This is a genomic window from Rhodococcus sp. IEGM 27 (genome assembly GCF_033142305.1).
GTDB lineage: Bacteria > Actinomycetota > Actinomycetes > Mycobacteriales > Mycobacteriaceae > Rhodococcus_F > Rhodococcus_F oxybenzonivorans.
Genome location: NZ_JAWLSG010000006.1, coordinates 342313 through 399983 on the forward strand (window position 1 = coordinate 342313; position 57671 = coordinate 399983).

Below are 57671 nucleotides of genomic sequence, written 5' to 3' on the forward strand. Positions count from 1 at the left end.
ATGGAAGTCGGGGTCCATGCCGTTGATGATCTGCGCTTCCTCCCAGACCAGCGAGTGCACGCCCAGCTTCGGCTTCCAGTGGAATTTCACCAGAGTGCTCTCGCCGTCTGCATTGATCATGCGGAAGGTGTTGACGCCGAAGCCTTCCATCATCCGATACGACCGCGGGATGCCCCGGTCGGACATGTTCCACAGCGTGTGCGCCGTCGCCTCGGTGTGGAGGGACACGAAGTCCCAGAAGGTGTCGTGGGCGCTCTGGGCCTGCGGAATCTCGCGGTCGGGATGCGGTTTGCCGGCGTGAATGATGTCCGGGAACTTGATTCCGTCCTGGATGAAGAAGACCGGAATGTTGTTTCCCACCAGGTCGAAGGTGCCCTCGCTGGTGTAGAACTTGGTGGCGAAACCACGGGTGTCCCGGACGGCGTCTGCCGAACCACGCGAGCCGAGAACAGTCGAGAACCGGACGAAGACGGGAGTTTCGACGTCCTTGCCGAGGAAGGCGGCCTTACTGATCGGCTCGGCGGCGCCGTAGCCGCGGAACACACCGTGCGCAGCAGCGCCCCGGGCGTGGACGACCCGCTCGGGAATCCGTTCGTGATCGAAATGGGTGATCTTTTCTCGCAGATGGTGATCCTGAAGGAGGGTCGGTCCCCGCTTCCCCGCTTTGAGCGAGTGGTCCGTGTCGTACAGACGCGCCCCCTGCGCGGTCGTGAGGTACTCGCCCTTCTGTCCCCTCGCCGTCTCCGCACCCTTGACGGGCTCACCCGTCGCGGTCCGCAATGCAGGCGACCGCTGATCGGATTTCGGTGGAAGCGGCTCTCTGGGCTCGGTCGGCTCGTCGACCGACGGTGTTCCCGATCCGGGTGTTCCTGGAATCAGCGGCTTCTTCTCGGACACGTAAGTTCCCCTTCGCTGTCGCTCGAGCAAGGCCGGTGCCGCATCGCTGTTGTACGGCGCCGCTCTCGATGCAGAGTGCCCAGACGGGAGCCTCGCAACCCATCCCCTGGTCGCACCCGTGGGACGCGGGGTCAGTGCCGGCCGGCGTACCGTTCGCGTTCGGCTTCGAACCGTTGCTCGTAGGCGGAGGCGAGGTCGTGCAGCGCTTGGACGCAGTCGCCGGTGAAGGCCGGTGCATGCATGGGTGCCAGGGTTCGGGGTTCGAGGTCCGCCAGCGCGCGGATGGTCGGTTCGAGCGCCGGTGTCAGGCACGTCGCCCTCCCGTTGTCCTCACCCTCCAGTGCCGGACCGAGTAACTCCTCTTCGGTCAGGGCGGGGTGATGACCGAACGCGGTGAACAGATCTCCGCAGAACAGGGTCGACGTCGTCTCCTCGAACATGAGTCCCGCATCCCAACCGTGCGGGACATGCGGGGTGTCGATGTGACGCACCCGCCGCGTCCCCGTCTCGAGGACGTCGCCGTCGTCGAGGGGCTGCGGCATGCGGTCGGCCAGGTCGTTCACCTGCACGAAGCAGCCCATCGCCCCGTGCGCGACCTCGGCGTGCGGCGCCACCCCCAGCCACGAGTTCATCGCGCCGCACTCGTCGGCCTCGACGTGGCCGAACGTGATCCATCGCAATCGGTCGAGTGGGATCAACCGAGCGACCGCCTCGGATGCCGAGGGGAAGAGGAACCGCTGTCCGGTGTGGAAGAGCAGCGGTTCCTCACCGTCGAGGAGAAACTGGTTCATGATCAGGTTCGCCTCGTCGATGTACGTCGACATGCGGTAGATGTCGGGTGCGATCTCGGTGATCGTGGTGTCCATGTCCGGCCTCCGCAAGGGTGACGGTGTCCTGGAACACCACCCTCCCCCTCCCCGTTCGCGGAGACAAGGGAACCGGCACGACTCGCCGACTCTTGGCCTAGGTCGCCCCGCCTACACGGCGGCGCGATCGGCGGCGACCACCTCGCCGATCTCCGGGACCACGGCATCGCGGACCCGGATCGACCGCGGGAGGAGTCCGTTGGCCAGCAGGAGATCGGCGGCGTGTTGCTGTTCGTCCAGGAATTCGTCGGTCACCGGGTGGATGCCGAAGGGCCGGCCGCGCAGCGCCGCTTCCCAGGCATCGAGACTGGCGGTGCCGCCGCGCCGCTCGACGTCCTCGACGAAGAACTGCGCCGCTTCGCGTGGGTGTGCCTCGATCCAGGCGTCCGACTCCTGCAGCGCCTCGACGACGGCCCGCAGCTGTTCGGCGTTGTTTTCCGCGAAGTCGCGGCGGGTGAACCACAGCGAGGGGTGGCTGAAGAGTCCGTCCGTTTCGACGAGCGTGCGCAGTGCGTGCTCGGCTTCGATCTCCGCCAGCCCCGGGTATGCTCCGACCCACGCATCGATGGTTCCGTTGACGAGTTCGGCGCCGCCTCCGCGCACGTCGGTGTCAACGGGAACGATGTCGGACCAGGTGAGCCCGGCCCGGTCGAGCGCGAACAGGAGCAGCGTCGTCTGCCATGAGCCGTGTGCGATGCCGACGCGCTTTCCGCGAAGATCCTCGACGGCGTCGATGCCGGACTCCGCCTTCACGACGAGGCGGCCGTTCTCGATGCGGGGCCCGGAGATGCCGATGTAGACGAGGTCACGGTCGTGCGCCAGGCCGGTGATCGGCGGGGTGAAGCCGGTGCCGATGACGTCGTATCCGCCGTCCTCGAACAGCCAGTCGGAATGCAGGGTCGGAAGGGCGTTGGTGGGATCGACGGGCGGCTTCGACGGAAGGTCGCGCAGATCCACCCATTCGACGTCGGGTAACCGACGCTCGAGGATTCCGGTGTGCCGCAGGACGAAGAGCGAGTTGTTGTGCGGGAAGTATCCGACACGGACTGTCATGGCCGTTACCTGTTCTGTTCGGTTGAGGAAGGTGAGGACATCAGAGGAGGCCGCGTCGGCGGGCCTCGTCGGCGAGGTTCGAGCGTCCCCACTGCACGGCGAGGTTCGAGGGGTCGAATTCGACAGAACCGCCGAGAGATTCGGCGATGGCCTGGAATTGTGCGCCCTCTTCGAGGAGAACGACGAATTTTGCGAGCTCGAGCAGGCCGCTGCGGCCGATCACGTTCACACCGCCGTTGGCCTCGAAGATGGCCACGAGGTCCGGGTCGTCCTGCAGGCGTTCGAGGATGAAGTCGCCGGCCGACTGCGAACGATCGATGTGCGGCGGAATCTCACGCGAGAGCGTCAGTCGCTGTGACGCCGCGTACCGGATCGGCAAGGTGCGGTGGGTTTGCGCCCAGCCGCCGAGCCACGGGGTGTGGATGTGGACGACGCTGGTGATCTCGGGATGCTGCCGGAAGACGGCGGCGTAGCCGGTGACGAATCCAGCGGAACCGTTACCCGACAGCACGTCACCGTCGAAGGTCGCCACGACCGGCGACACATGGGGATCATCAGCCCACGGACCGGGATCGTTCAGCGCGACCGCGATCTCGGTGCCCGGGACCCGTTCGACGAAATTGACGGTGCCGTTGGCCGACACGGTACCGGTGCTCCGGAATACGACGAAAGCCTTGTCTGCGTCGCGCCGCGCTGCCTCCACGAAGGTAGTGACGTCGGAGTTCACGCGATTTTCGGTTGTAGTCATGGTGTGTCCTGTCCGGAAGTGGGAAGTGGTTGGCGTTGCAGGAGGGGAAGAACTTCTTCACCCACGCGGTATGCCTCCTCGAGGTGAGGATTGCCGGCCAGGATGAAGGCGTCCACGCCGAGCGCACGCAGTTCGTCGAGACGTTCGGCGACCTGTTCGTAGCTGCCGACCAGTCCGAACGCCGGGCCGCCGCGGATGAGGCTGAACCCGCACCACACGTTCGGCTGCACTTCGAGATCGCGGTACCCGGTGATGTGTTCGGGCACCCACCCCTTGATGCGGGCCGCACCGACGGAATCACCCTGCGCCGCACGGTCGGCGGCACCCTTGTCGACGAACGCCCAGCCCTTCTCGATCTCGGCCCAGGCGGCCTCCTCGGTGTGACGAGCGACGACGTCGATGCGCACCGCGAACTTCGGTGTGCGGCCGAGCTTCGCGGAATGCTCACGCACACCGTCGAACTTGGCTCGCAGGTCGGCGTACGGCTCGAGCCAGGAGAGGTAGTAGTCCGCGTGCTTTCCCGCGGCAGCAACCGCGGCGCCGGAGGAACCGGAGAAGTACACCTCGGGAAACGGTTGGCCGGCGAGGCCGGGTGGCAGGGCGGCGCCCTCTGTGCGGAAGAAGCGGCCGTCGAAATCGAACGGACGTCCGTCCCACACGCCCCGGAGCACGTCGAGGAACTCCGAGGTCCGGGTGTAGCGGTCGTCGTGATCGACCTTGTCACCCCACCACAGTTGCGGGGCACCGCCACCGCCGCTGATGATGTTGTAGACCAGTCGCCCACCGGTGGCCCGCTGCAGGCTTGCCGACATCCTCGCCGCTTGCAGGGGGTGGAGGAACCCGGGCTGGAAGGCGACCATGAAACGGTACGTGGTGGTCTCGGCGGCCAGCGCGGCCGCGGTGGCCCACGGATCGTCCGTCATGGGGAACGACGGCAGCAGCCCGCCGAGAAAGCCGGCAGACTCGGACGCCTTCGCGACGGCCGCCATGTGGTCGATGTACCCGTATCCGTCGAGTTTACCGTTCCGGATCGCCGGCGCGATGTTGCCGGGACCGTATCCGCCCGCATCGCCACGGTTGTAGCGCCGGGGGGTGCGCAGTGACGCGTGGTCGCCCTCCATGCCTATGCGCCAGTAGAAGTCGATACTCATGCGTGTGCCTCCTGACCGGCGAGGGTGCGTCCGGCGGGGTCGACGAGATGGAGCAGGTGTTCGCCCGCCCGGTGAAGTTCCTCGATGTGTGGTCGGCCGGTGAGGACGAAGCCGTCGATATGCCGGAACGACGACAACTCGCGGGCCACGTCCTCATAGCTGCCGATCAGGCCGATGGGCTGGTCGTAGCCGAGGCGGTCGAACCCCGACCACTGGGAGTTCTCGCGTGCGAGAGCGCGGCTGTCGCCGTTCACACCGTCCGGGTGCGCCTCCCGCCACAGCCGTTCCACGCGCGCCCACGCCTCGTCCGTCGTCTCCCGCGCGATGATCGGCAGCCGCAACAGCTTTCGCACCGACCTGCCGTGCTCGAGTGCACGGTCGGCCAGGGTGCGCGCGGATGTCTCGTGCCCGGTGTCGGTCAGCACGAATTGGTGGACGTCACCGTGCTTGGCAGACAACGTCACAGCCTCGTCCGAATTCCCGATGAGGTGCACGACGGGGAAGGACAGTCCGGAGAGGATGCCGCGGAATCCGCCGTCGATCACGTCGTAGTGGTTCCCGGCGAACTCGTATCCGGTGCCACCGAATCCGCCCGGAAGGACCTCGCTGTCGTTCCACACGCCGCGAGCCACGGTCAGGAACTCGTCCGCACGCGCGTAACGGTCCCGACCGGTCACCCGGTCGCCGCGGGCGCGGGCGTCGGCCGGGTCGGTCTCGACCTTCAGTCGCCACTCGAGCCGTCCACCGGAAAGCCTCTGCAGGGTCGCGGACATCTTCGCCGCGTACACCGGAGTGCCGAATGCGGGATGGAATTCGACCGCGACCCGCGCGTGCCGGGTCTGCCGCAGTGCCGCCGCGGCCACCACCCAGGATTCTTCGCCCGACGGGTCGTAGGGAGCGATCACTCCGTCGACTCCCGACAGTTCCGCGGCGTGGATCACCTGGGCGAGTTCGTCGAAGGGCCCGAGCTTGCCCGGGCGCAGGTCGGTGGCGACCGTCGCCCGACGATCGGCCCCGAAGCCGCCGCGAGTGTTCAGCTCGGATGCGACCCGGCGTCCGTCACCGCGGGACGGTAACTCCCAGTAGAAGTCCGTCACGTCGTGGGCTCCTTCTCCGCGGCGAGCTGTGCCGTGGCCTGCTCGAGGGGTTCGCGCGCCACCCAGGATTCGAGGTCGAAATCGCTGGCGAGGAAGCCGTGGGCGTACAGGAACTGTTTCTGGACGCCGAGAAGGTCGACCCGCTCCTCGGACAGGTTCAGGTGGAGCCCTTCGTGGAAGTTCTCGCCGTACGCCGCGACAACGCCTTCCGGCCCGGACTGTGTCTCGGTCTGAAAGATGGCACGTACCTGTTCCACGTTCGCCGCCGCCCAGTCCGCGGCACGCAGGCTCTCGGCGAGGAAGCCGATCACGATGTCGGGGCGGTGTTCGAGGAGGTCGGCGTGCACGGTGACCGGGCGTGGGGTGCCGTTGTTCACCCGATCCCGCAGCGTGGCAGCGGAATCGAGGTCGACCGCGACGACCAGCCCGTGCTGCCGAGCCACGTCCTGGGCGCGGGCGCCCTTGACGTACACGGCATCGACATCACCCGCCAGCAGTGATTCGATGCCCCAGGTGGTGTTGCGGTCGGGATTGGCGGTGCGCACCTGCGGAGCCGCCGTCGTCGCAACTTCCACCAGCTTCACGTCCGCGAAGGAGAGCCCGCCGAGGCGCAGCGCGGAGGCGACGCCGTGCAGTGCCATCGCACGCGGGAAGCTCCGCGCCCGGTCGGCGGCCCAGGCGGGGATGCCGACCCGCAGCCCGGCCAGGTCGGCGGCCGCGCGGATGCCGGACTCCGGGCGCACGAGAATCGCCTGCGCCTCGTCGATCCAGGTGAGTCCGATCAGCCGGGTGGGTGAACCTTCGGCGCGTGCGGCGAGGGCCGGAACGTTGCCGCCTTCACGGATGAGGCCTGGCAGTCGGTGATCGAAATGTCGCACGGCCAGTTCGGGACCAGCGTCCTGCAGGACACCGAAACCGACCCCGGCGGCGTCCGCGGTCCGCCCGAGCCAGCCGAGATTGTTCGCGAGGCCGCTCGCCGTGGGTACCGGGCAGCGGGTGTACCAGAGGGTGTCGAGCGCAGGTCCGGTCGTCACAGTCATGAGTTGTCCTTATCTGGTGGGGAATGGCGTCCCACTCCCAGTTGGGCGAGGAAGGTCGCGCGGTAGCGGAGCGAGTCGGGATCGTTTCTGTCCCGCGGACGCGGGAGATCGATGTCGACGTCCATCGCGAAGCCGCCGTTGTCGAGGATCAGTACCCGGTCGGCCAACCGCACCGCTTCGTCGACGTCGTGCGTGACGAGCAGAACGGCCGGGCGGTGACGGGCCACCAGGTCACCGACGAGGTCCTGCATCTGCAACCGGGTCAACGCGTCCAGCGCGGCAAAGGGCTCGTCGAGCAGCAGCAGTTCCGGTTCGCGGACCAGGGCACGGGCGAGTGCGACCCGTTGCGCTTCGCCGCCCGACAGGGTGGCGGGCCAGGCACGCTGTTTGTCACCGAGATTGACTTCGGCCAGCGCACGCTGGGCATTTTCGCGGGTGACGCGTGACCGACGTTGCCCGACCGACACATTCGCCAGGACACGCTTGGACGGGATCAGTCGCGGTTCCTGGTACACCACCGTGCGTTGCCGCGGTACCAGAACGTCGCCGCTGTCCGGTGGCTCGAGCCCCGAGAGCAGTCGCAGGAGTGTCGTCTTGCCGGTACCGCTCGGGCCGAGCAGGACCACGAACTCGCCGCGGGTGATCTCGAGGTCGATTCCGGCGAGTACGTGCTTGTCGCCGAACGACTTCCGCACACCCTTCAGCGACACGGCTAGTGGCGAGCCGGCTCGTCGTTCCGCTGCGGTGGTCGCGGTGCGTTCGCGGGGGGCGAGCGGCGGCAACGGCGCCTCGGTGGTGTTCATCGGGTCACCGACAGTTGCCGCCACGGCATCGCGAACTTCTCGATCACCCGGACGACGGCGTCGAAGATCAAACCGAGAACCGCATACAACACGATGCACAGAACCATGTAGTCGGTGCGGTTGTATTCCTGCGCGAGGGTGACGAGGTACCCGATGCCTTCGCGGGTGCCCACCTGTTCGGCGGCGATGAGCCCGGTGATGCTGAGCGACAGGCAGATACGCAACCCCATCAGCACTCCGGGCAGTGCGGTCGGCAGGATTGCGCCGAACACCAGCCGCCAGCCGGTGAGTCCGAACCCGCGGGCGGCCTCGACCATCTTGCGGTCGACGCCGCGCACTCCGAGGTAGGTGTACGCGTACATCGGAGCAAGGGTCGCCACGGTGATGAGGACGACCTTGAACGTCTCGTCGATGCCGAACCACGCGATGAACAGCGGAACGAGCGCGAGGAACGGCACCGCCCGGTTGATCTGCATCGTGGAGTCGATGAGCTCCTCACCGAGCGCGGAGAGTCCGGACAGCACTCCGAGCACGAGCCCGATGACGACGCCGCAGCCCACACCCAGCGCCGCGCGTTGCAGCGACGCGATACCGAAGTCGAGTAGCTGGCCGGACTCGTACAGCTCCGCGAAGGCCAGCCACACTGCCGGCGGTCCGGCGAGGATCTCGGGGCTGAGGATGCCGGTGGAAGACCCGATCCACCACCCGGCCACGAGCAGCGCGGGGACGAGGAAACGGAGGGGAATCGAGATCCACCGGGGCCGTTCCCGGGTGCGGCGATAGAGGGGTGTCTCCAGTGTCAGGGTTCCCGGCGCCGTGTCGCGCGCGGGTTCCGTCAGGGTCACCACCGAACTCACTTACCCTCGGCCGACGCGCTGTCGAGTGCGGCAGGGAGATCGAAGATGACGTCACTGCCCTTCAGTGGCCGCTGAATGACTCCGTTCTCGGCGAACAACGCCGCGATGGACTCCAGGTCGGCGGCATCGGCGGCCGTCGGGTACCGGAAGTTGGTGATGCGGCCGCCCAGCTCGATCGCGTCGTCGAGTCGCTGACCCGAGAGCGCCCGCGGCCCGGTCTTCTCGAAGACGTTCTCGAACGACGCAGGATCCTGGCGTTGCTTCTCCGTGAGCTGCTGCGTCACTTCAAGGAACTTCGCGACCACCTCGGGATGTTCCTCGAGCACCTCGGTACGGCCGGCGATGATGGTGCTGTCCACCGAGCCGATGCCCGCCTCGGTGGTGATTTCGACCGCCCCCTTCGCCTTCGCCTCCTGGTACGGGATCAGGAACGACGCCCAGGCGTCGACCTGCCCGGTGGAGAACGCCGACGCGGCGTCGGCCTGCTGCAACGGCACCCGCTCGACGGAGTCGATGGGAACGCCCGCCTGGGTCAGCGCCTTCAGGGTGATGTACTCGCCCTTACCGGCAGGGTTCACCGCGATCCGCTTCCCGGCGAGATCCGCGACCGTCGTGATCCCGGATTCGGGCCGGGCGATGATGCCTGCCTGATCCTTGTTGTACGGGTCGGAGGTCGCGAAGATTCGCACGCCCACATCCTTGGACAGCGCCCCCACGACCGGGCTGTACGCGCCGGTCTGGATGTCGAGTTCACCGGTGTTGAAAAGTTTGAGGTTGGAGCTGAATCCGGGTGTGGTCTTGACCCATTCGATCTTCGCACCGAGCGGTGCCAGGGCCTCGTCGTAGGTTCCGTCGCGCTTTCCGACAGCGATGGCGCCCGAGTTGCCCGGATCGAAGACCTTCAGAGTGACGTCCGCACCGGCACTGGCTCCTCCGGGCTCCTCGGAAGACCCACACGCCACCGCCAACCCGGCCAGCGGGATCATGGCGAGCGCTGCGGCGGCTCGTGGCAGTCGGCGTAAGCGGGACATGTGGGGAACTCCTTCAACGGATGAATCGTCAGGTGTGACGACCGTTGACGCTATGTCCCCCGCCTCCGATTTCCCCCTGTTTGTTTTCTACAGATCGGAAACCTTGACAAGTTCCGGAAACCCAGTTCACCGGCGTGCGCTGGGGATTCGGCACACACGATCCCCACCGTTTTCCGGCAGGCGGAAAGTATGGTGCCTTCTGCCCGGGACGCCGTTCCGGCCGACGAAAGGACCTTTGGTGACCGACTCACGTGCTGTGGGAGTTCGGACGGTGTCGCGGGCCCTGACGATGCTCTCCTGTTTCGGCGGGGGTGAGGAGCTGGGCGTATCGGAGATCGCCAAGCGCCAGGACCTCGCGGTGAGCACCACCCATCGCTTGCTTCAGTCCCTGGTCGATGCCGGCTTCCTCGACAAGGATGCGACGTCGGGCCGGTACCGCCTGGGAAGTGCCCTGGCCGCGTACGGTCAGATTTCTTACCGGCAGCACCGCATCTATCTGTCCGAGCCTTATCTCGAGCAGTTGGCGGCCACCACGGGGGCGTCCGCCTCACTGGCCATGCGGCACGGTCACGAGGTCGTGCTCTTGGGCTTCAGTCGGTGGCGGGAAAGTGACGGGCACGTGCTGCAGGGTGTCCGGCTTCCCCTGCACGCCAGCGCCTTGGGCAAGGTTTTCCTCGCGTGGTCCGACACGGACGACGCCGAACTCGCCTCGCTACCGCGGACGGCCACCACGTCCCGCGCTATCACGGACGTCGCCGGAATTCGAGAGGAACTGCACCGCACCCGTGAGCGTGGATACGGTTTCAACGACGAGGAGCTGACCCCAGACTTCCGCACCATCGGGTTGCCGATACGCGACTCCGACGGGGTCGTCCGGTTCGCTCTCGGACTGCGCGGACCCACCGAGCTCATGATCGACCAACGCATACCGTTCTTCGTGGAACTCGCCCGCGTCACAGCCGGGGAGATCGCCGCCGTTCTGTTGTGAGAGGGCAGGGTGGCAGACAAGAATCGCTCAGCGGCGCTGCCCGACGCCGATCTGCACGAGGTCGTGCCCGACGGTCACGGTGCCGGAGTACGTCGATGACACGCCTCTGGTCCATTGATCGTCGATGACCTGACGGGGGTCGCCCGGTCCGATGTGCGAGAGCACCACCTGGCGGACTCCTGCTTCGGCCGCGACACGTCCTACGTCCTGAGCGGTGGTGTGTGCGTGAATCATGTGCTCGACGAGGGCGGGACCGGAGGTGGCGGCGTAGAAATCGACGTCGATCACCTCGTGGACCAGGATGTCGGATCCCGTCGCGAGCCGAACCACGTTGGGTGACTTCGCGGTATCACCGGAGAACGTCACCGCTCCGTCCTCGGTGTCGAAACGGTACGCGTACGACGGGAAGACGGGCCCGTGTGGCACCAGCGTCGCGGTGACACGCACCCGGTCGTCTTCGAATACGGGGAACGGCTCCATGTCCGGCGACGTGTTGTCGGCGGACGCACCCGCCGACGCCGGGGGCAATACGTCATGCAGGGTGAGCCGCTGCCCGTAATCGGACTGCGCACCCTTCTCGGCATTGCGAATGTTGATGTCGTAGGCGTACGCGTCGAGTACTCCGGAGAACAGCTGGGTCAGGCCGGGTGCCGGCGCACCGGGACTCTGGACGGGGATGCTCGCGCCACCACGCGGGACGGGCAGCTTTCCCGCTGACCCAGGACCGTACACCGGCACGACGTTGCGGAAGGTGTACGACGGAGTGCCGCCAGGGAGCCAGAAGACGTTGAACAGGTCGGCAATGTGATCGCTGTGCATGTGTGTGATGAACACTCCACCCAGAGAATCCGCATCGATACCTGCCTGGATCAACTTTCGACTCGACCACGGACCCGCATCGATGAGATACGGCCTGCCCCCGACGACGAGCACGCTGGCTGTGCCGCTACGCCCGGGTACCGCAATGGGTCCCGCCGCTGTTCCCAGGAGAATCAGCTTCGTTGTGTATCCGTCGACGTCGCCGGACAGCTCGTAGGCGTCCGGTGGCGTCGCACCACTCGGCTGCGCGTCCGAGGTGTGTGACGCACAACTCGTCGCTGCGACGGCCGCCGCAGCGGAGCCCAACAGAGCCAGTGCACCTCGTCTGGAGATCTGGTGCCGCCGTGATGTTTCCATTCACGCTCCTGCCCGCACGGCGGCCGACTCGAGCGGCACCCGCCAGGCGTCGTACTCGTATACCCAGTCGCCGTTGCCCGCGACCTTCAGCCATTCGTTGGACCGGGAGCCGCGCTGAATGCGTGAGGTGCGCTGCAAGCGGGTGTCCTGATAGGTCTGCAGCGCGACCGCGGGTTCGTCGAACATGCCGAGGCAGCGGGCCAGTACGACGGCGTCTTCGATGGCCATGCCGGCGCCCTGTGCCATGAACGGCATCATCGGATGTGCCGCGTCGCCGAGGAGCACCGAGGTTCCGTCCGTCCACGACTCCAGCGGGTCACGAACGTAGAGAGCCGATTTCAGGACGTCGTCGCAGGCGTCGAGCAGGGCTCGTGCCTCGGGGTGGAAGCCGCGGTACAGTTCCCGCAGCTCCGTGACCGAACCCGGGGTGGTCCAGGATTCCTCGGTCCACTCCTCCTGACCGCAGGTGGCGAAGACGAAGATGTCCTTGCCTTGGTTGAGGGGGAAGGTGACGATCTGCGTCGACGAATCCGGCCCCCACCACTTGGTGAAGCAGTCGAGGTTCGGGAGGTCGCCGACGCGGTCGGTGGGGACGACGGCGCGGAACGCCACGACTCCGGTGAACGTCGGCTGCTCCTGTCCGAGGAGAGCGGTCCGGACCGCGGAGTGGATGCCATCGGCACCCACGATCACATCTGCGGAAACCGTACTGCCGTCGGTAAACTCGATTCGACCGTCACCAACGCCGCTGACCCGCCGGCCCATTTCCACGACACCCGAGGGCAGCCGATTCTCGAGGGCGGTCATGAGGTCGCCGCGGTGCATCGTCAACTGCGGTGCACCGTACTGCTGTTCCGCTGTATCACCCATCGGTAGCCGCGAGGTTTCGACTCCGGTGTCCCAGGTTCGGCTGAGCCGGAACTGGGGCCGGGCGGCGGACTCGCGGATTTCCGCACCCACGCCCAGTCCGTCGAGTGCGCGGACCGCGTTCGGGGTGAGGTTGATGTCGGCGCCGACGCGCGCGAACTGCTTCGTCTGTTCATACACGGTGACATCGAGGCCGAGCTCGCGAAGAGCGATGGCCGTGGCCAGTCCCCCGATTCCGCCACCGCACACCGCGACCGTGGTCATTTGACGTCCTTTCCGGGCACTGTGACGGGCGGTGTGAATGGTGCAGGCATGTCGCCGTACGCGGCGAGGTCCACCTCGACGATCACCGGCGCCTGGCGTGAAACCGCGTCCTCGAGCACGGCGTGGGCTTCGGCGGCACCGCCGATCCGCAGGTACGGCACCCCGATCGACTGGGCGAGCAGCGGGAAGTCGGGTGTGACGAGGTCGACGGCGTAGGTGTCGTCACCGCCGCCCTTCTGCATGTTGCGGAGCACGCCGTAGCCGCCGTCGTTGAAAACCAGGAGCACCAGCCACGGCTTCTCCTGCGCCATGGTGAGGATCTCACCGAAGTGGACGGCCAGGCCGCCGTCGCCGACGAGCGCCAGGGTGGGCCGGGTTTCGTCGGCCAGTGCCGCGCCGATGGCCATGCCCAGACCCTGCCCGATGCCGCCGCCGCGGGGGAAAACGTTGGACTTGGGGTCGAACATCGGCAGCAGCCGATTGCCCCAGGAACTCGACGCAATGGTGACGTCGCGGGCGATGACGGAATCCTGTGGGAACGCGGCACGCACGGCGTCGCACAGTACGGCGTGATCGCCGAGTCCGGCGCGCTGTTTGCTGCGGACGAGTTCACGGGTGGTGCGGGCACGTTCGGTCCAGGCGGCGTCGACCGGAGCCAAATCGGTGAGTGTCCGCAGGAACGTTCCGATGTCGGCGGTTACCCCGGCCTGTGCGGGGTACACACGGCCGATCGCGGCGGCATCGACGTCTACCTGCACGTGCACGGCGGGGACGGGCATGGAGTAGTCGCCGGTCTCGTTGGACCGGAAGTGGGTGCCCAGCGACAGCAGCAGGTCGGCGTCTTGGAGGAGTTCGCGCCCCACGGGGGTGTTGCCGTAGTTGCCGATGCACAGCGGATGGTCCTCGGGCACGGCGCCGCGCCCGGAGTTGCTGGTGAGCAACGGGACTCCCCACCGCTCCACCAGTTCGGTCAGCTCGGCACCGGCTCGTGCGACGCCGCCGCCGGCCCAGATGACGGGGCGCTCGGCCGCAGCCAGCAACGACAGTGCAGCAGCGAGTTCGTCGGCGTCGGGGGTCCGGGCGCTCTCCGACTCCTGCTCGACCACGTCGATGTCGTGCTCGGCGTACTGCAGGTCGATCGGCCACTCGATGCTCGCCGGACCGCCGGGCGTTGCCAGAGCCTGAGCGACCGCCTCCCGCAACGTCTTTCCCGCACTGTCGGTGTCGACGATGGTGGCGGCATGCTTCGACGTCGCCGTCAGCATCCCCAGCTGATCCTTGGTCTCGTGGATGAACCCGCGACCCGAGCCGAGGAACCGGCTCTCGACGTTGCCCGTCACATGCAGCACCGACGTTCCGGCACTAAGCGATTCGATCAGCGACCCCGCCGCGTTGCCGGCACCGGTGCCGGTGCTCGTCAGGGCGCAGCCGAGTCCCCCTGTGGCCCGGGCATACCCGTCGGCCGCGCTGACCGCGGTGGCCTCGTGCCGGACCGGCACGAACCGCAGGTGCTTGCTGACCGCCTGCACCAGGGGCTGATTGTGGACGCTCACGATGCCGAACACGGTGTCGACACCGGCCTCGCGCAGCACCTGGACGAGCAGGTCGCCCCCATTTCCTACGGACATGGTGTTCCTCTCAGACATAACGGGCGACGCCTCCGCAGACGTCGAGGCTGGTGCCCGTCACATAGGACGAGCGGGGAGACAGCAGGGTCACGATCATGGCCGCCACCTCGTCGGCGCGGCCGAACCGGCCGAGTCCGATGCCGCGGTCCTGGGCGATCTCCGCCTCCCATTCGGCGAAGGTGGCGTCGGTGCCGGATTCCTCGTAGCGGCGCCGCCACTGGCCGGTGTCGACCAGTCCCAGCGACACCGAGTTGACGCGGATGCCGTCGGCCGCAAGTTCCAGCGACAGCGACTTGCTGAGGTTCAGCAGTCCCGCCCGGGCGGCGCTGGTGGTGACCAGCCGCGGCTCGGGCTGCCGCGCGAGCACCGCCGAGATGTTGACGATGGCCGCGGCGTCGGACTTGCGCAGCAGTGGCAGGGCCGCCTCGACGGTGTTGAGGACGCTGGAGAACTTGAGGTCGAGTTCGTCGCGCCAGTCGTCGAGGGTTGCCTCGCCGCGCGGGACCATGCGGGACTTGCCTGCGTTGTTGACCAGACCGTCGAGTCCGCCGAACCGATCGACCCCCGCCTCGACGAGTGCGGCGACCGCGGCCGGGTCCCGGACGTCGCAGGACGCGGTGAGGACGCGGTCGCTGCCGGGCAGCGGTGCGATGACGGAGTCGAGCCGGTCGCGGTCGCGCGCGCAGGTGACGACGTTGGCACCTTCCTCGAGCAGCATCGCGACGGTGGCGAGCCCGACTCCCGAGCTTCCACCGGTCACCAGGTAGGTGCGGTCTTTCAGTTGCAGGTCCACGACGTGGTCCCCTTCTCTAGTGCAGGACGAATCCGCCGTTGACGACGAGTTGCTGACCGGTGATGTACGACGCCTCGGGCCCCATCAGGAACGCGACGGCACCGACCAGATCGGACGGTTGCTGCGGCCGCTCGAGTGCCCGGTTGAGCCGGTACAGCTCGTGCCGGTGCTCCGGAACCTTCTGCGCCGATTCGCTTTCGGTCAGACCGGGCGAGACGGTGTTGACGGTGATGCCGTGCGGGCCGAGGTCGCGTGACATGGCGCGGGTGAGGGCAGCCACCCCACCCTTGGAGGCGATGTAGTGCGCAAGACGGGGTGAGCCGTACAGGGCGGCGTCGGAGCCGATGGTGACGACTCGTCCGCCTCCGTTCCCGATGATGGCGGGAATGATCGCCCTGCTCACGAGGAAGGTGCCGCGCAGGTTGACGCCCAGCACCTTGTCCCACTCGTCGATGTCGAGTTCGTGAATCGGCTTGCCGCCCACTCCATCCGCGAGGGCCGCGTTGTTGACGAGCCCGTACAGCGGGCCACCGGAGGTGACGGTGGCCGCCATCGCGGAGACGGATTCGGCGTCGCGCAGATCGACGTGGACGAACTGTGCCTTCACGCCGTCGGCGCGCAGGCTCTCCACCGCCGACTCTCCCCAGTCCTCGCGAATGTCGGCGAGCCATAGGTCGGCGCCGTCCTCACCGAGCCGGCGAGCGATAGCCAGACCGAGGCCACGCCCGGCACCGGTGACGACGATGGTTTTCCCGTCGAGATTCACGATCAGTCCCGTGTCACACCGTGCATGGCCGACGTCTCGGGGTACGTCGGGATCTGCGGCTTCTGCGCGCCGATGATGACGCAGAACAGGGCGTCCTTGTCGCCATTGTTCTTCAGGCTGCGCGGAACCCCGGCCGGGACGACGATCATGTCGCGGTAACCGAGGGTGCGCTTCTCCACCTTGCCGTCGCGGTGAACACCGACCTCCACCTCACCCTCGAGGACGAAGAAAGCCTCTTCGGCGTCGTGGTGAGTGTGCTCGGGGCCCTCGGCGCCGGGAGGAAGGAGCATGTTGGAGAAGGTGAATCCGCGCGACGGGATGGTCCGGTTGTCGTTGTCGTGGTTCCCGGTGGCTCCGGAACCGACGTAGCGGATCTGTGCGCGCTTGAACTGGTCACCGGCCTTGGCCTGGAACCCGAGGGTGTCCCAGTCCTCGTGGCGGGAGCCACGGGTCAGGATCAGCGAATCGGTGAATTCCTTCAGGTCGGCGGTGCCGTAGTCGAGTGTCATGTCGTGCTCCTTCTCTAGAGGTGGTTGCGTAGGCGTTCGGTGATGAAGATGAAGGATTCGACCCAGGCGTTGAAGGCGTCCGGTCGCTCCTGGTTCGCGAGATGTCCTGCGCCTCTGACGGTCACGAAGACGGCGCCCGGAATACCCCCGGCCAGCACCTGGCTCGCAGGAATTCCCGTCACGGTGTCCTCGTCTCCACTCAGGACCAGGGTCGGGATGTCGATCTTCGCGAGGTCGGCGGTGTGATCGGTGGCTGCCATGGAGTCGGCGGCATACCCGTAGCCGGGGAGCCGGATCGACGCGGCCATGATCGCCGTAGCCTTCGCTGTCAGTTCGGCGCCAGCCGTTCCGGACAACAGTCGTGGGGCGCGTTCCGCCGCAAAGGCTTCGGCGCCTTGCTCAGCAAGCGTTGCAGCCCGGGTCCGCATCCGGCCGGCAGCCTCGTCGTCGGCCCCCGAACCTACGGTCGAGCTGCCGAGCAGGAGGCTGCGCACGAGGTCGGGATGACGCAGGGCCATGCGGGTCGCGATCACCCCGCCCCACGACATGCCCAGGACGTGCGCTCCGGCGTCACCGCAGCGGTCGCGGATCACATCGGCCGCTGCGTCGGCGTAGTCGTCGAGGTCGAACGGACGGCCCGGGTCCTCACTGCGGCCGTACCCGGGAGCGTCCCAGGCGAGCAGTCGCAGCGAGTCCGACAGTTCGTCGAACTGCGGCGCGAAACTGTCTGCACTGCCACCGATGCCGTGCAGCATCAGCAGTGCGGGGCCGGAACCGGATTCGACGACGTGCGTCACGACGCCCGCCCGAGGTCGAACCGCTCGAACGCGCCGGGGTCGGGGATGCCGGCCATGTGGTCGCGGACCTGCTTGGACGGCGGGCCCGCGGTGCCCCACAGGTCGGAGAGTTCCGGCACCCGTCGCCACACCTTGCACAGCCACCGGTCCTCGTCGACCTGCGCGATGCCGGAGGTGTACTCGCACACCAGCCCCGCCGGGTCGGCGAAGTACGAGAAGGTGTTGTCGCCGGGGCCATGCTTGCCGGGACCCCACAGCGGCACGGTGCCGTGGTGCCGTAGCCGGCCGATGCCGCGCATGAAGTGGTCGACGGTGGGCATCTCGTAGGCGACGTGATTCACCGACGTCCACTCGGCTTGGTTGAACGCGATGCTGTGATGGTCGGTGTTGCAGCGAAGGAACGCCATCTGGTGCTCGGACCAGTCGGAGACTCGCATGCCCAGGACCTCACAGTAGAACTTCACCGCGGCGTCGATGTCGACGGTGTTGAGGACGACGTGCGTGACGCCCACCGGGACGGCGTCCTCCCGGCCGAGCTTCGGGACCGCCAGCGCATCGGCGAGCAGTTCGACGACGCGACCCTCGGGGTCGACGAGGCTCACACCGTATCCACCACCGAGGTCGTCGACGGGGCCCGGCCCGCTGACGATCGGCACACCCCAGGACTCGAGCCGGCGGGCGGCCTCGTCGACCTCTGCGGGTGTGGCGACTGCGAAGGTGATGCGGCCGAGGCCGTTCCGCTCGGCCTGGGTGAGCTGCAGCGCGTGGTGGTGCTCACCGGTTCCCCGCAGCCAGGCGCCGGTCGCGCCCTGATCGACAACGCGAAGGCCCCAGACCTCCGAATAGAACTCGGTGGATTCCGTGCTGGCCTGCGTCCGCAGCTCCACGGAGCGCAGGCACCGCAGCCGGGCTATGGGTTGATTCATCGCGTGCCTCCAGTTGCTTAGGTCTCAATATCTTAGCGCTAAAGTATTAGGGCGTACAGAGCTGGCGGGAGATTTTTCTGTACGCCCTATCTACGAGCGGGTCGCTCAATCAGCCCACGAGCGGGTCCCTTAGTCTGCCCACGAGCGGGTCGCTCAATCTGCCCACGGGTTGGGTTCTTCGTCGAGGCCCCAGTAGATGCTCTTCTGCCGCGAGTAGGCGGCGATACCGCTGCGCCCCTTCTCGACTCCCAGCCCGCTTTCCTTGACGCCGCCGAACGGCGTGGAGATGCTGAACTGTTTGTAGGTGTTGATCCACACCGTCCCGGCTTGTAGTCGGCGGGCGAGTTTCCAGGCCCGGCGATAGTCGCCGGTCCAGATTCCCGACGCCAGCCCGAACACCGAGTCGTTCGCCTGCTCGACGAGGTCGGCCTCCCCGTCGAACGGCAGGACCACCAGCACCGGCCCGAAGATCTCTTCCTGGCACGTGCGTGACGTGTTGGGGAGCCCGTCGATGATCGTCGGCAGGTAGTACGCGCCGTCGCGGAGCCGTTCGTCGTCGGGGATCGCCCCGCCGCACAGCACTCGTCCGCCCTCTTCGCGAGCGAGGTCGACGTACGCGGCGACGCTGTCGCGGTGCTTGCGGTGCACCATCGGCCCCACCTGGGTGTCGGGGTCGCGGCCGGGACCGAGTCGCAGTCGCTGCGTCTTGGCCACCAGCTTCTCGAGGAATTCGTCGTAGATGCGGCGGTCGACGAACAGCCGGGATCCGGCGATGCAGCTCTGCCCGGTGGACGAGAAGATTCCGTACATCACGCCGTTGACGGCCGCGTCGATGTCGGCGTCGTCCAGCACGATGGTCGGCGACTTACCGCCCAGCTCGAGCGAGACGGGCATCAACTTCTCGGCCGCGGCATGGGCGATGGCGCGGCCGGTGTTGGTGCCGCCGGTGAACGTCACTTTCCCGACACCGGGGTGGTGGACGATCGCGTCACCGACCACCGAGCCCTTGCCCGGGAGCACCGACAGCAGTCCGGCGGGCAGACCGCTGTCGTGGAGAATTCGAGCCAGTTCCAGCGACACCAGCGGTGTCCACTCGGCGGGCTTGAGGACGACGGCGTTGCCCGCGGCGAGGGCGGGCGCGATCTTCTGGGCGTCGCTGGCCACCGGCGAGTTCCAGGGTGCGATGGCGCCGATCACGCCGATGGGTTCGTGGACGCTCATCGTGAGGTAGTTGCCGCGCGGCGTGGTCAGGTCTTCGTCGGCGGTCTCGAGGACCGCAGCGAAGTACCGGAACGTACCCGCGGCACTGCCGACCAGCGCAGTGGTTTCCGCGACGGTCTTGCCCGTGTTGTAGCTCTGCAACAGTGCCAGCCGGGAGGTGTTCACCTCGATCGCGTCGGCGATGCGGTGCAGGAACTTCGCCCGCTGATGAGGTAACAGGTTTCGCCAGGCCGGATCGGCGGCGGCGGCACGGCCCTTACGGACCGCCTCGTCGACATCGGTGGTCGTGGCCTGGTGCACGACCTGCAGGACCTCGCCGGTGGACGGGTCGGTGACCTCGAAGGCCGGCCCGGTCCCCTGTCGCCAGGTTCCGGCGACGAAGATCTGATCGGCGATCGGAGCGAACGTCAGCGTCGCTTCGCGGATGTCGAGAACGGTCACTGGGAGATCTCCTCGAGGGTCTTTTCGCGGGTTTCGACGGCGAAGAAGCCGACGACGAGGGCACCGATCAGGGCGACCGCGGAGAACATTCCGAAGACAACGGTCAGCGTGCCGCCGCCGTCGAGAATGGCGCCGACGGCGAGGGGACCGACGATGATGCCGAGGCGTCCGCTCGCGCCGCCGATGGCGCAGCCGATGGCCCGCATCCGGGTGGGGTAGAGCTCCGCGGTGTAGACGTAGAGCGCCATGTTGACCGCGAAGACGAACAGCGCGGAGCCGGCCGACCAGAACAGGACCTTCGTCGCGGTGTCCGCACCGGTCGCGGCCAGTAGGAACAGCAGCGACGAGCACAGGACCATCGATGCGGTGATGCAGATGCGGCGTCCGAGGTTGTCGATGAGGAACGCGACGAGGATGCAGCCGAGCAGACCGGCGACGCTGGTGACGATGCTGTAGTGCAGCGCCGTGTCGACGCTGACGTCGAACGTGGAGTGGTAAAGCGACGGCAGCCAGGAGGCGATGCCGTAGTTGACGAAGTAGGCGCATCCCCAGATGGCCGCGAGCATGAGCGTTCGACGCAGGTAGATGCCTCGGAAGGCCTCTGCGAAGGTGCCGCGGCGGGCGTCGACGATGGCAGCGGGCAGCGGCTGCGGAGCCGGAAGCGTCTTGCCGTACTTTCCGGTGATCTCGTTCTCGATGCGGGTCATGGCCTTGTTTGCGTCTTCGTAGCGGCCACGGGACGCGAGCCAGCGCGGCGACTCGGGGAGTTTCCACAGCAACGGCAGGAGCAGGATGGGCAGCGCACCGAGGGCGAACAGGATCTTGTAGCCGTAGTTCGGCACCACCCAGGCAGACACGATCGCCGACATGACCAGGCCGACGGGGAAGATGACCTCGTAGAGGAGGACGAAGCGTCCCCGTTTGTGGGCTTTGGTGATCTCCCCGATGTAGCTTGCTGCCACCGGGACTTCGGCGCCGAGGCCGATACCCTGCACGAATCGGAAGACGAGGAACAGCATCAGGCTGTCGGTGAACGCCATCCCGAGACTCATCACCGCATACAGGGCGAGCGAGAAGATGATGACGTTGAGCCGGCCGACGCGGTCGGCGAACCAGCCGCCGGCGAGGGCGCCGACGAGCATGCCGATGCCGCCGATGGCGATCACCCAGGCGATGTCGCCGGGGGTTAGACCCCACTTCGGGATGAGGACGGGGAGGGAGTACGCGATCATCAACTGGTCGAAACCGTCGAAGAACGTGACGGCGCCGACGATGACGCGGGCCTTGATATGCCACCTGCTCATCGGCAGGCGTTCGAGTCGGGCGCTGATCATCTCAGCTGTGGCAGCCATGGCGGGCGATACCGTCGTCATGAGCATCCTCAGGGTCGGGTCGAGGCATTTACTTAAGCCCTCAAAGGCTTACCGCTAAGATGTAATCTCACGCACATGACATCCGTCAACCCTTGACTTTAGAAAAAACATATTGGTCACATCCCTCCACCCACCGGAAACACAGGGCCGCCTCCGCCCTGGCACGCCACATCCGTGTTTTGTTCGGCCCGACACGGGTACTTGCTCCCGCTATCGGGGTCTCGACAAGGTTATCGGCGCGGACGAGGAGGCGTGATGCGAGCGATGGTGTACCGGGGGCCGTACAAGGTCCGCGTCGAAGAAAAGGCAGTCCCGCCCATCGAGCACCCCAACGACGCGATCGTGCGGGTGACATTGGCCGCGATCTGCGGATCGGACCTGCATCTATACCACGGCATGATGCCCGACACCCGGGTCGGCATGACGTTCGGCCACGAGTTCATCGGCGTCGTCGAGGAGGTCGGCCCGTCGGTACTGAACCTGCAGCGCGGCGACCGGGTGATGGTCCCGTTCAACGTGTACTGCGGCTCGTGTTACTTCTGCGCACGCGGCCTCTACTCGAACTGTCACAACGTGAACCCGAACGCCACCGCTGTGGGCGGCATCTACGGGTACTCCCACACGTGCGGTGGCTACGACGGCGGACAAGCGGAGTTCGTGCGCGTGCCGTTCGCCGACGTGGGCCCCGCCAAAATCCCCGAATGGATGGACGACGAGGACGCGCTACTCCTCACCGACGCCCTCGCCACCGGCTACTTCGGTGCACAACTCGGCGACATCGTCGAAGGCGACACCGTCGTGGTGTTCGGAGCGGGGCCGGTCGGGCTGTACGCGGCCAAGTCGTCCTGGCTCATGGGTGCCGGGCGAGTGATCGTGATCGATCACCTCGAGTACCGACTCGAGAAGGCTCGCGCGTTCGCGCATGCCGAGACCTACAACTTCGCCGACTACGCCGACATCGTGGTCCACATGAAGAAGATCACCGACCATCTCGGGGCCGATGTGGCCATCGACGCCGTCGGTGCCGAGGCCGACGGCAATTTCCTTCAACACGTCACGGCCGCCAAGTTCAAGCTGCAGGGTGGTTCCCCGATTGCCCTCAACTGGGCGATCGATTCCGTCAGGAAGGGCGGGACGGTTTCTGTGATGGGCGCCTACGGTCCAATGTTCAGTGCCGTCAAGTTCGGTGATGCGCTGAACAAGGGGCTGACGCTTCGCATGAACCAGTGCCCCGTGAAACGTCAGTGGCCCCGCCTGTTCGAGCACATTCGCAACGGCTATCTGAAGCCCAACGACATTGTCACGCATCGTATTCCGCTCGAGCATATCGCCGACGCCTACCACATCTTCTCGGCCAAGCTCGACAACTGCATCAAACCGGTCATCGTGCCGAACGCCGGCTGATCGACGAGGAGGACCCGATCATGGCCTATACAGCCGACACGCCGAAGCGTCCACTGACGAGCGACGAACTACGCGCGCGCATTCCGGGATGGGGTGTGGACCTCGACCCCAAGGACCGGCCCGCGGTACCGAAGGAGCGTTTCGACCCCGGCGCGACGGGCGCCCACTGGGATTTCCCGGAGTGCCAGGAGGAGAAGTGGCCGCGTGAGCGGTCGATCGAACACCAATTCCTGACACCCGTATTCGGCACCTCGTGTCCTCCCAAGGGCCTCTCCGGCACCATGCGGAAATTCGCGTTCCGATACAGCGAGGGCCGGGCCGCGCACTGGCTCATCCTGCTGGCCGCCGACCGGGTCGATGCGGTCGAGAGCCATCTGGCCTCATTCCTGACCCTGCATCCCGACAACCCCATCACCCAGACGGGCATTCGAAGCGAGTTGTCCCATCACGGTGTGTCGTCCCGACTGGGGAAGAAACGCGTCGACCTGAACCACCAGTGGATGGACCCGTTCATCGTCGCGGCGCCCTGGGTGCTGTCCGCAGCCGGCGTCGCCTACGCCGTGACGGGCGCCCTGCAGAAAGTCCGGCGCATCCGACCCCTCAACGCCGGATCGGCATGATCGTGCGGACCCCGGCGTCGCGCAGCCACAGCCCGCCCCACACGAAGATGCCGACGTAGACGGGGAACAGAATGGTGCTGAACAGCGGTTGCTCGGTGAGCATGTTGGTCGCCACCGCGCCGCCGAGATATCCGGTCAGGAGGACGGCACCGAGGATGCTCGTCGCCGGAACCAGGTACAGCACGAGGCACACCAACATCACGATTCCGATCACGACGGCAATGTTCTCGTCGAAACCGAGTTCGGCCATCGCGTCGCGGACGGACTGAATGTTCGCGATGTGGATGATCGCGTCGAAAAGCAGGAACGCGGTGACCAGACCGGTGATGATCAGCCCGGCGATCCTCGCCTTCCGCCCGACCGGTGCCGCGTTCTCGGCAGAACCGAGCGGTCCGGCGGTCTTTGCGGTGGAATGTGGTGTCGAGGTCATGGCGATCTCCGAAGGTAGAAGGTGACGGGGTGGGGAGCGTGTTCCGTTCCCTCGAAAAGACAGACTGCCGGGCCGAGGAAAACTCATCGCGGCTCGCGGACCGGGGCGAGAACCCGAGCGAGGAGACCGAAAAGTGTGCGGACGGTACGCCAGCACCACCACGGACAAGGAACTGCGGTCCATCTTCGAGGTCGCCGAAATCGTCGGTGAGGAGCTGGGTCCGTCCTACAACGTCGCTCCCACCCAGCAGGTCCGGGTCGTGCTGGAACGCCCACCGCGTGCCGAACCCGACGCCGACCCCGTCCGTCAGCTCCGGACGGCGAAGTGGGGGCTGGTGCCGCCGTGGGCGAAGGACGTCAAGATCGGCAACAAGCTCATCAACGCCAGATCCGAGTCGATCACGGAGAAGCCCGCATTTCGGAAGGCCGCCGTCCGACGGCGCTGCATCATTCCCGCCGACGGTTACTACGAATGGTTGAAGCGAGACGACGGCACCAAGATTCCGTACTTCCTGCACGGCGACGGGGTGCTGGCGATGGCCGGCCTCTACGAACTGTGGCCCGACCCCTCCCTTCCGGAGGACGACCCGAACAGGTGGCTCTGGACCACCACGGTGCTCACCACCCAGGCCACCGACGTCCTCGGCCACATTCACGACCGTTCACCGGTGGTCCTGCCACCGAGCTTCCAGGAACACTGGCTCGACCCCACCCTGACCGAGCGCGAACAGGTCGATGCCCTGATCGCGTCGATTCCCGAGCCCCGTCTCGAGCCGTACGAGGTGAGTACCGCCGTCAACTCCCCGCGCAACAACGGACCCGAACTGCTCGAGCCCGTGTGACGGGTCCGTTCCAGCGCTCGTTCAGGTGGCGTGTCATGCTGGCCGGATGAACGCCGAACTCCCAGTGGCCCCGCGCGTCGTCACCCGCTGGCACCAGGTGGTCGACAACCACGACCTGGGCGCCCTCGACGCCCTGATTGCGGAAGACGCGGTGTTCTCCTCCCCCGCCGTGTTCACACCGCAAGAGGGAAAAGCAAAGGTCCTCGCGTACCTGCGCGCGGCACTCACGGTGTTCACCGGCACCGGCTTCCACTACCGCGAGGAGTGGTACGGCGACGGCTCCGCCGTCCTCGAGTTCGCCACCGAACTCGACGGCGTCCATGTGCACGGCGTCGACATAGTGCACTGGAATGACAACGACCAGATCACGTCGTTCACGGTGATGGTCCGCCCGGTGAAAGGTCTGCAAGCGCTCATTCCGCTGATGGCCGCCCAGCTCTACCAGTCCTAGAACCCCGCACAGCAAGGAGCTTTCATGAGCCTGCCCCCCATTCTCCGAGACCGGTTGCGCCTGCCCGTCGTGGCCTCGCCGATGTTCATCGTGTCCGGTCCCGACCTGGTGATCGCCCAGTGCACCTCGGGTGTGGTCGGCTCTTTCCCATCCCTCAACGCCCGGCCGCAGCCGGTACTGCGCGAGTGGCTCACCCGCATCACCGAAGAGCTCGCCAAGCACGACGCCAACAACCCGGAGTCACCGTCCGCACCCTTCGCGGTGAACCTGATCGTGCACAAGAGCAATGACCGGCTCGACGAGGACCTCGCCACCGTCGTCGAGTTCGAGGTCCCGATCGTCATCACCTCCCTCGGCGCCCGCACCGACGTCAACGAAGCCGTCCATTCCTACGGCGGCATCGTTCTGCACGACGTCATCAACAACAGGTTCGCGAAGAAGGCCGTCGAGAAGGGGGCCGACGGCCTGATCGCCGTCGCCGCGGGTGCGGGTGGACACGCAGGCACCCAGTCACCGTTCGCGTTGCTGCAGGAAATCCGCGAATGGTTCGACGGCCCCGTGTTGCTGTCCGGCTCGATCGCCCACGGACGTTCGGTACTCGCCGCGCAGGCCGCCGGCGCCGATCTCGCCTACATTGGGTCAGCCTTCATCGCCACCGACGAGGCCAACGCCGACGCCGCCTACAAGCAGATGATCGTCGACTCCACCGCCTCGGACATCATCTACTCCAACCTCTTCACCGGGGTGTACGGAAACTACCTCCGCGGCAGCGTCGAGGCCGCCGGATACGATCCCGCAGCCCTCCCGGTGTCGGATTCCAGCGCGATGGATTTCGGTACCAACGAAAAGTCGGAGTCCAAGGCGTGGCGCGACATCTGGGGTGCCGGTCAGGGAATCGGCGCCGTCGACGCAGTCGTCCCGGCGGCCGAGGTTGTCGAGCGGCTCACTCGGGAGTACGCCGACGCGAGGTCCCGCCTGCTCTAGGCGCTCCGCGCCTGTGAGTGGTTAAGGAGTCCAGAGACTCGTTAACCACTCACAGGCGGCGGAGCCGCCTACTGTGACGCGATATCGCGCCCGATGATTTCCTTCATGATCTCGGTGGTTCCGCCGTAGATCGTCTGGATACGGCTGTCGACGTACGCGCGGCCGATGGGGTACTCCATCATGTACCCGTAGCCGCCGTGCAGTTGGACGCAGCGGTCGACCACTCGCTTCTGTAGTTCACTGGCCCACCACTTGCCCTTCGACGCGTCGACGGCGGTGAGTTCGCCTGCGTTCAGGGCGAGTACGCAGCGGTCGATGTGCGATTCGGTCACCTCGATCTCGGTCAGCATCTCCGCCAGCGCGAACCGGGTGTTCTGCAGATCGCCGATCGGCTTGCCGAACGCCTTCCGCTCGAACACGTAGTCCCTGGTCCACTGGTATGCCGCCTTCGCCGCGGCGATCGCGTTGACCGCGATCGAAATACGTTCGAGTGGAAGGTTTTCCATGAGATGGATGAAACCGCGCCCCTCGCTGCCGAGCAGATTGGTCGCGGGCACCCGCACGTCCTCGAACACGAGCTCCGCCGTGTCCTGACCGGCCAAGCCGACCTTGTGCAGCTTGCGACCACGACCGAAGCCGGGCATGCCCCGCTCCACGACGAAAAGCGAGAACCCCTTGGAACCGGCGTTCGGGTCGGTGCGGGCGACGACGATGACGAGGTCGGAGTGAATGCCGTTGGTGATGAACGTCTTCTGGCCGTTGATCACCCACTCGTCACCATCCCGCACCGCGGTGGTCTTCACGCCCTGCAGGTCGCTGCCGGCGCCAGGCTCGGTCATCGCGATGGCGCCGATCAGCTCACCCGCGGCCATGCCGGGCAGCCACCGCTGCTTCTGCTCGTCGGTGCCGAGGTTCACGATGTACGGGATGACGATGTCGTCGTGCACGCTCAGGCCCGAACCGAATGACGTCGTCGCCGTGCGGGCGATTTCCTCGGCGACGACGTACCGAAACCGGTAGTCGGTGACGCCGGAACCGCCGAACTCCTCCGGCGCACCGAGTCCGATTAGCCCGGACTTGCCGGCCGCGAGCCACGCCGATCGGTCGATCAGCTTGTCGGACTCCCAGCGTTCGTAGTGGGGCTCGATCTCCCGGGCGAGGAACTCGCGCACGGTCTCCCGGTACGCTTCGTGATCCTTCTCGAAGATAGTGCGCTGCATGGTCTCTCTCCTAGGATTCGGTCACACGCCGACGGAAACCGACAGGCCCGCGAGACGCTCCGCGATCAGTGCCTCCGCCTCGCGGACGATGCGTTCGACGAGTTCACCGGCAGTGGGGATGTCGTGGATGATGCCCTGGACGGTGCCGACGGTCCAGATACCCGCGTCGGTGTCGCCATTCTCGAACACGGTGCGCCCGCGGGCACCGGCGACCAGCTCACGAACGTCCTCGAACTTGCCGCCCCGATCGAGGATCTCCACGACCTCACGGCTCACGGTATTGCTCGCGACACGCGCCGTGTTACGCAGCGGCCGGAAGATCAACTCGGTGTCGGTCTCCTTGCCGGCGACGATCGCCTCCTTGATGTTCTGATGGATCGGAGATTCGGCGGTGCACATGAAGCGGGTACCCATGTTGATTCCGTCGGCGCCGAGGGCGAGTGCCGCGACCAATCCACGCGCGTCCGCGAACCCGCCCGACGCGACCATCGGGATGGTGATCTGTTCCGCGGCGGCCGCGATGAGCACCAGCCCGGGGATGTCGTCCTCGCCGGGGTGGCCGGCACATTCGAAGCCGTCGATGCTGATGCCGTCGACGCCGGTGTCCTGAGCCTTGATCGCGTGCCGCACGCTGGTGCACTTGTGCAGCACCTTCACGCCTGCGGCGTGGAAGTCGGGTAGATGGGGGGCGGGGTTGGAACCGGCCGTCTCGACGATCTTGACTCCGGATTCGATGATGACCTGCCGGTACTCCTCGTACGGCGGCGGCGTGATCGCCGGCAGAATCGTCAGGTTCACACCGAAGGGCTGGTCGGTGAGCTCGCGGGTGCGGGCGATCTCCTTGGCGAGGTCCTCCGGAGTGGGCTGGGTCAGCGCGGTGAGCAGGCCCAGCGCACCGGCGTTGGCGACGGCGGCGACGAGTTCTGCGCGGCCGACCCACTGCATGCCGCCTTGAACGATCGGATGGCGGACGCCGAAGGTTTCGGTAAACGCTGTGGAAAGCATGGGACGGCTCCTCTGGGAAACGGTCAGTGGGCGGGTCGGTATCCGACAGTGTGGAGAGCGATGTCGACGTAACGCTCGGCGACCTGCTCGGGGGTCAGTGCCCCACCGAGCTGGTACCACCGCGGAATCGACTGGAACATCCCGAGGAGAGCGCGCACGGTCTCCGCTACGTTGGTGGCCGAGAACGCACCTACGGCAACCCCCTCGGACACCACGTCGATCACCATGAGCTCGAGGCGTTTTCGCGTGGCCGCGTACCGACTTCGGCTGTCCACGGAGACGTGCCGCAACTCGGTGTCGAGGCCGACGTGCCGCACCCGGTTCGTCATGTACAGGACGATCGCCTCGACGACGTTGGAAAATTGCGCGACCACATCGTCGCCGGCCTCGCGGGCGGCTGCCTCCGCGCGATCGTTGAGTTCGCGCATTTGCAGTTCGAACAGTGCCACGAGAACGGCTTCCTTGCTCTCGTGGTGGTAGTACAGGGCGGGGACGGTCACCCCGACACGACGGGCGATCTGCCGCACCGTCGTGCCGTGGTAACCGTTCTCGTTGAACAACTCCAGTGCCTGCTCGAGGATGGGCGTCAGCGGCAGGGCCTCGAAGGTCCGCCAGTCGGCGAACATCGGCTCCGTGGTGATTGTCCCGTTCTCGCGCGGCAGGGTCACAGGGTTGCCGATCAGCGCGGTGCCATGCGGATGGCGCCGTCGAGACGGATGGTCTCACCGTTGAGCATGGGGTTGGACACGATGTGCGCGGCCAGTGCGCCGTACTCGGACGGGTCGCCAAGACGCGACGGGTGGGGCACCTGCTGTCCGAGCGACTGCTGCGCGGCCTCGGGGAGGGAACCGAGCAGCGGGGTCTTGAACAGGCCCGGTGCGATGGTGTTGACGCGGATCAGCAGCGAGGCGAGGTCGCGGGCGATCGGCAGGGTCATGCCGACGACGCCACCCTTCGAGGCGGAGTATGCGGCCTGACCGATCTGGCCCTCGTAGGCGGCGACGGAGGCGGTGTTGATGATGACGCCGCGCTCGCCGTCGATCGGCTCATTCTTCGAGATGCGCTCGGCAGCAAGACGGATCACGTTGAACGTGCCGATCAGGTTGACGGTGACGATCTTGGTGAAATCGGTCAGCGGGAACGCGCCGTTCTTGCTGACGGTCTTGATGGCGTTGCCGATACCGGCGCAGTTGACGGCCACCCGCAGCGGGCCGAGGGACTCCGCGACGTCGAGGGCAGCGGACACGTCGGCCTCGCTCGTGACATCGCCTGCGGCGAAGCGGACGCGGTCGCCGAGTTCCTTGGCGACGGTCTCACCGTTGGAGGAGGGCAGGTCGACGATGACGACGCTGGCGCCGTCGGCGAGCAGGGCCTTGGTGGTAGCGAGTCCGAGGCCGGAGGCGCCGCCGGTGACGAGTGCAACGCTGTCGTTGACGATCATGTTGTGCCTTTCGAAATTCAGGAGTTGTCGGAAACGGTGATCAGATGCGTTCGATGATGGTGGCGTTGGCCATGCCCGCGCCCTCGCACATCGTCTGCAGGCCGTAGCGTCCGCCGGTGGCCTCGAGCTGGTTGACCAGTGTGCCGAGCAGGCGGGTGCCCGAGGAGCCGAGCGCGTGGCCGAGGGCGATCGCACCGCCGCGGGGGTTCAGCTTGGCCGGGTCGGCACCGAACTCGTGTGCCCACGCCAGCGGCACCGGGGCGAACGCCTCGTTGACCTCGTAGGCGTCGATGTCGTCGATGCTCAGCCCCGACTTCGCGAGGATCTTCTTCGTCGCCGGGATCGGGGCGGTGAGCATGAAGACCGGGTCATCGCCCGCAACGGAGAACGAGTGGAACCGCGCCCGCGGGGTCAGGCCCAGCTTGGCGGCCATCTCCTCGCTCATGATCAGTGCACCGGACGCACCGTCGGTCAGCGGGGACGAGTTGCCCGGGGTGATGTGCCACTGCGCCTCGGGGAACCGGGCCGCGTACTTTTCGGAGTAGAACGACGACTTCAGCCCGGACAGCCCCTCGGCGGTGGTCGAGGCGCGCACGGTCTCGTCGACGAGGTGCGTCACCGTCTCACCGGCCGCGTTGGTCACCTCGATCGGCAGGATCTCCTTGTCGAACAACCCCTTCGCGGCGGCGTCGGCGGCGCGGCGATGCGACTCGGCCGAGTAGGCGTCGAGGGTGTCGCGGTCGAACTTCCACTTGGCGGCGATCAGTTCGGCGGAGATTCCCTGGTTGACCAGGCCCTCGGGGTAACGGGCCGCGATGCCCGGGCCGGACGTGTCCTGCCCGAGGGTCGTCGTGCCCATCGGCACGCGGGACATCGACTCGACACCCGCGGCGATCACGATGTCGTAGGCGCCGGCGATAACGCCCTGCGCAGCGAAGTGCGCCGCCTGCTGGCTCGAACCGCACTGGCGGTCGATGGTGGTGGCCGGGACCGAATCGGGGAAGCCCGCCGACAGCACCGCGGTGCGGGAAATGTTGAGAGCCTGCTCGCCGGCCTGACCGACGCAGCCACCGATCACGTCGTCGACCTGCGCGGGGTCGATGCCGTTGCGCTCGACGAGGCTGCGCAGCACGTGCGCGAGGAGTTCCACCGGGTGGGTGCCGGACAGCGCGCCGCCCGGCTTGCCCTTGCCGGAGGCGAGGCGGACGACGTCCACGATGACAGCGTTGGTCATGAGAGTTCCCTTTCGAGGAGGAGAAAAAGTGGTTGCGGCCCGGTGTCCGGGGTCGACAGAACACCGGGCCGAGTCCTGATGCCGTGAGTACTTCTTAACCGCCCGCGGTTAAGAAGTACTCACAGGCCCGAAGGGCGCAGTCAGCGGCCCTGCCACACCGGCTGGCGTTTCTCGGCGAACGCGGTGGGCCCTTCCTTGGCATCCGCGCTGGAGAACACGACGGCGATCGCGGCGTTGTTCGCCTCCCACGCCCGGTCGCCCCAGTCGTCTTCGGTGGCGGTCCGGTGGATCATCGCCTTCGATTCGCGCACCGACAGCGGCGCGTTCGCGGCGATCTGCTCGGCGAGTTCGAGCGCGACGTCGAGGGCGGTGCCGGCCGGGGCGACCCGGTTGACCAGGCCCAATTCCTTGCCCTGCGCCGCGGTGATCGGCTCGCCGGTGAGCGCGATCTCCAGCGCGACCTTCTTCGGAATCTGCTGCTGCAGACGGATCACTCCGCCCGCGGCCGCGAACAATCCTCGCTTGACCTCGGGCAACCCGAGAGCCGCCCCTTCATCGACGACCGCGAGGTCACTGGCGAGCACCAGTTCGGTGCCACCGCCCAGGGCGAACCCGTTGACCGCGGCGATGGTCGGCTTGCTGATCCAGTGCTGCGCGTATCCGGCGAAACCCCACTCCGGATGCCCCTCCGCGGAGATGGCCTTACCGACAGAGAGTTCCTTGAGGTCCGCTCCGGCGCAGAACGCGCGACCGGACCCGGTGATCACGACGACCCGCACCTCGGGGTCGTTCTCGGCCTGCTCGAGCAGATTGCCCACCGCGGTCGACAATGCGCCGTTCACTGCGTTGAGCGCCTTGGGGCGGTTCAGCGTGATGATGCCGATGCCTCCACGCCGCTCCCACAATGCGGCTGCCTCCGTCGTCTCCGTCATTTCCGGCACGTCTCACCCTCCGACTCACGCATGATTACTGATCGCTCGTTAAAGTTAGTACCACGGCGCAGCGTCACGGTCAATGGCGGACCTTACCTAGCGCACGTTAAGTCGCGTCTGGTATGGATAGTCCAGGGACCGACGGAGGAGATCACCACGTGTATGCCCAGCAACTGACTGCCCAATCCGGACCGAGCGGTGTCCGGCTCGCCGAGATCGACGAACCCGACGGATCCGGTCTCGTCGTCGTCGATATGCACGCCGCCGGGGTGGCCTTTCCCGACCTGTTGCAGACCACGGGCAGCTACCAGGTGGTGCGCGACCTTCCGTGCGTGCTCGGTGTCGAGGGCGCCGGAGTGGTGCGAGAAGCTCCTTCGGACAGCGGTTTTCACGCCGGACAGCGGGTGGCGGTATTCGCCTCCGGCGGCGCGTGGCAGCAGACCGTGGCCGTGGAACCCCACTCCGTGTTTCGGTTGCCCGACTCGGTGTCGCTCGAAGCCGGCGCCGGTTTCCTTCTGAACTACCTCACCGTGCACTTCGCCCTGGACGAGCGCGCGCGGTTCCGCGCCGGCGAAACGGTTCTGGTCCATGGCGCCGCCGGGGGTGTCGGCGTAGCCGCACTTCAGGTGGCGGCCGCTCTGGGACTCGAGACGATCGCCGTGGTCAGCACCGAGGAGAAGGCCGGCATCGCGAAGGCCCACCGCGCCGACCACGTCGTCCTCCTCGACGGATGGAAGGACCGGGTCCGGGAAATCACTGGCGGCCGCGGAGTCGACATCATCCTCGACCCGGTGGGCGGCGACCGGTTCACCGACAGCCTGCGCAGCCTCGCGCCCAACGGGCGACTCGTGGTCCTCGGCTTCACCGGCGGCGAGATCCCCACGGTCAAGGTTAATCGACTTCTCCTCCGAAACATCTCGGTCCTCGGGGCCGGGTGGGCCGAGTACCTGCGCACCGATCCCGGCTACACGAAACGGCAGTGGGCCGCCCTGGAACCGCTACTCGAATCCGGTGCACTGCAGATCACCGAACCCACCATCTATGCGTTCGAACACGCTGCCGATGCCCTGCGTGCGCTCGAAACTCGCTCGGCCGCAGGCAAAATCACACTGTCCCTCCTCCCCCACGACACCGAAGGACCCTCATGACTTCCGACCTACCAGGTGTGGACACGACCGTCGACAACGGCGTCCTCCGCATCACGCTCGACCGGCCCTCCCGCATGAATGCCGTCACCACCGAAACACTCGACGCCGTTGCGGACGCGTTGGAAAAATTCTCGGGTGACGCCGAGGTGCGGGTCGCCGTACTCACCGGGGCCGGCCGGGCATTCTGCACGGGCGCCGACCTGGCGACGAGTACCGACGTGTCGGGCCCGCCCTCCACCGCCACGATCGACGCCGCCAATCGCGTCGTCGCCGCGGTCCGGGCGTTCCCCTGTCCCGTGATCGGCGCCGTCAACGGTCCCGCAGCCGGTGTCGGTGTTTCCCTCGCACTGGCCTGCGATCTCGTTGTCGCTACCGAATCGAGTTACTTCCTGCTGGCGTTCACGAAGGTGGGTCTGATGCCGGACGGAGGCGCCACCGCCCTCGTCGCCGCATCGATCGGTCGAGCCCGCGCCATGAGAATGGCCCTACTGGCCGAACGTCTTCCGGCGAGGGACGCCCTCGACGCCGGTTTGATCTCGGACGTCTATTCCGACGACGAGTTCGCCGCCTCGGTGGATGCCCTCACCCGACGTCTCGCCGACGGACCGCCGCAGGCCCTCCACCTCACCAAAGACGCCGTCAACGATGCCACGCTGACCGAACTCGACAGCGCCTTTGCCCGCGAGCGCACGGGACAGCAAGTGCTGCTCGCCGCACCCGACTTTGCGGAAGGCGTAGCGGCATTCCAGGAGAAGCGGCCGGCAGTGTTCGGCCGGGCCTGAGGAGTTCCGAGACGGTCGGCGGCCGACCCTCGCCCACAGTGCGAATCAGGAAGTCGATCTGGTCGGCCACCACCTTCTCGAAGAGATCACCGAAGTAGACGTCGAAGTGACCGCCCGGGTACACGCGTACCTCGGCATCCGGGGTCTTGGCCGCGGCCTTCAGCGCACTGCGTGTGAAGGTGACGACGTCGTTGTCGGCGATGGCGAAGAAGACCGGACAGCCGATCTGCGCGACCGCCCTGGTCGGCCGGTAGAGCGCCGCCTGCAGCGCGACGCGTCCGGGAGTTTCGTTGCGCCACGTCGAACCGGGCGGGTCCATGGCGCGATATCCCGGCTCCGCATCGGGGGTGGTGATGGCCGCGAACGACCCCGGCGGCCCGACCACGGGGAACATGTGCGGCGGCCGACGTCGTAACTGCGCGAGCCGATCCCGCAGGTAGGCGACCGACATGCGGGCCAACCCCGCGATGCCGAGCCTGCGAAGGTTCGTCAGCCCGTCGACGTACGGCACCTGCGACACCACGGCCGCCACCCGGTGATCCCGCGCCGCCGTCGTCAGGACGAGACCGCCGGCCAGCGAGGTGCCCCAGATCGCGATGCGGTCGGGGTCGATCTCGGGACGACTGCGCACGTAGTCGAGAGCGCTGGCCCAGTCGACGAGCTGACTGTCGAGGTCGAGGAGTTGCCGCGGTTCCCCTTCGCTGGCACCGAAGTAGCGGTAGTCGAAGACCAGTACCGCGAATCCCGCGGCCGCGAACCGCTCGGCGTACGCGTCGAGTCGTTGTTCACGCACGCCGCTCCAGCCGTGCGCCAGCACGACACACGGAAGCACCGCCGAGGTGGGCGATGGGGGGCGGTACAGCCAGGCGGCGCAGCGCTGTCCGCCGGAGGAGAACTCCACGTTCTCACGCCGGATGTCAGGGCAGGGGTGTTCGGCTGGTGTCGGCCGAGAATTCATGAGGGGCGCCTCCGCGGGTGTAGCCATCACCCACAGCCTCCCCCCGGGCGTCCACCGAAGACAGGCACCCCAGGATGGGTAAACCGACCACCCTGGGGTGAAGTCCGCGTCCCGGTGCCGCCGTCGTGCGTGCTACCTGCCTGGCACGTACTGCAGCGCCTTCACGAACGGTGGCATGATCTTGGCCCACACCTTGGGCGGCAATCCGCGTGGTCCGCCGAGATTGAGAATGCGGGTGGTGGCGATGGTCTGGGGTTCGGTGTACTTGAGGAGCCCGTCCGCACCGTGGCGGCGCCCGACCCCGGACACTCCCATGCCGCCCATCGGCGCGCCGGTGCTGCCCCAGGCGGGGGCATAGCCCTCGTCGACGTTGACCGTTCCGGCGTGGATACGCGCCGCGATGGCCTCGCCCTCCGCCTTGGTTCCCGCCCACACGCTGGCGTTGAGCCCGTATTCGGTGTCGTTGGCGCGTTCGATCGCCTCGTCGACGTTCGCCACCGGGTACACCGACACCAGCGGTCCGAACGTTTCCTCGCGGTAGCACTCGGCGTCCTCGGGAACTCCGGTGAGGACGGTCGGCTCGTAGAACAGCGGCCCGAGATCGGGGCGCGCCTTGCCGCCGGCCACCACGGTGGCACCCTTGACCACGGCGTCGTCGACGTGGCTGGACACCGCCTTCACCTGCGCCTCCGACACCAGGCTGCCCATTTCGATACCGAAGTCGTAGCCGGCGCCCAGTGACATGTTGCGCACCCGCTCACCGAACATCCGGGTGAACTCGGGGGCGATGGATTCTTCCACGTAGATGCGCTCGATCGAGATGCACAGCTGGCCGGAGTTCGAGTAGCAGGCGCGCACGGCGGCATCGGTGACCTCGCGGAGGTTGGCACCGGCAGTGACGATCATCGGGTTCTTGCCCCCGAGTTCTGCGGAGAAACCGATGAGCCGGCGACCGGCTTGCTCGGCGAGAAGCTGCCCGGTCTGCGAGGACCCCGTGAACATCATGTACTCGGTGTTCTCGACGAGCGCCGTGCCGACGACCGAGCCCGGCCCGGGGACCACGGCGAACAGGTCACGCGGGAGTCCCGCCTTGTAGAGCAGGTCGACGCAGGCCAGGGCGCAGTACGGCGTCTGACTGTCCGGCTTGAGCACCACCGCATTGCCGGCGAGGAGGGCCGCGATGGCGTCGGACACCGCGAGGGTCATCGGATAGTTCCAGGGAGAGATGACGCCGACGACACCCTTGGGCTGGTATCGCACCACGGTCTTGGTGAGCACCGGCAGCATCCCCGAGACGCGGCGGGGGCGGAGCAGCTTCGGTGCGACACGCGCGTAGTGGCGGGCCGTCATCGAGATGTCGAGGATCTCCTCCTGGGCGGCCGTGCGAGACTTCCCGGTCTCTGCCTGCGCCATGTCCATCAAAGCGTCGCGGTTCTCGAGCACCAGTTCGCGGTACCGGTGGAAGATGGCGGCCCGTTCGGTGACCGGCCGCTGTGCCCAGTCCTTCTGCGCTACCCGGGCACGAGCGATGGCATCGACGGCGTCCTGGGCGGTACCGATCGGGACGGTCGCCAGTTCCTTGCCCGTGAATGCCTCGACGACGGAACGGGTCGGGCGATCCGCCGCCTCGGGGATGGCGATGAGATCAGCGAGCCGCGCGAATGTGGCGGCGGACGGAACAGGCATGACGTACCCCTACTGGTTAGTAGTTTTTGCGGTTACACATAACCTACCTGCTTGGTGCGCCAAGTCACAGGGGCGGATGGCTAGTGCCGGTCTTCGAGCCCGACGGCCTCCCGCAACTTCTCCTCCGCCTTCTTCAGCTCGGGGTTGTCCTGGGCGGAGGAATCGAGCAGGGCGGCGAGCGCCTCGGCGATCACGTTCAGTTTCTCCTGCAGAGCCTCCGTGGCACGGCGGCTGGCATTCTCGAGCAGGACCACGAGGAGCAACGTGAAGACGGCGCCGACGGTGTGGATGGCGATCTGCCACTCGTGAAGGTCCTTCCAGAGCGGAATGCTGACGACCCACAGCGCGACCACTCCGGCTCAGATCCCGAAGAACGGCGCCTGGCTGACCCGGAGTTCGATCTGCTCCACGAACCTATCGAACGCCGAACGCTGATCGGTGGGCTGCTGACGTGCAGCCTTCGCGTTGCGCACCATCTTCGGAGTCTAGGCTCAGCTGCCACTCCCGATATGGCCGTTTCAACACATCACAACGTTGAGGGCGAGGCCTCCGGTCGACGTCTCCTTGTACTTGTCGGACATGTCGATACCCGTCTGCCGCATCGTCTCGATGACGGTGTCCAGGGACACGAGATGTGTGCCGTCGCCGCCCAGTGCCATTCGGGCCGCGCTCAGTGCCGTCACCGCCGCGATCCCGTTCCGCTCGATGCAGGGAATCTGGACGAGCCCACCGACCGGGTCGCAGGTCAGACCGAGGTGGTGTTCCATCGCTATCTCAGCGGCGTACTCCACCTGGGCCGGCCGGCCGCCGAGCGCCGCGCACAGTGCCCCCGCCGCCATGGCGCACGCCGATCCGACCTCGCCCTGACAGCCGGCCTCCGCTCCCGAGATGGAGGCATTCGCCTTGACCAGCGATCCTATCGCGGTGGCGGTGAGCAGGAACGCGCGCATGTTCGCCCTGCCGTCGGCGAGGAACTGCTCGTAGTACCGTCCGACCGCCGGGATGATCCCGGCCGCCCCGTTCGTCGGTGCCGTGACGACGCGGCCACCGGCGGCGTTCTCCTCGTTGACGGCCATCGCGTACGTCTGCAGCCGGGCGATCGCGTCGTCGCCTGTGGACCCGAGTCGCCGGAAGAGACCGGGGGCCCGCCGCGTGACGTCGAGCCCGCCCGGCAGCCGCCCTTCGGTGGAGACGCCGGCCACGATACACGACACCATGGCCGACCAGATGCGGTCGACCGACTCCCCGATCCGCTCGGCGCCGATCAGCGCGGCCTCGTTCGCTCCCGCGACGTCGGCGATGCTCATCCCGGTCGCGTCGCAGATCTTCAGCAGCTCGTCCGCGGTCGTGAAAGGGAACGGCACGGCGGGCCGGCTGTCGAGGAGGGAAGGATCGGCATCCTCCGGGACGACGAATCCGCCGCCGACGGAGTAGAACACCCGGTCGGTGAGTGCGGAGCGGGCGCCATCGAAGGCACGCAGTCGCAATGCGTTCGCGTGCAACGGCATCCGGGTGAGCGGCGCGAACACCATGTCCCGCTCTCGCACGACCACCGGGTGCTTCCCTCCGAGGTCGACGGTGGCGCCGTCGCCGAGCCTTCGCCACCCACCGCGGACGTTCTCGGGATCGCACGTCTCCGGCCGGGCGCCGGCCAGCCCGGCGACGACGGCATCGGGTGTTCCGTGCCCGATTCCTGTCGCCGCCAGGGCGCCGTAGAGAACGCAGTCCACCCTCTCGATCTGGTCGAGCCGACCGGACGCATACAGATCGTCCACGAAGTCGGCTGCCGCACGCATCGGGCCGACGGTATGCGAACTGCTGGGCCCGATGCCGAGGGAGAACAGGTCCGTCAGGGAAACATAGGCACTCATGCCCAGCTCGCGGCCCGGGTGAAGCCCTCCGGCCGTTCCGCTTGCAGTCGCAGCAGGTCACCACGGACCTCTGCGTCGAGCGCGACGTCGAGCACCGTCCACACCAGGGCCGTCGCACCGTCCAGGATCGCCGCATCGGCGGCGGGACTTGCTGCGGCGTCGGCGAAATCGGCGTTGTGCGGGATCGCAGTGCTTCCGAGTACCGCGATCGCGGGATGGATGGACGGCACCACCTGGGACACGTTGCCCATGTCGCTGGACCCACCGCCCAGTGCGGCCGACGTCAACTCGCGACCGGTGGCCCGCAGGTTCCGGTCCCAGATTTGCGCGAGCACCGGATTCTGAACCATCGGCGCGTACGGCGGTTCCGTCGCCGCGTACGTCCACTCGCATCCGGTGGCGAGTGCGCCTGCCTCGAAGCAGGCGAGCACCCGCTCCTTCACCTCACGCCACTCGTCGATCTCCGGTGCCCGCACCTCCACCTGTACGACCGTCCTGGCGGGGATGATGTTGGTGACGTCTCCCCCGTGCGAGACGAACGCGTTGACGCGGGTCTTCGCCCGGAACTGCTGGCGGACCAGCCCGAGGGCACCCAGCGCGATCGTCGCCGCGGCGCCGGCGTTGATCCCGTGCTCGGGTGCGCCGGCGGCGTGCGCGGCGCGCCCGGTGAACGTCACCTCGAACCGGTCGACGGCCTGCATCCACAGCGAGGTGCAGGGCATATCCGTCCCCGACGCACCGTGGACCATCAGGGACAGAGTCGCGTCCTCCCATGCACCGGCTTCGAGCATGGGGATCTTGCCGCCGCCGTGCTCCTCGGCGGGTGTGCCGAGGAGCTTGATCCGGAGGCCGGCCTCGTCGGCCACCGCGGCGAGCGCGAGGGCCGCGCCGACTCCCGCGGCCGCGATCATGTTGTGCCCGCACGCGTGCCCGACCTCGGGCAGCGCGTCGTACTCGGCGCAGATCGCGACGGTGAGGTCACCATCGCCGTATACGGCCTCGACGGCGGTGTCGAGTCCGTAGGCACCGACGGTGGTATCGAAACCGGCCTGGCGCATCGTGTCCCCGACGAGCGCGGCGGCGTGATGCTCCTCGAACGCGATCTCGGGGGTGTCGTGAATGCGATGACTGATTTCGAGCAGTTCCTTCTCGCGGCTCCGGAGTACCTGCGCCGCAGTGTCCTTCAACGATTCCGCGTGCGGGCCGGTGGTGGGGCTTGTGGAGGTGGCGAGAGTCATGTGGGGTTCCTTCCTGGTGGTGGCGACCGGGCGGTCAGACGGCGACGCTGTCGCGCAGTGGCGGGGCGATGACCCCGTCGGGAAGCGGTGAATCGTACGGCGTCTCGGAGGTGCGGGTAGTGAACTCCTTGCGCGCCGAGGCGAGTAGTTCGGCGTCCGTCAGGAGGTCCACGGCGGTCGCGGCCATGAGCTTGGCGGCATGGATCATCCCCTTGTGCGCGGCGGGAAGCTTGCCCTGGGCGACCATCTGCCACGAGTGGGCAGCGGTGCCGGCGCTCACGCACGCCGTGGCGCACTGCACGAGCGGCGTCACCCAACTGACGTCGCCGAGGTCGCTGGATCCGGTCATCGTCGGCCGCGGCGTGCGGGCGTCGAACGTGACGATCCCGGTGTGCAGAGCGCTTCCGTCACCCTCTAATTCACCGCCAAGCGTGCTCGCTGTGCGCCCGGATGCCGTCGCGGTGGTGAACGCCGACGCGGACTCCAGGTCGGTGTCGTCGAAGGGAACCGGCCCGAGTTCGCGGAGCCGCTCCTGCATCGAGTCCTCGAGGACGACGTTGGGCAGGATGTCCGAGCAGCCGCCGTCGATCTCGATCTCGACCGAGGTCTCGGTCATCAGCGCGGCGCCCTCGGCGATCTTCGTCACGCGTGCGAACAACTCGCGCATGCCGGCCACGTCGGGCGATCGCACCAGGTAGTAGGCCTCGGCGGTCGCCTGGACAACGTTGGGCGAGCGGCCACCGGTGTCGAGGATCGCGTAGTGGATCCGGCAGTCCGACGGCATGTGCTCCCGCAGGAAGTTGGTGCCCACGTTCATCAATTCCAGTGCATCGAGTGCGCTGCGGCCGCGTTCGGGGGAGACGCCGGCATGTGAGGCGATGCCGGTGAACCGGACGTAGGCCTGGATGTAGGCGAGTGTCCGGATCCGCTGCACAGTGGTGGTATCGCCGGGGTGCCACGACACCGCCGCGTCGACGTCCGTGAATGCACCCTCCTTGACCATGAACGTCTTCCCGGCGGCGGCCTCCTCGGCGGGGCAGCCGTAATAGCGGACCGTTCCCGGGAGATCATTCGCGTCGAGGTAGCGCTTGACGGCGGTCGCGGCGAGGAGGGACCCGCCACCGAGGAGGTGGTGCCCGCAACCCTGCCCGTTGCCGGTTTCGTTGCCGGGCTCCGGTTCCGGCACCGCGCTTCCCGATTTCTGACTCAGCCCGGCGAGTGCGTCGTACTCACCGATGATCGCGATCACCGTTCCGCCGCTGCCGAATTCGGCGCTGAATGCGGTCGGGATGCCGGCCACCGATCGGGTGACCGTGAATCCCTCGGATTCGGCTACCGCGATCTGCGCATCGACGGAAGAGTGCTCTTCCCATCGCAATTCGGGATTGTCCCAGATGGCGTCGCTCAGTGCGGCGTACTGCGGACCGAGCTCGTCGATGGTGCCGAGGAGGTGGGGATCGACAGACACAGCAATTCCTTTCGTCGGGTGTCGCGGGAAATTGTCAGGCGGGTACTTGACGGTCATCGGCAAGTGGAGTCCTGTGGATCTCGGCGGTGGTCGTGGGTGTCCGGAGGGAGCGCGCCAGGAGGGCGGTGACGACGCACAGCGCCGCGCAGACCGCCCACACCACGTGATAGGCGCTCAGCGAGGGGATCGGTTTGCCACCGGCGGCGAGCGCCGGGTTGACCATGGTCGACATCACGAGGGCAAACACGGCCCCGGCCACGGCTCCCGCCGCGGTCCGGGAGGTGTTGTAGAGGCCGGACGCAATGCCGACGGAATCGGGCGGCGCCTGCTGCACGATGACGGTGGGCAGCACGCCGACCACCACTCCGCCACCCAGTCCCGCGATGAACAACCAGAGGGCGAACGTCGCGGGGTTGCCCGGAACGAGGATCATCAACACGTAGGAGACCGCGGAGAGGACCGCGCCCAGCGCGAGCGAGCCCGACACCGCGAGCGCCGATCGGGCGAGCCGATCGCTCACCGATGCGCCGACGAACATCGCAAGCGCGAACAGCGCCAGGATCAGACCGGTCACCGACGCGGAGACGCCCAGCCCGTAGCCGTTCGCCTCCGGTGTGGCCCGGAGGAACAGCGCACTGGGGGTCTGGGCACCGAACAACTGGGCGCCGAACAGCAGGGCCATCAGCATCGGCAACCGCATCCCTCGTCCGACGACCTCGAGATCCACGAGGGGGTGCTGGACTCGTCGTTCCACGAACACCCACAGGACGAGTACAGCGGTCCCGATCCCGATGGACGTCCACGTCAGGGTGCTCGTCCACCCCCAGACGCTCGCGTTGGAGACCCCGCCCAGTACACCGAGCAGACCCACCGTGAGCAGCACCGCCCCAGCCCAGTCGATGGTGCCCGCCTTGCGCACCGTCGTCTCCGGGACCAGGAAGAACACCACGGCCAGGCAGATCGTCATGAGGACGGCGGGCACGAGCAGCACGACGCTCACGTCGCCGATTACGGAGTCCAGGAGGAATCCGGACAGCAGCCCACCGACGGCGGCGCCCAAGGTCAGTGACCCGACGAGTCGACCGATGCTCCGGCCCGCGGTGGCCGCGTTGCGGTCTCGCACGATCGCGAACTCGAGCGGGAGAAACGCCGCAAGCGGTGCCTGCAGTGCCCGGCCCACGAGCAGCACTTCGAACGACGGCGCGAACGCGACGACGAACGATCCGAATGCGACGGAGGCGGTAGCGAAGACGAGAAGGCGTTTGTGCCCGAAGAGGTCACCGAGTTTGGCGATCAGGGGGACGCAGGCGGCCGTTCCCAGGAGATACATCGCGCTCACCCAGTTCAGGGCAGCGGACGACGCGTCGAAACGTTCGCCGATAGCCGGGAGCAGCGGGGAGAACCACCCCTGCAACAGCCCGCTGGCGAATTCCATGACCACGAGGAACCCGACCGCTGCCGTGGCAGCGTCGCCTCCCCGGATACGGCGCGAAGAGCTCATGTCGACTCCAAGAGGATGAGTGGAAAGGAACTGATGGAAGAGTGACTCCCCGTGAATTCCGTCGTGTAAATTTGCAGCATCCTCGGCATCAAAGGAACAATTTATGCAGGATTACGAGCCAGATGACGTCGATTTCGGACTCATGCATGCATTGCAGATCGAACCGCGAGCATCCTGGAAGGCGCTGGCACCGATCCTCGCCGTCGACCCCGTCACGTTGTCGCGGCGGTATCAGCGACTCCGCGAGACCGGCCTGATCTGGATCACCGGATACGACGCCGGAATTCCGGGACGCGGCGCGTTGATCGAAATCGAATGTGCGCCAGGACAATCGGTCGGCACCGCGAAGGCGATGGCGGAAGACCCCGTCGTCTCGGGCATCGACTTCACGGCGGGCGGCCGGGACCTCCTGCTCACGCTGATGACCCAGGATGCCGCGGACACGTCGCAATACCTGCTTTATCGGCTCGGGGACTACCCCGCGATCCGGCGAGCCCGGACCCACCTCATCACCGAGGTGCTGTTCGAGGCCGGGAACTGGCGGCTGCGCACCCTATCGGCGGAGCAGGCCGCGCAGGTTCCCGGTGCCAGACCGCCCCGCCCCCGCGCCGCGCGGACGGTCTCACTCGAGCTGAAACGCGTCATCCATCACGAACTCGGCATCGACGGCCGTGCATCGACCACCGCGATCGCGGAACGCGCCGGCGTCAGCAACCAGCGCATCACCGACGCGATCGCGACGATGCGGCGGGACGGCTCCCTCCGGCTACGCACCGATATCGCCCGCGCCTACTCCGAGTGGCCGATCTACGCCTGGTACTTCATGCAGGTTCCCGCGCCCCTCGTCGAGCGGCTGAGAACGTCGCTGGGCAGGATCGACGAAGTTCGCCTGGCGGTGCTCGTGGCCAGCGAATACAACCTGATCATGGCGGTGTGGTTGCGCACCCTCAACGACGTCCACCGGTTCGAACTGCTCCTCGAGAAGCTCCTGCCGGGAACCCGGGTGGCAGACCGGTCGGTGGTCATGCAGATCGGGAAGCATCTGGGGCACATACTGGACGACCGCGGCCGGGCCACGGGTCCGGTGGTGTCCATGGCTCCTCCTGCGCCGACGTGATCCCGCAGCTGGAGAGGTCCTAACCGGGGCGGACGGTGCGCAGAACGGTCTGCCCGGCGTCGAGCCGGCGGATGTTGTCGGTGATGTCCCGAACCCGTCCGACGAAGGTGTGCCGGGTGACGCCGGACGAATGCGGTGTCATGAGAAGGTTCCGCAGTTCCCGGAACGGGTGCGCGGCCGGGGCACCCCGACCGTTCGGGTCGGGGTCGGCGTACCAGACGTCCACCGCCGCCGAGGCGATGACGCCCGTCGCGAGAGCGTCGTAGAGCGCCTGTTCCCGAATCAGCGGGCCGCGGCCGACGTTGATCACCACACCACCGGCTCCCAGTGCCGCCAATTCCGCGGTGCCGATCATTCCGCGGGTCGCGGAGTTCAGCGGCGCCGACACGACCACGATGTCGGACTCGAACATCAGCCGCAGCAGCGACGAGTGGCCGCCCGCCCACACGAGTCCTTCCGCACCGGCGTCGACACCTCCCCGGCCGGTTACGGCGCAGCCGGACGAACCGAATGCTCGAAGTAGGTTCCACGACCGCCTGCCGATGTGACCGAACCCGACGAATCCGATGCGGGCGTCGTGCATCGACGCCGGCTGCGGGATCGCGTCGTCGTACACGGAGCTGGCCCATCGGTCGCCGCGCAGCGCACGATCCTGATCGAGCAGTCCGCGTCGCAGCAGAACCGCCGCCGACACGATGTATTCGGCGATGGAATCTTCGTGATGGAAGGTGTTGGCCACCACAGTGTCAGCGGGGAGGGCGTCGAAGTCGACCTTTTCGGTACCCGCGCCCGCTACGTGCACCAGACGGAGTTTCGGTGCCGCGGCGGCCATCGCGGCGGTGAACCGGCCACCGACGTACACGTCGGCGTCCGCCAGATCGGCGACGATCAGCGGTTCGTCGAACCTCTGATGCCAGGACACGGAAGCCCCGGACGGCAGCCCGCATTCGAACAGCTCCTTGTGTGGCAGCAGGTTCCGGTCGCCGACGACGATCTTCACCGGCCGCGTACCAGTGCGGGCCGCTTGCTGTCGAAAGTCCAGTTCGGCACGAGGAACTGCATGCCCACCGAATCGTCGCGGGCGCCCAGACCTTCACGGAGATAGAGTTCGTGCGCCGCTTCCACCCGATCCATGTCGAGCTCCACACCGAGACCGGGCGTGGTCGGCACGGTCAGGTATCCGTCTTCGATGGCGAACGGCGTCTTCGTGATCCGCTGCCCGTCCTGCCAGATCCAGTGCGTGTCGATGGCGGTGATGTCACCGGGTGCGGCCGCTGCCACATGGGTGAACATCGCGAGGGAGACGTCGAAGTGATTGTTGGAATGCGAACCCCACGTCAGCCCCCAGGCGTCGCACAGTTGCGCCACCCGAACCGAACCCGCCATCGTCCAGAAGTGTGGGTCGGCCAGGGGAATGTCGACGGCGCCGGAGCGGATGGTGTGGCCCATCTCCCGCCAGTCGGTGGCGATCATGTTCGTGGCCGTCGGCAGTCCGGTTGCCCGCTTGAATTCACTCATCACTTCACGGCCGGAGAAGGTGCCCTCGGGACCCACCGGATCCTCCGCGTACGCGAGGACGTCACGCAATCCCCGGCACGTCTCGATCGCTTCCGCCAGCAACCAGCCGCCGTTGGGGTCGAGCGTGATGCGTGCGGACGGGAACCGTTCGGCCAGCGCGGTCACCGCCGCCGCCTCTTCGCGGGGGGCGAGCACCCCACCCTTCAGCTTGAAATCCTCGAAACCGTAACGCGCATGGGCCGCCTCGGCGAGGCGGACGATGGCATCGGGGGTCAGGGCTTCCTCGTGCCGCAGACGAAGCCACTCGTCGGACTCGCCCTCACCAGACAGGTAGTCGAGGTCGGTCGCCGTCCGATCGCCGATGAAGAAGAGGTACCCGAGCGCCTGCACGCGATCCCGTTGCTTGCCGTCACCGAGCAGGCCCGCGACCGGGACACCGAGGTGCCTGCCGAGGAGATCCAGCAGGGCCGACTCGACCGCGGTCACGGCGTGAATCGCCACGCGCAGGTCGAAGGTCTGATTGCCGCGTCCGGCGGCGTCGCGATCCGCGAACGTCCGGCGCATGTCGGCGAGGACGGCGTTGTACTCGCCGACGCTGCGGCCCGTCACGATCAGGCGGGCGTCCTCGAGAGTGTTCCGGATCGGTTCACCGCCGGGTACCTCTCCCACGCCGACGTTGCCGTCGGAATCGGTGAGGATCACCAGGTTGCGGGTGAAGTACGGGGCATGCGCGCCGGAGAGGTTCAGCAACATACTGTCTCGACCTGCAATCGGGACCACACGCATGTCGGTGACGACCGGGGTGTCGGCTGTTCTCATTCCCTACCTTTCGAAACACGAGACCGCCGGTGACGCGGCTCACAAGAATCGTATGGGCGGCCATCGATACGTGTCCAACACTTGTTGAGCATCGATCGATGCTCATCGTGCATCACCTCAGCTGCCGTCCCCGGCGGCCAACATCTACCCGACCGCGAGTGGCATGCCCAGTTCCGCACGACCGCGGGGATGGTGACATTCGGCGACGTGGTGTGCCTCTCGCACGTCCACCGCCTTCGGAGGTATCGTGCTCGCGCAGACGTCGGTCGCGTGGGCGCAGCGGGTGCGGAACCGGCAGCCGGACGGCGGGTTCAGCGGCGAGGGCACCTCACCGTCGAGAATGATCCGGTGTTTCCGCGAGGCGGCGTCCAGCTTGGGCGCCGCGGACATCAGCGCCTCCGTGTAAGGGTGCGCCGGCCGGTCGAAGACGGCGTCCGTCGCACCCGTCTCCACGATCCGCCCGAGGTACATCACCGCGACTCGATCGGCGACGTGCCGGACCACGGACAGGTCGTGGGAGATGAACACGTACGAGATCCCGAGCTGCTTCTGCAGATCGCCCAGCAGGTTCAGTACCTGAGCCTGGACCGAGAGGTCGAGTGCCGACACCGGTTCGTCGCAGATGACGACGCTCGGGTTCAGGGCCAGGGCGCGTGCGATGCCGAGCCGCTGACGCTGTCCGCCGGAGAACTCCTGCGGATACCGGTGCTCGTCACTCGCCCGCAGCCCGACGCGCTGCAGCAGTTCCCGCACCCGTGCGGTGCGGTCCCGACCCGACTTGTACAGATCCTTGTGGGTTCGCCACGGTTCCGCGATGATCTCGCCCGCCGACATGCGCGAGTTCAGCGAGGCGTACGGATCCTGGAACACCATCTGCACCCGGCGGCGCAGGGCCAGCAGATCCTTGCCCCGCAGCGAGAACGGGTCGACCCCGTCCCACGTCACCGAACCGGAGTCCGGGCGCTCGAGCATCATCAAGGTGCGTGCGAGAGTGGATTTGCCGCAACCGGATTCGCCCACCAGGCCGAGAGTCTCACCGCGAGCCAGGTCGAGGTGAATGCCGTCGAGAGCGCGTAGTTGGTTCTTGCCTGCCTTGTTGGCGGGAACCTTGAAAGTTTTGGTCAGCCCCCGCACCTCGAGTATCGACTCAGACACCGGTTACCTCCTCGGGGAAATGACATGCGGATCGACGACCGGCTCCTCGGACCTTCTCGAGCGGCGGCCGGGTCGTGCGGCAGAGATCGCGGGCCAGCGGGCACCGGGCCTGGTAGACACAGCCCGAGGGAATGGAATGCAGGTCCGGCGGGGTGCCGCCGATGGACTTCAGATCTTCTCCGCGCACTCCGCGCACCGGGACCGAATCGAGCAGGCCCTTCGTATACGGGTGGCGCGGATGGGCGAATACCTCGGACACCGGGCCGGTCTCGACCACGTTGCCGGCGTACATGATTGCGACGCGGTCGGCTTCCTCGGCGACGAGAGCGAGGTCATGGGTGATGAGAACGACCGCCATGTCGTGTTCGCTGCGCAGGTCGCGCAGCAGGGACATGATCTGTGCCTGCACGGTGACGTCCAACGCGGTGGTCGGCTCGTCGGCGAGCAGTACCGACGGGCTGAGCGCGACGGCCATGGCGATCAGCAGTCGCTGGCGCATGCCCCCGGAGAACTGGTGCGGGTACGAGTCGGCGCGGGAGTCGGGTTCGGGGATGCCCACCCGGCGCATCAAGGCGATCGCTTCCCGGCGCGCCTGTTTGGCCGTCATACCGCCGTGGAGCCGAAAGGGCTCTGCCAGTTGCTTACCGACGGTGTAGACCGGGTTCAGCGCGGTCAGGGCATCCTGGAAGACGATGGCGAGTTCGGTGGCGGCCAGGGCGCGGCGGGTCTTGGCGTTTGCGGTGACGAGGTCCACCTCCCCGAGGCGCACCGAACCGCTGGTGATGTCCGCGATCGGCTCGAGCAGACCGACGAGCGCCTGGGCGGTCATCGATTTGCCACACCCGGATTCGCCCAGCAGGGCGAGCGTCTCACCACGGCGAGCGGTGAACGACACCGTGTCGACGGCCCGGACGGTCCCTGCGGGGGTACGCAGGTCGACGGTCAGATCCGAGACCTGGAGGGCCACACGGTCGGTCTCTGCGATCTCGGGAGATTCGACGGCTGCTGCGGGTGCGCTCATGAGACGACCTTTCGGGTGGGGAGAAGGCGCGAACGGCGCGAGCGGGGCACGGTCAGGCGCCAGCGCTGGCCCGGGTCGGTGGCAATGCGCGCCCACGCGGCCAGTACGGTGGCCGACACCGTCGTGATCACAATGGCCAGACCGGGGAAGAACGCCAGCCACCACGCGGTCTGTAGGTACGTGCGGCCCTGCGACACCATGAGGCCCCAGCTGATGTCCGGTGGCTGGATGCCGATGCCGAGGAAGCTCAGTGACGATTCGGCGAGCATCACGTAGCAGAAGTCGAGGGTCGCGACGGTCAGGAGAGTCGGCAGGAGGATCGGGAACACGTGCCGCCGGATGATTGCTCCGCTGCGAGCGCCGAAAGTCCGTGCGGCGTCGACGAACAACCGGCTCTGTAGTTCTGCCGACTCGGCGCGGGCGGTGCGCAGGTAGATCGGAATGCGGGTAATGGCCAGCACCAGAACGATGTTCGCCGCACTCGGTGAGAAGACGTACAGCACCACCACGGCCATCAGCAGGGAGGGGAAGCTCATGATGACGTCGGCGACTCGCATCGCCGTCGTCTCCCGCCATCCGCGGTGGTAGCCGGCCCACATGCCGACCAGCGAGCCGATCACGCAGGACAGCGCGACCGCGGGTAGTGCCACGAGAAGAGTGGTGCGGCACGCGACGACGAGCCGGGCGAGCATGCTGCGGCCGAGCGGATCGGTGCCGAGGATGTTCATCCAGCCGTTGGTCACGTCGAAGGGCGCGAGGGTGGATTTCTCGAGGTCCTGATCCGTGGCCGCGTCACCGACGAGCCAGGGACCGAAGACGGCCACCAGGAACACGATGACCAGGATCGCCGCGGCCACCGTGGCCATCCGGTCACGCAGCAGCAGCCGCCACAGCGGCATCTTTCCTGCCAAGGATTTCTCCGGCCTGCCGGGTGCGGTCGGGACCGGTTCGCTCGGCAACGGGACTGCGGTGGGCTCGTCCACCCGGGGAGGGTTGTCGATGGACATGTCGGCGGCCTCCTAGACCTTGGACTTCTCGCGGACACGCGCGTCGAGAAGCGCATACCCGGCGTCGATCAGGATGTTGAGCACGAAGATGCTGACCGCGGTGACGAGGACCGCGGCCTGCAGCACCGCGAAGTCGCGCTGCAGAATCGCGTCGATCATCAGTTTGCCGATGCCGGGCCACCCGAAGATCGCCTCGACCACCACGGCGCCGTTGACCAGGCCGACGGTGAGGTCGCCGGCCACCGTGAGAGCGGGTGCGGCCGCGTTGCGCAGCGCATGGTGGGTGACCACCCGCAGGTCGCCGGCGCCCTTGCTGCGGGCAAGACGTACGTATGGTGCGGAGAGCGCGGACACCATCGCACCGCGCACCACCTGGGTGAGCACGCCGAGCGGCCGGATCAGCAGCGTGGCGATCGGCAGGATCCACGACAGGGCACTGCCCGTTCCCGACGTGGGGAGCACACCGAGCACCACGGCGAAGATCCACACTCCGGTGATGGCGAACCAGAAGTCGGGGATGCTGGCGGCGGTCATCGACAGCAGGCTCGACACCCGGTCGGCCGGCGAGTTGGGCCGGTACGCGGCCCAGCACCCGATCACGACCGCACCGATCACCGCCAGCAGCATGGTGAAGAACGCGAGCTGGAGGGTGGCGGGGAAGGCCCGGAGCGCCATGGCGGCGGCGGATTCGCCCGTCCGCAGCGACTCACCGAAGTCGAGGTGGACGACCCCGGAGAGGTAGTCGAGCATCTGGCTCAGGACCGGCTTGTCCAGACCGTTCTCCGCGGCGAACTCCGCCCGCTGATCGGGTGTGGCCGACACGGGCAGGTACAGGTTGGTCGGATCACCGGTGAGACGGGCGAGGAGAAACACACCGAAAAGCACGACGAGCAGTGGAACGAGACTGGTGTACACGCGTCGGCGCAGGAATGCGAACACGGGTCACCGCCTTTCGGACGGTATCGGTCGGGACATCAGGATTCCTCCGGGTGGGCTGGGGAGAGGGCTAACTGCTCGCATCGGTGTCGGCGCGGGTCATCTCGCTCAAGCGCATCTCGTCTCCCGTCGCCGAGTTCGGCTCGTACCGGACGGACGGCGACTTGGCGAGCACCGCATTCATGTGCGCGATGTACGCGAACTGGCGGAGCTCTGTCGGTTCGTCCGCGAGAACCGCCGCAAAGGCGTCCTGGCGGGCGTCCCCGACGAGCGCTTCGGCCGCGTCGATCCGCGCGTCGTACGTGTCTGTGCCGAAATAACTTTGGTAACCGTCACTGCGCATGTACTGGTCGACGGTGAACTGCGCATCACCCGCCTGGTTGCCGTGCTGAATCATCAGCAGCACGGGACCGGCGTCGGGGAACGGGCGGATCTGGTACTGCATCTGCCCGGCCGTGTCCATCATCTCGATCTTGACGTTGAGACCCGCCTCGCTGAGCGAGTTCTGGATGACCTCGATGGTCTCGTTGATCTTCGGGAACTGACCGGTGCGGCCGATCAACCGAATTTCCTTGTCTACCGGGACGCCGTCGGCCTTCGCCTCGGCGACGAGTGCGGCCGCCCGGCTGGGGTCGTACGGTGTGGGCTGCAGATCCGGATCGAAACCGACGATGCTGCTGCCGACCAGCTGCGCAGCCGGATCGCCGAGCCCTTGGAAGAGCGCCTTGACGATGCCGCTGCGGTTGACGGAGTAATCGATCGCCTCGCGGACGCGGTAGTCGTCGAGCGGCGGTTCGTTCGCCTGCATCCGCAGCGCCGTCGTCTCGTTGTTGGGGTACGCGACCCCCAGGTCGCCCGCCCCGTCTTCCGGCCCCAGGTAGGTGGCCAGTTCCGCTTCGTCGTTGGTGACCATGGCGGCGCGCACACTGCCCTCGGTGCGCCACTGGTAGATCGCGCGCGCATACTCGGGCATCGCACCCCAGTAGGTGTCGTTCCGGACCAGCGACAGGCGCTGACCGTGGTCCCAGTAGTCCACCCGGTATGGACCCGTTCCGATGGGTTCGCGCACCTTGTCCTGCGCGTCCGTGGTGGTGGGCACCATCTCCACGAACGAGATCCGCAGCGGAAGGATGGGATCGGCGGTGGGCGTCGTCACCGTCACCGTTTCGGGGTCGACCGCCGCGACCACCAGCGCGTCGTCACCGAAGACGTACCCGTCCACATCGCAGCCGATGGTGGAGTTGACGGCCCGGTCGATCGAGAAGGCGGCGTCCGCGGCGTCGAACACGCTGCCGTCGCTGAACGTCACGCCGGGACGGATGCGGAACGTCCACACGTTCCCGGACGTCTGCTCCCAGGACTCGGCGAGTTTCGGTTCGAGGTCGCCCGTGTCGGCGTTGCGCTCGACCAGGGGTTCGGTGATGTTCGACCGCACCACGACACCGGTCGAAGTGAGGGACGCGTCGCAGGGTTCGAGCGTGGGCGGCTCCTGGGGGAGCACGATGCGCAGCGTGTCGGGGCTGGCGGCATCGCTGTGGTTCGAATTGGCCACCGAGCAGCCGGCGGCCAGCGCCGACACCGTCATCGCGGCTGTGGCTGCAATGGCGGCGCGGTAACGGGTTCCCTGCTGCAACGAACGTGCAGGGCTCATGGTGTCCTCCGTAGGATGTGTCGCGACTGTCCGCGAATGAAGAGGGCCCGCCTGTGACGGTAGACACACGCTAGAAGCGGCTCGGAACAGCGTCAACAGCGGAAAGTCGAGGTTGCTTCGCCAAAAGGCCAGGTGAGCCCCGTCACATGATGCCCGCCAAGGAGACTGCGATCACCCTCGAGCAGGCCCGTGACCGGCGGATATCCGGTGGCGCTCCCTCTTGCCGTCGTCAGAGTGGCCGTCAATCATGCCGTTTCGGTATCGGTCCATGTTATTTACGTGTTGGACAGGCTTTGGGACCCGGCTTAACGTTCGAGTATCCCGATGCGTGGAGACTCGCTCCACCTCGTGCGAGGAGGACTGAATGGCAACGGCAGAGGCTTCTCCGAATTCGATTGCGGCCCAGGATGTTCGTCTCGGCCGAGTACTGAAGGTCGGACCGCTGAAGCCCTCCCTCGCGGCGACGCTGACGGAACGGTACGACGCGCTCGACCTCCCCATGGGCGCCGGGCAGTCGAATTTCCTGCGCGAGCACGCCGAGTCCGTCACTGCGGTGGTCACGTCCGGCCGGACCGGAGTCGATGCGACGTTGATGACCGCCCTCCCCCGCCTCGGGGCGATCGTGCACTTCGGAGTCGGTTACGACACAACAGATGTCGCGCTCGCCGCGGAACGCGGCATCGGAGTGAGCAACACTCCGGACGTCCTCACCGACTGCGTTGCCGACACCGCGGTCGGGTTGCTGATAGACACCCTTCGCAGGTTCTCGGCCGCCGACCGCTACGTGCGGGCGGGGCGATGGCCTGTGGACGGCAACTTCCCCCTCACCCGCAAGGTGAGCGGCGCCCGGGTCGGCATCGTGGGGCTGGGTCGAATCGGCTCGGCGATCGCCACCCGACTCGAAGGATTCGGTTGCTCGATCTCGTACCACAACCGGCACGAGGTGCCCGGCTCTGTGTACACGTACGTCGGTTCGGTCGTGGAACTCGCCGCCGGCGTCGACGTACTCGTGGTGGCAGCGGCGGGAGGTCAGGGCACTGCGAAGCTCGTCGACCGCGCCGCGCTCGAGGCGCTCGGTCCCGACGGCTATCTGATCAACGTGGCCCGCGGCACGGTCGTGGACGAAGAGGCACTCGTCGAGTTGCTCACCGAACGACGCCTGGCGGGGGCGGGTCTCGACGTATTCACCGACGAGCCGCACACTCCCGAGGCGCTACTAGCACTCGACACCGTCGTCCTTCTTCCCCATGTCGCGAGCGGCACCGTCGAAACTCGAGCCGCCATGGAGGCGCTCACGTTGCGCAACCTCGACGACTTCCTCACCTCGGGCACACTGACCACCCCGGTGGTGCAGCCGAAGGTACTCGCCCGCTGAGTCACCGCGCTCATAGATGAACCGGGGGTCGAGGCCGGCTACCCGGTGATGCGAAGTTACGGATTACCGAAGTCTCGGTTTCCGCCCACCGAAGTCGAGTGCTGTGAGTTCGATCACAGTCGAACTTGGAGCTGCCGTAACCTTGTCACCCGTCCAGTTCCACGCGTGACTTGAACGCCGTTCGGGATTTTTCCCGCTCAGCCAGGCATCGCGTTGCGTCGACGCAGCGGGGGCGCACCCGAAACAGTCGCGACTGCACCCATGCGAGACCCCGGCGGCGCATCACGCCGGAAAGTACCGCCCTGTTTACATGCACCGACAAGTTAGGTTATGCATTCCATGCTTTGTTGGTGTTCGTTGAACTCGAAGGTGTGCACACGTGACTTTCTCCCGTCGGCAATTCATCTCTGCCGGACTCGGCACGACGGCGTTGATCGCCCTTGCTGCCTGTAGTTCCTCCGAGTCTTCGGAGGGATCCGGAAACCCTGGTTCCGGTGGCACGTTGCGGGTCGGCGCACTGGGGCAGCCGTCGAAGATCGAACGCGACCCCCATCAGACGCTGAGCAATGACAGCGACTTCCTGATCACCTCGCTGGTATACGACGCACTCACCGTCCCCGGCGAAAACCCCAACGTGGCACCCCGTCTGGCGTCCGAATGGACCCAGCTCGAGGACCTTCGCAAGTGGAAGTTCACGCTCGCCGAGGGCGCGACGTTCCACGACGGAACACCGGTGACCTCCGAGGACGCGGTGTGGTCGCTGCGACGCCTGCGAGAAATCGCCGGCGAGACCAAGGTTCCTGTTGCCTCCGTGGAGGACATCGTCCCCGACGGCCCCTCGGCCGTCGTGATCACCACCGCCGCACCGAACCGCGAGCTTCCCCTCCTGCTGCGGTTGATGACGTTCGTCGTGAAGAAGGACACCACCGACTTCACCACGCCGGTGGGTACGGGACCGTTCAAGCTGGAGTCGTACCGCGACGGGAACGCGCGCCTGGTGCGCAACGAGAACTGGCACGGTGGCACCCCGCTTCTCGAGGCCATCGAGGTGACGCGCTTCGACAGCACCACGGCGATGGCCAACGCGGTGATTGCTCAGCAGATCGACCTCGCGTCCAACGTCGGAGCCGTGGCGGGCCGCACCGCCGACGGGCGCGACAACCTCACGGTGGTGCGCCGTCCCAACGACGTCGTGATCCCCATCGTCATGCGCACGTCCGACGGTCCATTCGCCGATCCCCGGGTGCGCGAGGCACTTCGACTCGCCGTAGACAGGGACGCCATGGTCAAGCAGGTGACGTCCGGGTACGGCACCGTCGCCAACGACGTGCTGGGCACCGGCGATCCCACCTACGACTGGTCGCTGAAACAGCGCAGCCGCGATATCGAGAAGGCGAAGCAGCTGCTCCGCGAGGCCGGCTTCGATACCGGCCGGACGTACACCCTCTTCACCAAGGAGGAAGCGGCAGGCGAGGTCGACTCCGCGAAGCTGTTCGCGACCCAGGCCCGGGACATCGGTGTGACAATCGACGTGGTCACGCAGGATGCCAACGCGTTCTACGACGAAACGTGGCTGAAGGCTCCGCTGTACACGGCGAACTGGGGCACCAACGACTCCGTCATCTTCTTCGCCAGCAAGGTGATGTATTCGGGCACCAAATGGAACGAATCCGGGTTCCGCGATCCCGAGTTCGACGCCGCCTACCTCGAGGCGCTGGCGGCTCCTGACGACGACACCTACGCCAAGGCGAGTCGCACTCTGCAGGAGATCGAATACGCACGAGGCGGTTACCTGGTGTGGGGCATGGCCGACGGAGTCGACGTCGCCTCCTCGAAGGTGCAGGGCCTGCCCGAACTCGGCGGATACGGACGCGTGCAACTGGAAAAGACCTGGCTGTCGAGTTGAGCGAGTCCACCACCACGGCCGCGTCGGCCGCCACAGTCGTGGCGGCCGACGCCCGTCGGTTCACCACTCTCGGGACGCGGGTCTCGGTGGTGCTCGCCCAACGGGTGTCGATCCTGGTACTCGTCCTGGTCCTCGTATTCGTCGCCATCGATCTCCTCCCGGGCAGCGCGGCGCGCGCAGCCCTCGGCCGCGATGCCACCGAGGAACAGATCTCGGTTGCCGAGCAGGCGCTGGGACTCGACCGGGCACTGCCGGTGCGATTCGTGATCTGGTTCAAGGGGCTGCTCACGGGTGACCTCGGAACCACCGTGCGTGGCACCCCGATCACCGAGATACTCGCGTCCAAGTTCCCGAGCACGTTGCTACTCGGGGGGCTCGCACTGGCCCTGACGACCATGGCAGCGCTGCTCGGTGGTGCCCTGTGGGCGTTGCGCCCACGCAGTGCCGGCGCCCGCGTCCTGTCACCGGCCACCACGATGGTGATCGCGGTTCCCGAATTCGTCATCGCCACCCTGCTCGTCCTTGCCTTCTCGCTGGGAACCGGCTGGTTTCCGGCCGTGACGATCACCGATTCGGCAGGCGGCCCCCTGGACTCCTCCATGCTGGTGCTGCCCGTCATCGCTCTCGCAATCCCCCAGTCCGGGTGGAACATTCGGGTGACGCGTGCAGCCCTGCACGAGGCCGCGCAGGCGCCACACGTGCTCGCCGCCGTCCTCGACGGCCTGCCCCACCGGCACGTACTGCTACGCCATATCCTGCCGATCGCGCTACCGACCATCGCCACCTCCCTGGCCACCTCCGTCGGAATGCTGCTCGGGGGCGCGCTGGTAGTCGAAACGATCTTCAACTATCCCGGCATCGGCTCCGTCCTGTCCGGTTCGGTCGCCGACCGTGACGCGGCACTGGTCGCCTCGGTGGTCGCCCTGACCGGTTCCGCTATCACCTGTGTACTGCTTGCCGCGGACCTGTTGCGTGCGTGGTCGGTCCGGGGGCGCGCATGAGCCGGCCCTGGATGCGTCCTGCGCTGCTCGCGCTGCCCGCTGCCGCCGTCATCGCGCTGGCGGTACTCGGCCCCTTCTTCGCACCGCATGCTGTGGACGCCGGTGTGGACATTCCCTACGCCGAGCCGTCTGCGGCGGCGCCCTTGGGCACTGATCACCTCGGCCAGGACGTACTGACGCATCTCCTCGTCGGGGGGTGGGGACTGCTCGTGCTCGCCGCGGTGATCGCCGTCCTCGTCACCACGCTGGCGGCCGTCATCGGTACCGTGGCGGCCCTGCGGCCCCGGGTCGGCGCAATCATCGAACGGTCCACCGACGCCCTGATGTTGCTTCCGCCGATCCTCGCGATTTTGCTGGTGATGCTGTCGTGGCCGAGTTCGGGCGCCGCCGGCCTGGTCTTGATCGCCGTGGTCGTCGGTACTCCCTACACCGCACGGGTTTTCGCCGCCGCCGCCAGTGGTGTCGCCGCGTCGGGATACATCGAAGTCGCCGCTGCGAGTGGCGAGCGCCTGGCGTATCTCGTATTCCATGAAGTCCTACCGAACCTGCGCGCCACGGTGACCACCCAGCTCGGCCTCCGATTCGTGGAGGCAATGTACCTCGTGAGTACTGCCGCGTTCCTGCAGTTGCCGACGGCGCTCGGGGATTCCAACTGGGCGCTGATGGTGCGGGAGAACAGCTCCGGGGCACTGCTCAACCCGTGGTCGGTTCTCGCACCCAGCCTCGCGATCGGGTTGCTTGCGGTCAGCGTCAATCTCGCCATCGCCTCGGCCCGGACCGGCCGGCAGGGGGTAAACGTATGACGGATCCGGCAGTGGTCGCTGAACATCTGACCATCACCGCCGCCGACACGGCGGCGCCGCTCCTGCAGGACGGGTCGATCACCCTGCGCCCCGGCACGGTCACCGCAATCACCGGTGAATCCGGATCGGGAAAAACGACACTTCTGCAGGCGGTCGTCGGATACCTTCCGGCCGGAGCCCGCCGCGAGTCCGGCAGTCTCCGGGTGCTGGGGCACGACGTATTGACGATGGAGCCCGAACCCCTGCGTCGACTCCGCCGGGCACACCTGGCTTTCGTGGGGCAGGATCCCGGATCGGCCCTGAACCCCACCATGCGAGTGGGCGCGCTGCTCCGCGAAGTCGCGGCCACCCGCGACCCCGACGAACCGGCCCGCGTCCTGGAGCGTGTGCAGTTACCCGCCTCGGTTCTTCATCGCCGTCCGGGCGCCCTCTCGGGCGGCCAGCAGCGGCGGGTGGCGCTCGCCCGGGCCCTGATACGGGGTGTCGACGTGCTTCTTGTCGACGAACCGTTCGCCGGATTGGACGGGCGTGTGCGGCACGAAGTCGCCGACGTCCTGCGCCGTCTCGCCGATACCGGTGTCGCAGTCGCGGTGTCCGGTCACGACACCACGGTCTTGCACGAACTCGCGGATCACACCGTGCACCTGGGCGTCCCCGTCACCACCAGGGTGCACACCACTGCCACGACGGCAGAGACTCCACGCGGTTCCGCCGTGCTGTCCGCATCCGGCCTCGGTCTCGTCCGTGGCGGTAGAGCTGTTCTGGCGGGTGTGGATCTCTCGGTCCACCCTGGTGAGGCGACCGCGGTCCTCGGCGAATCAGGAGCCGGGAAAACGACTTTGGCGCGGGTGCTCGC

54 protein-coding genes and 1 pseudogene (2 of these 55 only partly in view) are annotated in these 57671 nt (G+C 67.0%); 14 read left to right on the top strand and 41 right to left on the bottom strand.

The annotated features are described in order from the left end of the window. The 10 genes from R4P95_RS22450 to R4P95_RS22495 all read right to left on the bottom strand — a co-directional run. Positions 1 to 897: the beginning of a catalase gene (locus R4P95_RS22450; RefSeq protein WP_317745317.1), read on the bottom strand. The gene continues 1245 nt to the left of window position 1, outside the view; only the first 897 of its 2142 coding nucleotides appear in the window; it begins with the start codon at positions 895 to 897; its stop codon lies beyond the left edge, outside the window. Between the two features lie 131 nt (positions 898 to 1028). Continuing rightward, positions 1029 to 1763: an MBL fold metallo-hydrolase gene (locus R4P95_RS22455; RefSeq protein ID WP_317745318.1), complete on the bottom strand. Its 735-nt coding sequence runs from the start codon at positions 1761 to 1763 to the stop codon at positions 1029 to 1031. A 111-nt stretch (positions 1764 to 1874) separates the two neighbouring features. Further along, positions 1875 to 2816, bottom strand: a complete 942-nt coding sequence (locus R4P95_RS22460) for an ABC transporter substrate-binding protein (protein WP_317745319.1) — start codon at positions 2814 to 2816, stop codon at positions 1875 to 1877. A 40-nt stretch (positions 2817 to 2856) separates the two neighbouring features. Beyond that, positions 2857 to 3564: a class II aldolase/adducin family protein gene (locus tag R4P95_RS22465; protein WP_317745320.1), complete on the bottom strand. Its 708-nt coding sequence runs from the start codon at positions 3562 to 3564 to the stop codon at positions 2857 to 2859. Continuing rightward, positions 3561 to 4715 carry an LLM class flavin-dependent oxidoreductase gene (locus tag R4P95_RS22470; RefSeq protein WP_317745321.1) on the bottom strand — a complete coding sequence of 385 codons (1155 nt, stop codon included), beginning with the start codon at positions 4713 to 4715 and terminating at the stop codon, positions 3561 to 3563. The genes R4P95_RS22465 and R4P95_RS22470 overlap by 4 nt, the downstream gene beginning before the upstream one ends. Then, complete coding sequence (locus R4P95_RS22475; RefSeq protein WP_317745322.1) at positions 4712 to 5812, bottom strand: LLM class flavin-dependent oxidoreductase; 1101 nt, start codon at positions 5810 to 5812, stop codon at positions 4712 to 4714. Before R4P95_RS22475 ends, R4P95_RS22470 begins: the two co-directional genes overlap by 4 nt. Continuing rightward, on the bottom strand, positions 5809 to 6852 hold the full coding sequence (locus tag R4P95_RS22480; protein ID WP_317745323.1) for an ABC transporter substrate-binding protein: 1044 nt from the start codon (positions 6850 to 6852) through the stop codon (positions 5809 to 5811). The genes R4P95_RS22475 and R4P95_RS22480 overlap by 4 nt, the downstream gene beginning before the upstream one ends. Next, a complete protein-coding gene (locus R4P95_RS22485; RefSeq protein WP_317745324.1) occupies positions 6849 to 7655 on the bottom strand; it encodes an ABC transporter ATP-binding protein in 807 nt (268 codons plus the stop codon). The genes R4P95_RS22480 and R4P95_RS22485 overlap by 4 nt, the downstream gene beginning before the upstream one ends. Beyond that, positions 7652 to 8503: an ABC transporter permease gene (locus R4P95_RS22490; RefSeq protein ID WP_317745723.1), complete on the bottom strand. Its 852-nt coding sequence runs from the start codon at positions 8501 to 8503 to the stop codon at positions 7652 to 7654. Before R4P95_RS22490 ends, R4P95_RS22485 begins: the two co-directional genes overlap by 4 nt. 5 nt (positions 8504 to 8508) lie before the next feature. After that, positions 8509 to 9543, bottom strand: coding sequence for an NrtA/SsuA/CpmA family ABC transporter substrate-binding protein (locus tag R4P95_RS22495; RefSeq protein ID WP_213574851.1), 1035 nt, complete (start codon positions 9541 to 9543; stop codon positions 8509 to 8511). A gap of 238 nt (positions 9544 to 9781) precedes the next feature. Between R4P95_RS22495 and R4P95_RS22500 the strand changes: the two genes are divergently transcribed. Beyond that, a complete protein-coding gene (locus R4P95_RS22500) occupies positions 9782 to 10531 on the top strand; it encodes an IclR family transcriptional regulator (RefSeq protein WP_317745325.1) in 750 nt (249 codons plus the stop codon). A 27-nt stretch (positions 10532 to 10558) separates the two neighbouring features. On the opposite strand, the gene R4P95_RS22505 is transcribed toward R4P95_RS22500, so the two are convergent. From R4P95_RS22505 to R4P95_RS22550, 10 genes are all read right to left on the bottom strand, one after another. Then, positions 10559 to 11707 carry an MBL fold metallo-hydrolase gene (locus R4P95_RS22505; protein WP_317745326.1) on the bottom strand — a complete coding sequence of 383 codons (1149 nt, stop codon included), beginning with the start codon at positions 11705 to 11707 and terminating at the stop codon, positions 10559 to 10561. After that, a complete protein-coding gene (locus R4P95_RS22510) occupies positions 11708 to 12838 on the bottom strand; it encodes an FAD-dependent monooxygenase (RefSeq protein ID WP_317745327.1) in 1131 nt (376 codons plus the stop codon). Beyond that, positions 12835 to 14484, bottom strand: coding sequence for a thiamine pyrophosphate-binding protein (locus tag R4P95_RS22515; RefSeq protein ID WP_317745328.1), 1650 nt, complete (start codon positions 14482 to 14484; stop codon positions 12835 to 12837). Before R4P95_RS22515 ends, R4P95_RS22510 begins: the two co-directional genes overlap by 4 nt. Continuing rightward, a complete protein-coding gene (locus R4P95_RS22520; RefSeq protein ID WP_317745329.1) occupies positions 14477 to 15259 on the bottom strand; it encodes an SDR family oxidoreductase in 783 nt (260 codons plus the stop codon). Before R4P95_RS22520 ends, R4P95_RS22515 begins: the two co-directional genes overlap by 8 nt. A 16-nt stretch (positions 15260 to 15275) precedes the next feature. Next, on the bottom strand, positions 15276 to 16025 hold the full coding sequence (locus R4P95_RS22525) for a 3-oxoacyl-ACP reductase family protein (protein WP_317745330.1): 750 nt from the start codon (positions 16023 to 16025) through the stop codon (positions 15276 to 15278). A gap of 2 nt (positions 16026 to 16027) precedes the next feature. Beyond that, positions 16028 to 16534: a cupin domain-containing protein gene (locus R4P95_RS22530; RefSeq protein WP_109325877.1), complete on the bottom strand. Its 507-nt coding sequence runs from the start codon at positions 16532 to 16534 to the stop codon at positions 16028 to 16030. 14 nt (positions 16535 to 16548) lie between these two features. Beyond that, positions 16549 to 17331 carry an alpha/beta fold hydrolase gene (locus tag R4P95_RS22535; RefSeq protein ID WP_317745331.1) on the bottom strand — a complete coding sequence of 261 codons (783 nt, stop codon included), beginning with the start codon at positions 17329 to 17331 and terminating at the stop codon, positions 16549 to 16551. Then, the gene (locus tag R4P95_RS22540) at positions 17328 to 18257 is read right to left on the bottom strand and encodes a VOC family protein (protein ID WP_213574865.1); all 930 of its coding nucleotides are present in this window, start codon (positions 18255 to 18257) and stop codon (positions 17328 to 17330) included. The genes R4P95_RS22535 and R4P95_RS22540 overlap by 4 nt, the downstream gene beginning before the upstream one ends. Positions 18258 to 18410: 153 nt before the next feature. Then, positions 18411 to 19919: an aldehyde dehydrogenase gene (locus tag R4P95_RS22545; protein WP_317745332.1), complete on the bottom strand. Its 1509-nt coding sequence runs from the start codon at positions 19917 to 19919 to the stop codon at positions 18411 to 18413. Continuing rightward, a complete protein-coding gene (locus R4P95_RS22550) occupies positions 19916 to 21298 on the bottom strand; it encodes an MFS transporter (protein ID WP_213574869.1) in 1383 nt (460 codons plus the stop codon). The genes R4P95_RS22545 and R4P95_RS22550 overlap by 4 nt, the downstream gene beginning before the upstream one ends. A gap of 249 nt (positions 21299 to 21547) precedes the next feature. On the opposite strand from R4P95_RS22550, the gene R4P95_RS22555 reads away from it, so the two are divergent. Beyond that, complete coding sequence (locus tag R4P95_RS22555; RefSeq protein WP_213574871.1) at positions 21548 to 22696, top strand: zinc-dependent alcohol dehydrogenase; 1149 nt, start codon at positions 21548 to 21550, stop codon at positions 22694 to 22696. Between the two features lie 20 nt (positions 22697 to 22716). Then, positions 22717 to 23316, top strand: a complete 600-nt coding sequence (locus R4P95_RS22560; RefSeq protein WP_213574873.1) for a hypothetical protein — start codon at positions 22717 to 22719, stop codon at positions 23314 to 23316. Here the strand turns inward: R4P95_RS22560 and R4P95_RS22565 are convergent. Continuing rightward, positions 23297 to 23746, bottom strand: coding sequence for a DoxX family protein (locus tag R4P95_RS22565; RefSeq protein WP_208962998.1), 450 nt, complete (start codon positions 23744 to 23746; stop codon positions 23297 to 23299). The genes R4P95_RS22560 and R4P95_RS22565 overlap by 20 nt on opposite strands. A gap of 133 nt (positions 23747 to 23879) precedes the next feature. Here R4P95_RS22565 and R4P95_RS22570 point away from each other — a divergent pair, with 133 nt between their 5' ends. Genes R4P95_RS22570 through R4P95_RS22580 form a run of 3 tightly spaced genes read left to right on the top strand, consistent with a single transcriptional unit; the run spans position 23880 to position 26022 of the window. Then, positions 23880 to 24587 carry an SOS response-associated peptidase gene (locus R4P95_RS22570; RefSeq protein WP_213574875.1) on the top strand — a complete coding sequence of 236 codons (708 nt, stop codon included), beginning with the start codon at positions 23880 to 23882 and terminating at the stop codon, positions 24585 to 24587. A 46-nt stretch (positions 24588 to 24633) separates the two neighbouring features. After that, positions 24634 to 25038: a nuclear transport factor 2 family protein gene (locus R4P95_RS22575; RefSeq protein ID WP_317745333.1), complete on the top strand. Its 405-nt coding sequence runs from the start codon at positions 24634 to 24636 to the stop codon at positions 25036 to 25038. A gap of 24 nt (positions 25039 to 25062) precedes the next feature. Continuing rightward, a complete protein-coding gene (locus R4P95_RS22580) occupies positions 25063 to 26022 on the top strand; it encodes a nitronate monooxygenase family protein (RefSeq protein WP_317745334.1) in 960 nt (319 codons plus the stop codon). 68 nt (positions 26023 to 26090) lie between these two features. Here R4P95_RS22580 and R4P95_RS22585 read toward each other — a convergent pair whose 3' ends face one another. The 6 genes from R4P95_RS22585 to R4P95_RS22610 all read right to left on the bottom strand — a co-directional run bounded on the left by R4P95_RS22585 (position 26091) and on the right by R4P95_RS22610 (position 31863). Next, positions 26091 to 27242, bottom strand: coding sequence for an acyl-CoA dehydrogenase family protein (locus R4P95_RS22585; protein ID WP_317745335.1), 1152 nt, complete (start codon positions 27240 to 27242; stop codon positions 26091 to 26093). Positions 27243 to 27263: 21 nt separating this feature from the next. Further along, the gene (locus tag R4P95_RS22590; RefSeq protein ID WP_213574883.1) at positions 27264 to 28247 is read right to left on the bottom strand and encodes an NAD(P)H-dependent flavin oxidoreductase; all 984 of its coding nucleotides are present in this window, start codon (positions 28245 to 28247) and stop codon (positions 27264 to 27266) included. Between the two features lie 23 nt (positions 28248 to 28270). Continuing rightward, on the bottom strand, positions 28271 to 28873 hold the full coding sequence (locus R4P95_RS22595) for a TetR/AcrR family transcriptional regulator (RefSeq protein ID WP_159926775.1): 603 nt from the start codon (positions 28871 to 28873) through the stop codon (positions 28271 to 28273). Between the two features lie 53 nt (positions 28874 to 28926). After that, positions 28927 to 29688: a 3-hydroxyacyl-CoA dehydrogenase gene (locus tag R4P95_RS22600; protein WP_317745336.1), complete on the bottom strand. Its 762-nt coding sequence runs from the start codon at positions 29686 to 29688 to the stop codon at positions 28927 to 28929. A gap of 40 nt (positions 29689 to 29728) precedes the next feature. After that, positions 29729 to 30922: a thiolase family protein gene (locus R4P95_RS22605; protein WP_213574889.1), complete on the bottom strand. Its 1194-nt coding sequence runs from the start codon at positions 30920 to 30922 to the stop codon at positions 29729 to 29731. Between the two features lie 140 nt (positions 30923 to 31062). Then, a complete protein-coding gene (locus R4P95_RS22610) occupies positions 31063 to 31863 on the bottom strand; it encodes a crotonase/enoyl-CoA hydratase family protein (protein WP_213574891.1) in 801 nt (266 codons plus the stop codon). A gap of 149 nt (positions 31864 to 32012) precedes the next feature. Between R4P95_RS22610 and R4P95_RS22615 the strand changes: the two genes are divergently transcribed. Both R4P95_RS22615 and R4P95_RS22620 read left to right on the top strand, forming a co-directional pair. Then, positions 32013 to 33002 carry an NADPH:quinone oxidoreductase family protein gene (locus R4P95_RS22615; protein ID WP_317745337.1) on the top strand — a complete coding sequence of 330 codons (990 nt, stop codon included), beginning with the start codon at positions 32013 to 32015 and terminating at the stop codon, positions 33000 to 33002. Then, entirely contained in the window at positions 32999 to 33784 is a 786-nt protein-coding gene (locus R4P95_RS22620; protein WP_317745338.1) for an enoyl-CoA hydratase, read from the top strand. Before R4P95_RS22615 ends, R4P95_RS22620 begins: the two co-directional genes overlap by 4 nt. 40 nt (positions 33785 to 33824) lie before the next feature. Here the strand turns inward: R4P95_RS22620 and R4P95_RS22625 are convergent. The 7 genes and pseudogenes from R4P95_RS22625 to R4P95_RS22655 all read right to left on the bottom strand — a co-directional run. Next, a pseudogene (locus tag R4P95_RS22625) lies at positions 33825 to 34742 on the bottom strand (alpha/beta hydrolase); the annotation flags it as partial. A 132-nt stretch (positions 34743 to 34874) separates the two neighbouring features. Next, entirely contained in the window at positions 34875 to 36428 is a 1554-nt protein-coding gene (locus tag R4P95_RS22630) for a succinic semialdehyde dehydrogenase (RefSeq protein WP_317745339.1), read from the bottom strand. 80 nt (positions 36429 to 36508) lie between these two features. Beyond that, on the bottom strand, positions 36509 to 36781 hold the full coding sequence (locus R4P95_RS22635) for a low affinity iron permease family protein (RefSeq protein ID WP_317745340.1): 273 nt from the start codon (positions 36779 to 36781) through the stop codon (positions 36509 to 36511). A gap of 165 nt (positions 36782 to 36946) precedes the next feature. Then, positions 36947 to 38299, bottom strand: coding sequence for an L-serine ammonia-lyase (locus R4P95_RS22640; protein ID WP_317745341.1), 1353 nt, complete (start codon positions 38297 to 38299; stop codon positions 36947 to 36949). Beyond that, complete coding sequence (locus R4P95_RS22645; RefSeq protein WP_317745342.1) at positions 38296 to 39537, bottom strand: amidohydrolase; 1242 nt, start codon at positions 39535 to 39537, stop codon at positions 38296 to 38298. The genes R4P95_RS22640 and R4P95_RS22645 overlap by 4 nt, the downstream gene beginning before the upstream one ends. Positions 39538 to 39571: 34 nt before the next feature. Beyond that, positions 39572 to 41005, bottom strand: coding sequence for an amidohydrolase (locus R4P95_RS22650; RefSeq protein WP_317745343.1), 1434 nt, complete (start codon positions 41003 to 41005; stop codon positions 39572 to 39574). Positions 41006 to 41039: 34 nt separating this feature from the next. After that, positions 41040 to 42506 (bottom strand): MFS transporter, encoded by a 1467-nt coding sequence (locus R4P95_RS22655; protein WP_317745344.1) that lies wholly within the window; start codon positions 42504 to 42506, stop codon positions 41040 to 41042. Positions 42507 to 42609: 103 nt separating this feature from the next. On the opposite strand from R4P95_RS22655, the gene R4P95_RS22660 reads away from it, so the two are divergent. Next, positions 42610 to 43623 carry an Lrp/AsnC family transcriptional regulator gene (locus tag R4P95_RS22660; RefSeq protein WP_317745345.1) on the top strand — a complete coding sequence of 338 codons (1014 nt, stop codon included), beginning with the start codon at positions 42610 to 42612 and terminating at the stop codon, positions 43621 to 43623. Positions 43624 to 43642: 19 nt separating this feature from the next. Here R4P95_RS22660 and R4P95_RS22665 read toward each other — a convergent pair whose 3' ends face one another. The 7 genes from R4P95_RS22665 to R4P95_RS22695 all read right to left on the bottom strand — a co-directional run bounded on the left by R4P95_RS22665 (position 43643) and on the right by R4P95_RS22695 (position 51730). Next, the gene (locus R4P95_RS22665; RefSeq protein ID WP_317745346.1) at positions 43643 to 44623 is read right to left on the bottom strand and encodes a 2-hydroxyacid dehydrogenase; all 981 of its coding nucleotides are present in this window, start codon (positions 44621 to 44623) and stop codon (positions 43643 to 43645) included. Then, positions 44620 to 45960: a glucarate dehydratase gene (gene gudD / locus R4P95_RS22670; RefSeq protein WP_317745347.1), complete on the bottom strand. Its 1341-nt coding sequence runs from the start codon at positions 45958 to 45960 to the stop codon at positions 44620 to 44622. Before gudD ends, R4P95_RS22665 begins: the two co-directional genes overlap by 4 nt. 144 nt (positions 45961 to 46104) lie before the next feature. Beyond that, positions 46105 to 47115 (bottom strand): dipeptide ABC transporter ATP-binding protein, encoded by a 1011-nt coding sequence (locus R4P95_RS22675; protein ID WP_317745348.1) that lies wholly within the window; start codon positions 47113 to 47115, stop codon positions 46105 to 46107. Continuing rightward, entirely contained in the window at positions 47108 to 48136 is a 1029-nt protein-coding gene (locus R4P95_RS22680; protein ID WP_317745349.1) for an ABC transporter ATP-binding protein, read from the bottom strand. The genes R4P95_RS22675 and R4P95_RS22680 overlap by 8 nt, the downstream gene beginning before the upstream one ends. Then, complete coding sequence (locus tag R4P95_RS22685) at positions 48133 to 49143, bottom strand: ABC transporter permease (RefSeq protein ID WP_317745350.1); 1011 nt, start codon at positions 49141 to 49143, stop codon at positions 48133 to 48135. The genes R4P95_RS22680 and R4P95_RS22685 overlap by 4 nt, the downstream gene beginning before the upstream one ends. 12 nt (positions 49144 to 49155) lie before the next feature. Beyond that, positions 49156 to 50082 (bottom strand): ABC transporter permease, encoded by a 927-nt coding sequence (locus R4P95_RS22690; protein WP_159918684.1) that lies wholly within the window; start codon positions 50080 to 50082, stop codon positions 49156 to 49158. A gap of 67 nt (positions 50083 to 50149) precedes the next feature. Continuing rightward, positions 50150 to 51730 (bottom strand): ABC transporter substrate-binding protein, encoded by a 1581-nt coding sequence (locus R4P95_RS22695; protein ID WP_317745352.1) that lies wholly within the window; start codon positions 51728 to 51730, stop codon positions 50150 to 50152. A gap of 364 nt (positions 51731 to 52094) precedes the next feature. Between R4P95_RS22695 and R4P95_RS22700 the strand changes: the two genes are divergently transcribed. From R4P95_RS22700 to R4P95_RS22720, 5 genes are all read left to right on the top strand, one after another. Then, positions 52095 to 53105, top strand: a complete 1011-nt coding sequence (locus tag R4P95_RS22700) for a 2-hydroxyacid dehydrogenase (RefSeq protein ID WP_317745353.1) — start codon at positions 52095 to 52097, stop codon at positions 53103 to 53105. 379 nt (positions 53106 to 53484) lie between these two features. Continuing rightward, on the top strand, positions 53485 to 55011 hold the full coding sequence (locus R4P95_RS22705) for an ABC transporter substrate-binding protein (protein ID WP_317745354.1): 1527 nt from the start codon (positions 53485 to 53487) through the stop codon (positions 55009 to 55011). Next, positions 55008 to 56012, top strand: a complete 1005-nt coding sequence (locus tag R4P95_RS22710) for an ABC transporter permease (RefSeq protein ID WP_317745355.1) — start codon at positions 55008 to 55010, stop codon at positions 56010 to 56012. Before R4P95_RS22705 ends, R4P95_RS22710 begins: the two co-directional genes overlap by 4 nt. After that, on the top strand, positions 56009 to 56815 hold the full coding sequence (locus R4P95_RS22715; RefSeq protein WP_213574916.1) for an ABC transporter permease: 807 nt from the start codon (positions 56009 to 56011) through the stop codon (positions 56813 to 56815). Before R4P95_RS22710 ends, R4P95_RS22715 begins: the two co-directional genes overlap by 4 nt. Then, positions 56812 to 57671: the 5' portion of an ABC transporter ATP-binding protein gene (locus tag R4P95_RS22720; protein WP_213574918.1), read on the top strand. It continues 556 nt past the right edge of the window; 860 of the gene's 1416 nt are visible here — the first part of the coding sequence; it begins with the start codon at positions 56812 to 56814; the stop codon falls past the right edge of the window. The genes R4P95_RS22715 and R4P95_RS22720 overlap by 4 nt, the downstream gene beginning before the upstream one ends.

Coding starts and splice junctions, on each gene's coding strand:
- R4P95_RS22455 (WP_317745318.1), bottom strand. CDS start 1,763: ATGGACACCACGATCACCGAGATCGCACCCGACATCTACCGCATGTCG.
- R4P95_RS22460 (WP_317745319.1), bottom strand. CDS start 2,816: ATGACAGTCCGTGTCGGATACTTCCCGCACAACAACTCGCTCTTCGTC.
- R4P95_RS22465 (WP_317745320.1), bottom strand. CDS start 3,564: ATGACTACAACCGAAAATCGCGTGAACTCCGACGTCACTACCTTCGTG.
- R4P95_RS22470 (WP_317745321.1), bottom strand. CDS start 4,715: ATGAGTATCGACTTCTACTGGCGCATAGGCATGGAGGGCGACCACGCG.
- R4P95_RS22480 (WP_317745323.1), bottom strand. CDS start 6,852: ATGACTGTGACGACCGGACCTGCGCTCGACACCCTCTGGTACACCCGC.
- R4P95_RS22485 (WP_317745324.1), bottom strand. CDS start 7,655: ATGAACACCACCGAGGCGCCGTTGCCGCCGCTCGCCCCCCGCGAACGC.
- R4P95_RS22495 (WP_213574851.1), bottom strand. CDS start 9,543: ATGTCCCGCTTACGCCGACTGCCACGAGCCGCCGCAGCGCTCGCCATG.
- R4P95_RS22505 (WP_317745326.1), bottom strand. CDS start 11,707: ATGGAAACATCACGGCGGCACCAGATCTCCAGACGAGGTGCACTGGCT.
- R4P95_RS22510 (WP_317745327.1), bottom strand. CDS start 12,838: ATGACCACGGTCGCGGTGTGCGGTGGCGGAATCGGGGGACTGGCCACG.
- R4P95_RS22515 (WP_317745328.1), bottom strand. CDS start 14,484: ATGTCTGAGAGGAACACCATGTCCGTAGGAAATGGGGGCGACCTGCTC.
- R4P95_RS22530 (WP_109325877.1), bottom strand. CDS start 16,534: ATGACACTCGACTACGGCACCGCCGACCTGAAGGAATTCACCGATTCG.
- R4P95_RS22540 (WP_213574865.1), bottom strand. CDS start 18,257: ATGAATCAACCCATAGCCCGGCTGCGGTGCCTGCGCTCCGTGGAGCTG.
- R4P95_RS22550 (WP_213574869.1), bottom strand. CDS start 21,298: ATGCTCATGACGACGGTATCGCCCGCCATGGCTGCCACAGCTGAGATG.
- R4P95_RS22555 (WP_213574871.1), top strand. CDS start 21,548: ATGCGAGCGATGGTGTACCGGGGGCCGTACAAGGTCCGCGTCGAAGAA.
- R4P95_RS22560 (WP_213574873.1), top strand. CDS start 22,717: ATGGCCTATACAGCCGACACGCCGAAGCGTCCACTGACGAGCGACGAA.
- R4P95_RS22565 (WP_208962998.1), bottom strand. CDS start 23,746: ATGACCTCGACACCACATTCCACCGCAAAGACCGCCGGACCGCTCGGT.
- R4P95_RS22575 (WP_317745333.1), top strand. CDS start 24,634: ATGAACGCCGAACTCCCAGTGGCCCCGCGCGTCGTCACCCGCTGGCAC.
- R4P95_RS22580 (WP_317745334.1), top strand. CDS start 25,063: ATGAGCCTGCCCCCCATTCTCCGAGACCGGTTGCGCCTGCCCGTCGTG.
- R4P95_RS22585 (WP_317745335.1), bottom strand. CDS start 27,242: ATGCAGCGCACTATCTTCGAGAAGGATCACGAAGCGTACCGGGAGACC.
- R4P95_RS22590 (WP_213574883.1), bottom strand. CDS start 28,247: ATGCTTTCCACAGCGTTTACCGAAACCTTCGGCGTCCGCCATCCGATC.
- R4P95_RS22595 (WP_159926775.1), bottom strand. CDS start 28,873: ATGTTCGCCGACTGGCGGACCTTCGAGGCCCTGCCGCTGACGCCCATC.
- R4P95_RS22600 (WP_317745336.1), bottom strand. CDS start 29,688: ATGATCGTCAACGACAGCGTTGCACTCGTCACCGGCGGCGCCTCCGGC.
- R4P95_RS22605 (WP_213574889.1), bottom strand. CDS start 30,922: ATGACCAACGCTGTCATCGTGGACGTCGTCCGCCTCGCCTCCGGCAAG.
- R4P95_RS22620 (WP_317745338.1), top strand. CDS start 32,999: ATGACTTCCGACCTACCAGGTGTGGACACGACCGTCGACAACGGCGTC.
- R4P95_RS22630 (WP_317745339.1), bottom strand. CDS start 36,428: ATGCCTGTTCCGTCCGCCGCCACATTCGCGCGGCTCGCTGATCTCATC.
- R4P95_RS22640 (WP_317745341.1), bottom strand. CDS start 38,299: ATGAGTGCCTATGTTTCCCTGACGGACCTGTTCTCCCTCGGCATCGGG.
- R4P95_RS22645 (WP_317745342.1), bottom strand. CDS start 39,537: ATGACTCTCGCCACCTCCACAAGCCCCACCACCGGCCCGCACGCGGAA.
- R4P95_RS22655 (WP_317745344.1), bottom strand. CDS start 42,506: ATGAGCTCTTCGCGCCGTATCCGGGGAGGCGACGCTGCCACGGCAGCG.
- R4P95_RS22660 (WP_317745345.1), top strand. CDS start 42,610: ATGCAGGATTACGAGCCAGATGACGTCGATTTCGGACTCATGCATGCA.
- gudD (WP_317745347.1), bottom strand. CDS start 45,960: ATGAGAACAGCCGACACCCCGGTCGTCACCGACATGCGTGTGGTCCCG.
- R4P95_RS22680 (WP_317745349.1), bottom strand. CDS start 48,136: ATGAGCGCACCCGCAGCAGCCGTCGAATCTCCCGAGATCGCAGAGACC.
- R4P95_RS22685 (WP_317745350.1), bottom strand. CDS start 49,143: ATGTCCATCGACAACCCTCCCCGGGTGGACGAGCCCACCGCAGTCCCG.
- R4P95_RS22695 (WP_317745352.1), bottom strand. CDS start 51,730: ATGAGCCCTGCACGTTCGTTGCAGCAGGGAACCCGTTACCGCGCCGCC.
- R4P95_RS22700 (WP_317745353.1), top strand. CDS start 52,095: ATGGCAACGGCAGAGGCTTCTCCGAATTCGATTGCGGCCCAGGATGTT.
- R4P95_RS22715 (WP_213574916.1), top strand. CDS start 56,009: ATGAGCCGGCCCTGGATGCGTCCTGCGCTGCTCGCGCTGCCCGCTGCC.